This is a genomic window from Actinocrinis puniceicyclus, assembly GCF_018283645.1.
GTDB classification, from domain to species: Bacteria; Actinomycetota; Actinomycetes; order Streptomycetales; family Catenulisporaceae; genus Actinocrinis; species Actinocrinis puniceicyclus.
This window is the reverse complement of sequence record NZ_JAGSXH010000020.1, coordinates 1-57671: the sequence shown is the minus strand read 5'-3', so window position 1 is coordinate 57671 and position 57671 is coordinate 1. Positions and strand designations below refer to the sequence as shown.

Genomic DNA, 57671 nt, shown 5'->3' with positions numbered 1-57671 from the left:
CGCTGCTGTCCGGGTTGCAGAACCTGCCGTCGGTGGCGTGGGTGCCGATCGGCATCATCTGGTTCGGGGTGAGCCCGGCGACGATCTACACGGTGGTGCTGCTCGGCGCGGTGCCGTCGATCGCGGTGGGCCTGATCGACGGACTGGACCGGGTGCCGCCGATCTACCTGCGCGTGGGGCGCAACCTCGGCGCGCGCGGCCTGGACTCGGTGCGCTTCGTGCTGATCCCGGCGGCGCTGCCCGGCTACGTCTCCGGGATGAAGCAGGGCTGGGCCTTCGCCTGGCGCTCGCTGATGGCGGCGGAACTGATCGCCATCTCCCCGCAGCTGGGACCCGGCGTGGGCCAGGTGATGAAGTTCGCGCAGGAGAACCTGGACCTGCCGCTGGCGCTCGGCTCGATCATCATCATCCTGATCATCGGCATCGGCATCAACCAGCTCTTCTTCGCCCCGCTCGAACGCCGTCTGCTGCGTACGAGGGGACTGAGTCGAAGCTGACCACGCACCGATCCCGCCGACCGACCGGACCGAGGCCATGACCGAACCGCCCGCTCTGCTCGCCATCGCCCACGGCTCGCGCGATCCTCGGCATGCCGCGGCGCTGGCCGGGCTGCTCGACGCGGTGCGACGGGGACGGCCCGGCCTGCGCACCGCCCTGGGCTTCCTGGATCTGAGCCGCCCGCGGGTGCCCGACGCGCTCGCCAGCCTGCTCTCAGAGCACGAAGACGCCGGCGGCGTGACGCGGGTCGTGGCGCTGCCGTTGTTCCTCGGCCACGGCTACCACGTCGGGCACGACGTGCCGGCGGTGACCGCGCGGGCCGGCGATGCTCTGCGACGCCCGGTGCGGCTCATCGTCGCGCCGCCGCTCGGGCCGGATCCGCTGCTCGACCGCGCGCTCGCGTACCGGCTGCGCGAGCAGGGGGTGCACGCCGACGACCCGGAACTCGGCCTCGTGGTCGCGAGCGCCACCGCGGCGCCGCGCGCGACCCTCGACGCCATCGCGGCGTTGCGGGCGCGCGGCACCGCCCGGATCGCCGTCGCCTCGCGTTTCCTGGCGCCCGGACTGTTGTACGACCGGGTGCGCGCCGACGTGCTGGCCGCCGCGGTCCCGATCGCCGCGCCGCTGGCTACGCCCGACGACGAGCCGCCGGCCGACCTCGTGCGGTTGCTGTTGGAGCGTTACGCGCAGGCCGTCAGCCGGAAGCCAGCACCCGCTCCCGCTCGACCTCGACGTCGTAGTCACCCGGCGGATACTGCGGGTCGATCCGCTCCAGGGCCTCGATCAGCAGCCGCGTGATCGCGTAGTTGCGGTACCACTTGTGGTCGGCCGGCACGACGTACCAGGGCGCCTCGTCGGTGGAGCACTTCTCCAGCGCCCGACGGTAAGCCTCCTGATACTCGGGCCACAGCGCCCGTTCGTCCACGTCTCCCGGGTTGTACTTCCAACGCTTCGTCGGGTCGTCCAGGCGGGCGAGCAGCCGCCGCATCTGCTCGTCGCGTGAGATGTGCAGGAAGCACTTGACCAGCACCGTGCCTTCCGCCGTCAGCTGCTGTTCGAAGCGGTTGATCAGCTGGTAGCGCCGGCCGACGACCATCGGGGGCACCAGCTTGCGCACCCGCGCGATCAGTACGTCCTCGTAGTGCGAGCGGTCGAAGATGCCGATCTCGCCCGGTTCCGGCAGGGCCCTGCGGATGCGCCACAGGAAGTCGTGCTCGCGCTCCTGTTCGGTGGGCGCCTTGAACGCGGTCAGCCGGATGCCGTTCGGGTTCAGCTGCCCGACGACGTGGCGCACCGTGCCGCCCTTGCCGGAGGTGTCCATGCCCTGCAACACCAGCAGCACCCTGCGTGTGCTGTGCCCGCCCTGCGCGGCGGCGAACAGCCGCCGCTGCAGGTCGTCAAGACGGGCGGCGAGCTTGGGCAGTTCGTCCTCGGTCTGTTCGTGCGAGACCGCGCCGGGCGTCGCGCCCGGATCGATGTCCGCGAGGTCCACAGGTCCGAGGAGAATCCGCAGCTGGTCGCTCAGCGGCGTGTGCACGTCGATGGCTTGCTCCAGCAGTTGCGGTTGCGGTTGCGGTTGCTCAAACGGCTGCTCAAGCGGCTGCGGCTGGTCAAGCGGTTGCGGCTGGTCAAGCGGTTGCGGCTGCGGTTCGGAGTTGACCCGGTCCAGTTCGGCGGTGAGTATCTGCTCTGCGACCTGCTCGACGAGCCGCTGTGTCCGGGCCGCCCCGGCCTTGGCCTTCTTGCCGCCGTCCTTCGCGCCGTCCTTCTTCTTGGCCGCTTCGCTCTTGCCGCCGTCCTTCTTGGCCGTGTCCTTACCCGTGTCCTTACCCGTGCCCTCGGCCCTGGCCTTCTTGGCCGCGTCCTTCTTTTCGGCGTGATCCTTCTTGCCGTCCTTCGCGCCGTCCTTCTTCTTGGCCTTGCCTCCAGACTTCGCCACGCGCCCACTCCTCGATCAGCCGAGCCGTGCGCTCGGTCATTGATGCGATTCTCCCACTTCACCGGTCACCGTTCAGCGGTGCGCGGCGACCAGCGCAGCACCGGCGCCCGCCGGCCGCGCGGCACGAGCGCGGCCGGGCGGCCCGCGGGGACGGCTGCGGCCGCGGGCGCGCTGTGCCACGCTGAGGATGTGCGCCAACTGATTCCGCGACCGAACCGAGACGTCGAACCCGATCTGGCCGTGGTGTACGCCTACCCGGGCCACGCCCGCCGCTGGGTGCGCGCGAACATGGTTTCCTCCGCCGACGGCGCGGCCCAGGCCGAAGGCAAGTCGGCGGGGCTGTCCGGCGAGGCGGACAAGAAGGTCTTCCGGGCGCTGCGAGGGCTGGCCGACGTGATACTCGTCGGCGCGACCACGGTGCGCACCGAGGGATACCGGCAGCCCGCCGTACCCCGGGAGCAATACGCGCGCGCCCGCGCCGCGGCCGGGCAGCCGCCCGCCGCCACGATAGCTGTGGTCAGCGCCAGCCTCGACCTCGACTTCGACGCGCCGCTCTACCGCGAGGCGGTCGTGCCCACCATCACGATCACGGTCGGCGACGCGCCGCCGGACCGCCTGGAGGCGGCGCACGCGGCCGGCGAGGTGCTGATCGCGGGCACCGGTCGCGCGGACCTGGCCTTCGCCATCGACCGGCTCGCCGAGTCCGGCCGCGGACGCATCCTGTGCGAGGGCGGCCCGCACCTGCTCGCCGCGGTCGCACACGCGGGCCGCCTGGACGAACTGTGCCTCGCGTTGTCCCCGCAGTTGATCGGGGGCCACGCGATGCGCGTCATCGACGGGCGGCTGTTCGAACCGCCGCTGCCGCTGGCCCTGCACACGCTGCTGGTCGAGGATGGCTTCCTGTTCACCCGGCATCTCGTGGCGAATCCGCGGGCGGGCCACGCCACCGATTCGTGACGGTCGCGTATTACCGTTCGCTGACCGAACCGTCCGAGCGATGCGACGACGACCGCACGGGCCTTACGCTCGAAACATGACGTACGAGGTGAAGAAGTCCGAAGACGAGTGGCGGGCCGAGCTCTCCCCGCAGGAGTTCCGCGTGCTGCGGCAGGCGGGGACCGAACCGGCGTTCACCGGCGAGTACACGGACACCGAGACGGTCGGCGTGTACAAGTGCCGGGCCTGCGGGAACGAACTGTTCCGCTCCGAGACCAAGTTCCACTCGCACTGCGGCTGGCCGTCCTTCTTCGACCCGGCGGACTCGAAGGCGGTCGAGCTGATCGAGGACCGCGCGTTCGGCATGGTGCGCACCGAGGTGCGCTGCGCCCGCTGCGGCTCGCACCTCGGTCACGTCTTCGAGGGTGAGGGCTACCCGACGCCGACCGACCAGCGCTACTGCATCAACTCGATCAGTCTGACCATGGAGCCCGTCGACGAAGCGCCGGAGTCCTGACCAGCGGGGACACGCGCGCATCGACGGCTGATTTGGTCACGGTGGCCGGGTTGGTCACCGATTGCTCACACCGTTTTCGCGGTACCAGCGCGGAGGTCCACCAGCGCCACGTTGTTGATGCCGAAGGACTCGATTGCTCACACCGTTTTCGCGGTACCAGCGCGGAGGCCTTCTCGGCGGCGCCGCGCGAGACACCCGCCAACAGGTGCTGGTAGAGGTCAGCGGTGATCGTCGTCGAGGAGTGCCCGATCCGCTTGGACACCAGCGCCATGTCGACCCCGGCCGCGAGCGCGCAGCATCTCATGCATACCGCCGAGGCTACCCGCGTACGCCGTGTGCCGGGCAATGCAGCGCGGTTGACGAGTTTTTCGTGAGTAGGCGCCTGCGGCCACACTGGGAGGCTGCGCTGCGCACGCTTGCGCCAATTCAGCGAGCGGTCTGCGCATGCGTGTCCGTCAACCGTATATGGATCAGCGATCGAGCAAGATTATGCGGCCGTGGGCGGCGACATGCCTAATATCGCCAGATAGTCACACGACATCTCTGCCCAAATCTTGCCGAGTGTCATCTGCCGACGCGTCTTGTCTGGGAACTAGCGTCCCGAAGGTCGGAGGGGGGATTAGAGTCGTGAGCATCACGCCCACCAGACCGATCCTCGTCGCCAGTTCGTGCGTGTTCTGCCGCAGGTACGGATACGCGTCCTTGAAAGCGATTCGTGCGACGAAATTGCCGACGACGAGCCCGGTGGGATCCGGCAAGTCAGCGATGGTGTACGCGAGACCGATACCAACCTTGATCTCAGCGACTTCTGGGCCTCCGTCGCCGGTGACGACCTTCGTGGTCAACGTGAAGCGCACGACAAGGCCACCGTCGACCGGGGTGATGCCCGCGTCAAGATTCGAGGTAAAGCCGCTGGCCGCATCGGGCGAGAACCGTATGGCGTGGCATTCGACGACGTCCAGCGCGCCAAGCGGTGCCTTTTGGGCGAGTTCGTCAACGGCCCGCAGAACTTGCTCGTCCGGCTCGCTCACTGCGGTGCCCCTACGACGATCGGCTGAAGTTGCGGGCGGTAGATCGCGCGTTGCGCGGCGGCAGAGGCGGCTGTCGTGGCACCGACCGCGCCGGACCAGGTGCCTCTCTGGTCGGTGTAAAGAGGGATCGTCCCGGCGAGCATCACGGCGGCCAGCACGTTTTCGCGCCCGCCCGGAGCCACGGCAGCGCCGGCAAGATGCTGGCCCATAGGCTCGAGCGAGAGCAGCGTGCGCCGCAGCAGCACGTGCTCACGCGGCTGCCCAGCTGGCACGAGCTCGACGGTCATTTCGAACCCAGTCGCGTGCAAGTACTCTGCGAGGGTGTTGATGCGCAGGTTACCGTCACCGCGTAATACCTGGTTCACCGCAGACTTGCGCACGCCGAGCTTCTTGGCCAGCTGAACCTGGTTGAGCCCGGAGGCACGCTGAGCGCGATGTACGAGCTTGAGTACCTCATGGCGCAGCCGGGCGGCGGCAAGGTGCCGACTGCCATCCTCGGTGCGCGCGAGGCGGTCATATAGACTGGTCACGGCGTTCGTCCACCTCCACGTCCTGCGTTCGTACCCACAGAGCCTTGTCAATCTCCTGGCGAGGCGCCAGCCATGTGCGCTTGAGGAAGCCGTGCGTCAAACGGATCGCGCCGGACCGGGTGCGGGGGACTTCGAAGAACGGCAGACGTACGTCGCCAGGCTTGAGCTCTCGGATCCCGTCGCGCAGATCGTTGAGCTCGCGTGGGACCTCTAGCGTCTCGTTGTCGGCGTACTCCTCAAGCAGGATCGCGATGTCCGCAACTCGTCTGCGGTCCTTGGCGTTTCGGGAGGACTCCAGCTTGCGCAGATAGTCCTCCGCGGGGGATGTCCGCCTCGATCATGTGATGCGTCCCAGTCTCATAGACGATACGCCCGCAATCCGGACAGTTCGGCCGCCTCGGTATAGTCAAAACTGTACCCGATCTCCGTTCAGCGAACCATGTGCCCTGCCTCACGCGGCACTTGTGTCGGCGAAGCGAGTGTAGGACCAACGCAGTATGGGGCGCGGCGGATCTACCGATTCCGGCGTGCTCGGGACAAATGTCATCTTTGAAACCCCACCTCGCCCAGACTCGGAAAGCCCCGGACGGGCCTTTGCTCTCCGTGTCAGCACACCGCGGGTTGCGCGAAGACCATCTCAGATCCCGCGGCCGGTGCCAGCGAATGCGGCGGGGCTTAAGCTGCGGGTTCGCGAACACGCTGAAGCGTCACGGCGCACCGTCCGGCGACACTGGGGTTTGCGGAAACTCGATCAGCCTGGCCCTGGAACCGGCGGACGAGTAGGCGACGACGGCTTTGCAGTTCGCCAGGCGGACCGGAGAAACCGGCACAACCTGGCCCGCGAGATCCTTTGCGCAGGCGCCGGGGATGCGGTTGGCTGGAACGCAGCCGACCGCGCTGTGCGGCAGCCCGGCTGTCGCCGTCGCGCGGTCTTCCACCTTCCACGCCGACTCGTGGTCCACGCGGGAGCCCGGATGCGCCTGACCCCCACCGAACGGGACCGGCTGCTGCTGTACAGCGCGGCGCAGCTGGCCCGGGACCGGCGTGCGCGCGGACTGCTGCTCAACGTCCCGGAGGCGGTCGCGCTGATCGCCGACACGGTGTGCGAAGCGGCGCGGGACGGGCTGCGGCTGTCCGAAGCCATCGAGGCCGGGCGCAGCGTGCTGTCCGCCGCCGAAGTCCTGCCCGGCGTACCGGACATCGTCACCGAGGTCCAGGTCGAGGCGGTCTTCGACGACGGGACGCGGCTGGCCGTGATCAGCGAACCGTTCGCCGGCGCCGGTTCGCTCGGCGGACGCGCGCCGGGAGCGATCCTCCTGCGCGAAGAACGCAACGGCGCAGCGCACGCGGGCGAGCGCGCTTACCGCGACCGCGACGGTCACGCGGACGGCCACGACCACGACCACGATGGTCACGGGGACGGTCACGGTGACGCAGCCGGCACTCACCCCGCGGCGACACTCACCGTCCGCAACACCGGCGACGTGCCGATCTCGGTGACCAGCCACTTCCACTTCTTCGAGGTCAACCGCCGCCTCGCCTTCGACCGCGCCGCCGCGTACGGGCTGCGGCTCGACATCCCGGCCGGCTCCTCCGTCCGCTTCGAACCGGGAACCGAGGTGCGCGTCGCCCTCGTGCCGATCGGCGGGGCGCGCATCGCCATCGGGTTCTCCGGGCTGGTCGACGGACCACTGGACGCCCCGGGCGCGCGCGCGGCGGCCATCGCGCGGGCGGAAGCGGAAGGCTATGCAATGGAACTGCCGGCCGAGGACGGCGCGCGGTGACCGGCCTCGACCCCCGCGACTACGTGTCCGTACACGGCGCCCGCGCCGGCGACAGGATCAGGCTCGGCGACACGAACCTCGTCATCGAGGTCGAACACGACGCGCAGGAACCCGGCGGCGAGTTCCTGGCCGGATTCGGCAAGACCGCCCGCGACGGCCTGCACCTGAAGGCCGCCTCGGTCGCGCAGACCTGCGACCTGGTCATCAGCAACGTCGTCGTCATCGACACCGCGCTGGGCATCCGCAAGGTCTCCATCGGCGTTCGCGCGGGCCGGATCCACGCGATCGGCCGCGCCGGCAACCCGGACACCCTCGGCGGCGTGGACGTCGTCGTCGGCACCGGCACCGCGATCGTCTCCGGCGAGGGCCTGATCGCCACCGCCGGGGCCGTCGACACCCACGTGCACCTGCTCTCGCCACGCATCATGGAGGCCTCGCTCGCCTCCGGGGTGACCACGATCATCGGCCAGGAGTTCGGCCCGGTCTGGGGCGTCGGAGTGAACTCACCGTGGGCGCTGCGGCACGCCTTCAACGCCTTCGACGCCTGGCCGGTGAACATCGGCTTCCTCGCCCGCGGTTCCTCCTCGCACCCGGCACCGCTGATCGAGGCGCTGGCGGAGGGCGGCGCGTCCGGCTTCAAGGTGCACGAGGACATGGGCGCGCACGCCCGCGCGCTCGACACCGCGCTGCGTGTCGCAGAGGACTACGACGTGCAGGTCGCGGTGCACACGGACGGCCTCAACGAGGCGCTGAGCGTCGAGGACACGCTGTCCGTGCTGGACGGGCGCACCATTCACGCGTTCCACATCGAAGGCTGCGGCGGTGGGCACGTGCCCGACGTGCTGCGACTCGCCGGCGAACCGAACGTGATCGGCTCATCGACCAACCCCACCCTGCCGTTCGGGCGCGACGCGCTCGGCGAGCACTTCGGCATGATCGTCTCCGCGCACGGGCTGAAACCCGACCTGCCTGGGGACGCCGCGCTGGCCCGCGACCGGATCCGGGCCGGGACCATGGGCGCGGAAGACGTGCTGCACGACCTGGGCGTCATCGCGATCACCTCTTCCGACGCGCAGGGCATGGGCCGCGCCGGGGAGACGGTGCGCCGGACCTTCGCGGTCGCGGACAAGATGAAGGCGGAGCGCGGCGCGCAGATCGACGGCCTGGCCGCCGAACGCGACTCGGGCGCGGCGCGCGGCGGCGGCGGCGCGACGGTGAACGACAACGACAACGACAACGACAACGACAGGGTGCTGCGTTACATCGCGAAGCTGACGGTGAATCCGGCCATCGCGCACGGTCTGGCTCACGAGATCGGCACGCTGGAGGTCGGCAAGCTCGCCGACATCGTGCTGTGGCATCCCGCTTCCTTCGCCGCCAAACCGAACCTGGTACTCAAGGCCGGCTTCCCGGCCTACGGCGTGGTCGGCGACCCGAACGCATCCACCGACCGCTGCGAGCCGCTGGTCTACGGCCCGCAGTTCGGCGCGCACGGCGCCACCGCCGCCGACCTTTCCGTCGCCTTCGTCGCGCAGGCGGCCGCGCAGCTGTCGGCGGATCGGATGCCGACGCGCCGACGCCGGGTCGCCGTGCGCGGCACCCGCGGCATCGGGCCCGCGGCGATGGTCCGCAACAGCCGCACGGGCGCGGTCCGCGTCGACCCGGCCACCGGGCTGGTCACCCTCGACGGCCGGCCGGTCGAGTCGACACCCGCGCACTGGGTTCCCCTCTCCCGCCTCTACTTCCTCTAGGAGCCGCGCGCCGCCATGTCCACACCAGCAGAGCACGGATACGCCATGCCGGCCGAGTGGCAGCCGCACGAGCGCACCTGGATGGCCTGGCCCACCGAGGGCTACACGCTCGGCGACGAGCCCGACGAGGCGTACCGGGCCTGGTCGCAGGTCGCGAACACGATCTGCCGACACGAGCCGGTCACCATGGTGGTCGACCCCTGCGCGGCGGCCGCCGCCTCGGCCCGGCGCTGGCTCGACCCGGCCGTCACGCTGGTCGAGCGGCCCCTGGACGACGCCTGGATGCGGGACATCGGCCCCACCTTCCTGACCCGCCCGGCCCGCGCCGGCAAACCGGCCGGCCTCGCCGCCGCGGACTGGGTCTTCAACGGCTGGGGCGGGCAGTCCTGGGCGAAGTGGGGCAGGGACGGCGAGATCGGCGAGAGCGTGGCCGAGCTGGCCGGGGCGCACCGCTTCGCCTCGCCGCTGGTCAACGAGGGCGGCGGCATCCACGTGGACGGCGCGGGCACCGTCCTGGTCACCGAGACCGTGCAACTCGACCCCGGCCGCAATCCGGGCTGGACCCGCGAACAGGTCGAGCAGCAGCTGCGCGGATTCCTGGGCGTGCGCAAGGTGCTGTGGCTGCCGCGCGGCCTGACCCGCGACTACGGCGAGTTCGGCACGCGCGGGCACGTCGACGTCGTGGCCGCCTTCGTGAAGCCGGGGGTCGTGGTGGTGCACACGCAGCCGGATCCGGCGCATCCGGATCACGAGGCCTGCAAGGAGAACGCGGCGCTGCTGCGCGCGGCGAGCGACGCGCGGGGCCGCCGCCTGGAAGTGGTCGAACTGCCCGCGCCGACGGTGCTGGAGCAGGACGGCGAGCCGGTCGACTACTCCTACGTCAACCACTACCTGGCCAACGGCCTGACGCTCATGTGCGGGTTCGACGATCCGCGCGACGAGCAGGCCGCCGAGATCTTCGCCCGGCTGCTGCCGGAACGCAAGATCGAGTTCGTCGACGCGCGCCCGATCTTCGCCCGCGGCGGCGGGATCCACTGCATCACGCAGCAGCAACCGCGCAGGTGAGCCGGCTGCGGCGCCGGACCCGTGGCCCGGCTACGGCAGCGCGTCGACGATCTCCTCGACGGCACGGCGGCGGCCGGTGAAGAACGGCACCTCCTCGCGCACGTGGCGCCGGGTCTCCGAGCCGCGCAGGTGCCGCATCAGGTCCACGATCCGGTGCAGTTCGTCCGCTTCGAAGGCGAGGATCCACTCGTAGTCGCCGAGCGCGAACGAGGGCACCGTGTTGGCCCGCACGTCCGGGTACTCGCGGGACATCATGCCGTGCTCGGCCAGCAGCGTGCGGCGCTCCGGGTCGGGCAACAGGTACCACTCGTACGAGCGCACGAACGGATACACCGCGATCCACGCGCGGGGCGCCTCGCCGGCCAGGTAGGCGGGGATGTGGCTCTTGTTGAACTCCGCCGGCCGGTGCACCGCCATGTTCGACCACACCGGCGCGCAGGCGCGCCCGAGCCCGGTCTTGCGGAAGCGGGAGTACGCGTCCTGAAGCGCCTCGGCGCTCTCCGCGTGCCACCAGATCATGAGGTCGGCGTCGGCGCGCAGGCCGGAGACCTCGTAGGTGCCGCGCACGACCACGTCCTTCTCGGCCAGCTCGGCGTAAAGCTCCTCGACCTCCTGCGCGTAGGCGGCGCGTCCCTCCTGCGGCAGCGGTCCGGCAGCCCGGAACACGGACCACGCGGTGTAGCGGATCACCTCGTTCAGCTCGCGGGCCTTGCGGCTGATCGGCGCGGCCTCGGTCATGGCTGCTCGCGTCCTTCCTTTATGGTGTCGAATGCGTTGCGTGCGGAGGCGATGCACGCCGGAATACCCACGCCGTCGTACGCGGCTCCGGCCACCGCGATGCCCGCGGGCAGTGCGGCGCGGATCGCGGCCACGCGGTCGAGATGCCCGACGGCGTACTGCGGCAGAGCGCTCATCCACCGCTGCACGTGCGCGTCGACGGGCGCGGCGGCCATCGTGATCACCTCTCCTAGGTCCGACAGCGCGGCCTTGACCAGGTCCTCGTCGTCGCGGTCGAGGTCCCGCTCCTCGCCGTGCCGGCCGAGCGACGTGCGCAGAATGACCAGGTTCCCCGCCGCGTGCGCCATCCAGGGCCACTTGGCGGTGGAGAAGGTCGCCGCCTTGATCGTGCGGCCGTCCACCGGCGGCACCAGGAAGCCGGAACCGGGCAGGCCCTCGGGCCCGAGCGCGGCCGCCGGGAAGGCGAGGGTGATCACGGCCATCGAGGCGTATTCGATCCCGCCGAGCTGCCGGACGGCGGTCTCGGCGTGTCCGGAGAGCAGCCGCGCGGCCTCCGGCGCGGGAACGGCCAGCAGCACGGCGTGCACGTCGAGCGCGGTGCCGTCGGACAGCTCCAGCCGCCAGCCGCCGGACGTCTTGATCAGCGTCCTGACACCGGTGCCGATGCGCACGTCGGCGCCGTGCCCGCGGGCGTCCTCGGCCACCGCGGACGGCAACCGGCCCACGCCGCCGCGGATGCCCGCGAACACCGGTGTCGCGGTGCCCGCGTCGCTCGCCGAGCGGGTCATGAGCAGGTCGCGCACGCCGTTGGCCAGCGAGGTGCCGGCCGCGGCCAGCGCGGCCAGCTGCGGCACCGTGGCGGCCAGCGAGAGCCGGTCCGCGTGGCCCGCGTAGACGCCGCCCAGCAGCGGCTCGACCACCCGGTCCACCACCTCGCGCCCGAGGCGCTTGGCCACGTACTCGCCCACCGCGACATCGCCCTCGACCGGCGTGCGCGGCAGCAGCCGATCGGCCCGTACCCGCGCCAGCGCGGCGGCGTTCAGCAGCCCGCTGGCGGCCAGCGCGCGCAGGTCTCCGGGTACGCCCATGATCTGTCCGCCGGGCAGCGGATGCAGCTCGCCGCGAGAGTAGATGCCGGCGGCGGTGGTCGCCGGGTGAACCACGTCCTCGCCGAGGCCGACCTCCCGCGCCAGGCCGGTGCCCTCGGGCCGCCGGGCCCGAAGCGATTCGGCGCCCAGATCCACCTGCACGCCCGCGACCGCGCCGAGCGCGAGCTTCCCGCCGGCGCGCGTGTCCGCTTCGAGGAGGGTCACCCGCCAGCCGTCACGGGCGGCGGCCTGGGCCGCGGCCAGGCCGGTGATGCCGCCGCCGACGACGGCCAGCCGGTCGCCTGCGGGCTTGGACGCGGACGCTGACGCGTCGGGGAAAGCGGTCGGGGAGCTCATCGCCGTCATCGGCCTCCGTGCTAGTTCCGGGCGGCGACGCCCTCGGTCGCCTCGTGTACGAGCTCGACGATTCGGGCCAGCACGTCTGGATCGGTCTGCGGCCCGACGCCGTGCCCCAGGTTGAACACGTGTCCTTCCACGCCTTCCGCGTCGCGCAGGACCCGGCGCGTGGCCGCTTCGACGGCTTCCCAGGGCGCGAATACGACGGCGGGGTCCAGGTTGCCCTGCACCGCCCTGCCCGGGCCGATCCGGTGCGCGGCCTCGTTCAGCGGAACCCGCCAGTCCACGCCGACCACGTCCGCGCCGGCCTCGCCCATCAGTGCGAGCAGTTCGCCGGTCCCGACCCCGAAGTGGATGCGCGGCGCGCCGAACCGCGCCACCGCGTCGAGCACCTTCGCCGAAGCGGGCATGACGTGCGCGCGGTAGTCGACCGGGGCCAGGGCGCCGACCCAGGAGTCGAACAGCTGCACCGCGCCGGCGCCCGCGCTCAGCTGCACGCTCAGGAACGCGGCGGTGATGTCGGCGAGCCGGTCCAGCAGCGCGTGGAACAGGTCGGGCGCCCCGTACATCATCGCCTTGGTCTGTTCGTGGCCGCGCGAAGGGCCGCCCTCGATCAGATAGCTGGCCAGGGTGAAGGGAGCGCCGCCGAAGCCGATCAGCGGAGTCGGGCCCAGTTCGGCGGTCAGCATTTGCACGGCTTCGGTGATGAAGGACAGGTCCTCGGGCGTGGGCACCCGCAGCCGGTCCAGGTCGGCCGCGGTCCGGAAGGGCTGCTCGACCACCGGGCCGACCCCCGGCTTGATGTCCAGGCCGAGTCCGATCGCCTTGAGCGGCAGCACGATGTCGCTGAAGAAGATGGCGGCGTCCACGCCGTAGCGGCGCACCGGCTGCATCGTGATCTCGGCGACTATCTCCGGGATCGTGCACGAGGTCAGCATCGGCACGCCCTCGCGCAGCTTGCGGTACTCCGGCAGCGACCGTCCGGCCTGGCGCATGAACCACACCGGGGTGTGCGGAACCGGTCGGCGCCGGCAGGCGAGCAGGAAGGCCGATTCGGTCCGCTGCGGGCTGGAAGCCGGCGGGGTCGGGGTCGCACCGTTCACTCCCCGATCCTCCCACGCCTCGTACCTCCTGCGGCACGGTGGTCGGCACAAGCCGCCGCCACATTGTGTGATGACTTTCACAAGTCACTCCCCCGGCCTCCGCGCGGCGCGGCGCGAACCGATGCGGCGCGGACGTACCCTGCCGGTATGGCCGACGCGCACCGCGGGCACCACGGGTTCCGCACCGCCCAACCGCAATCGGAGGCGGCGCTGCCGCCGCCGCTGCGCGGGGCGATCGCGGGGATCGCCGCGGTACCGCTGCGCCCGCAGTTCGAACTGGAGGCGCTGCCGCCGCCGCGACGGCTGGCCACCTTCAGCCACGCGGTGTCGGTCGCGGTGTGCGATCCGGACGGCGACGAGATCGCGTCCGGCCGCTTCGTCGTGCTCTACGAGCCGCAGGGCCAGGACGAGTGGCGCGGGGTGTTCCGCTGCGTGACGCTCGCGCAGGCCGACCTGGAGGCCGAGATCGCCGAGGATCCGCTGCTGCCGGACGTGGCCTGGTCCTGGCTCACCGAGGCGCTGGACCAGCGCGCGGCCCGGCACGCGGTGCTCGGCGGCACGGTCTCGCGTTCCGCGTCCATGTCGTTCGGCGAGTTGGCCGAGCGCCCGGCGAGCACGTCGGTCGAACTGCGCGCATCCTGGACCCCGGCGGCGCCGTCCGGGACCGGAGCCGGGGATGGTGTCGGCGGTGGCACCGGCGAAGGCGAGTGGACCGAGGCGCAGGCTCAGGCGGCCTTCGAGGCACACTTCCAGGCTTGGCTGGACCTGATCGCCACCGCGGCCGGGCTGCCTCCGCTGGTCGCCGGGGTCACCGTGCTGCCGACCTCGCGCTGATCGTCCCGAGCGCCTACGCGACCGCGCGTCGGGTCCTTATGCACCGACACGGATAACCATCCCTTGACTTTTGGGTGACCTCGCCTGTCAGGACACTTTGGACAACTGAGGTCTATTCGTCCATGCAGGTGAATATCGACACATGATTACCCGGATGCGTGAGCGGGTAGGTCCCGATTCCACCCTTTGTCGAGGCGGTGCGGCGCCTGGCTGACGAGCGGCGATCTGTGCTGGTCAGCGCTCAGACGCGAAGCCGCCGAGGGGAAGGGGACGCCCGGCGGGCGGGCGGCGGCGGATCGCCGCCGCCCCCGTCCGGGTGGAAACAACGAGTGAATCCCGCTGCGACAGCCCTTTTGTTAGGCGGCAGCGGATGGCCGTCACGCTAAAGGTCGCCACCCACATTGCCGATTTCTCACCCGTAGAACCCCATCCGGTCGCGTTCCTCCACTGTCTGCGGCCGTTCCCCCGTCCCTCCCCGGGAGGCCAGGTGTCGGTACTCGTCGATCACACAGCGAGTTTGCTGGCCTATCGGCCGGCCAAACTCACCGCAATGGTCGTTGTTCACGACCTGAGGGTGCGAACCTCAGTCACTCGGCATTTGTGGGCGCTGGGCGTCCGCGACGTCGTAGAGGCATCGAACATCGCGGAAGCCCGCACGCGGATGGCGACGCCACGCGACATCGCCGTCGTAGACGTGCACCTGCCGGACGGCCCCGGCCTCGCCCTGCTCGCGGAGATGCGCAATTCCGGCTGGAGCAGCGCGGTGGCCATCTCCACCGCCGACGACACGAACGCGGTGCGCGCGGCGCTGGCCTCCGGCGTGCGCGGCTACGTCGTCACCGGGGCGCGCGCCCTGCCGCAGGTCCGGCCGGGCTTCGGCAGCGTGTCGGGGCTGCCGCCGCACCTGCGCCAGCAGCGGCTGGCCGCGATGAGCGGGGCCGCCGGAACCGCCGCCGCGCTGGCGGTGGGCGCCGTACCGAACACCATGAACGCCGGGTGCCGGGAGCTGTCCGCCCGCGAGATCGAGGTGCTGCGCCTGGTCGCGGACGGCCGCTCCAACAAGGCGATCGGCCAGACCATGGGGCTGTCCGCGCTGACGGTCAAGAGCCACCTTGCCCGCATCGCCCGCAAGCTCGGCACCGGAGACCGCGCCGGGATGGTGGCCGTCGCCATGCGCGGCGGCATCATCGCCTAGCAAACAGGCCGGCCCAGCCAGCCGAACGAGACTTCACTGAAGGGGGCGTACGAGCCGTTTCCGGGCGTCGCGCGAACGTACGAACGTCCGCGCGACGCCCGGGTTGTCGCCGGCCTCAGCTCAGCGGGCGTCCCGAGTCTCACCGTCCCGAGCTTCCCGAACGGTGTGGGCGGGCGCGAAGCGGCGCGCGCACCACAGCCATAGGCCGGCTGCCAAGGCCAAGAGCGGGGAATCAAGCGTCTAAGCGGGGCGTGCGCGCGTTACGGTAAGGGCGTGACCGTTGACGCCCGCGAGCAGCCGCCGCCGAACCCCGATGCCGTGCCCCTCCTCGCTCCGCGTGACGGCGTACCCGACGTCATCGCCGACGGCGAAGCACTCGCGGCGACGGTCGCGGCGTTCGCGGCGGGCAACGGGCCGGTCGCCGTCGACGCCGAACGGGCGTCGGGCTACCGATACAGCCAGCGCGCGTACCTGGTGCAGTTGCGGCGAGAGGGCGCGGGCACCGCACTGATCGACCCGATCGCCTGTCCCGATCTCTCCACACTCGGCACGGCGCTGGCGCAGACTGAATGGGTCTTACACGCCGCGGCACAGGACTTGGTCTGCCTGCGTGAGGTCGGCCTCGCCCCGTCGCGGATCTTCGACACGGAACTCGGCGGACGACTCGCCGGTTACGCACGCGTCGGTCTCGGCCCGATGGTCGAGGAACTGCTCGGCTACTCGCTGGAGAAGGGGCATTCGGCGGACGACTGGTCCACACGGCCGCTGCCCGAGCCGTGGCTGCGTTACGCCGCCCTGGACGTCGAACTCCTGGTCGATCTGCGCGACGCGGTACACCGCGATCTGCACCAGCAGGGCAAGCTCGCCTGGGCGGAACAGGAGTTCGCGGCGGTTCTGGCCGCGGCTCCGCATCCTCCGCGCGCTGAGCCCTGGCGCCGCACTTCCGGCATCCACAAGGTGCGTAAGGCGCGCAACCTCGCCGTCGTGCGGGCGCTCTGGGAGCACCGGGACATGCTGGCGCGGCGCCGGGACATGACGCCGGGCCGGGTGCTGCCCGACAGCGCGATCATCGAGGCGTCGATCAGCCTGCCAGAGACGGTCCAGCAGTTGCGCGCCGTGCCGGGCTTCTCCGGTCGTACCCGCTCGGTCGACGCGGTGGGTTACCTGGCCGCGCTGCGCAGTGCGCTCCAACTGCCGGACTCCCAGCTGCCTTCCACGCAGCCGGTGCACGACGGCCCGCCGCCCGCGAAGTCCTGGGAGCGCAGCGCACCGGAGGCGGCGGCCCGCCTCGCCGCGGCGCGCCCGGCGGTCGCCGCGATAGCGGACGAGCACCTGATACCGGTCGAGAACCTGCTGTCCCCGGATCTGCTGCGCCGGCTGTGCTGGACACCCCCCGCCGATCTCGACGACGAGGTCATCAGCGAGACGTTGCGTTCCAGCGGCGCCCGCGCCTGGCAGGTCGAACTGACCGCACACGTGATCGGCGCGGCCCTGCGGCGCGAGGCGGGCCGCCCGGCCTCGCTGTAGCCCGCCGCGCCGCGCCGGGGTCGGGACGACGAAAGCGCGGCTCAAGCGGGCCGCGCCGCGCCGCAATCCCCGGGTACCGCTTCTTGTTACTGGCGGGTAGCATGGCCGCAGACCGGCGCTACCGGTCGCAGACCATTCGAAAGCGCAGAATTCCAGGAGAGCCCTGTGCCCCGTACCGCACGCGACGTCGTCTTCGTGGACGGCGTACGCACCCCGTTCGGCAAGGCAGGTCCCAAGGGCATCTATGCCGAGACCCGCGCCGACGACCTGATCATCAAGTGCATCCGGGAGCTGGTGCGGCGCCATCCCGAGCTGCCGCCCGAGCGGATCGGCGAGGTCGCCATCGCCGCGACCACCCAGATCGGCGACCAGGGCCTGACCCTCGGGCGCACCGCCGCGCTGCTGGCCGGGCTGCCCAAGACCACGCCCGGATACTCGATCGACCGGATGTGCGCCGGCGCGATGACCGCGGTGACCACCGTGGCCGGCGCCGTCTCGCTCGGCGCGGTGGACGTGGCGATCGCCGGTGGTGTCGAGCACATGGGCCGGCACCCGATGGGCGAGGGCGTGGACCCGAACCCCCGCTTCGTCTCCGAGCGGCTCGTCGACGATTCCGCGCTCGTCATGGGGCAAACCGCGGAGAACCTGCACGACCGCTTCCCCGGCATCACCCGCGAGCGCGCCGACGCCTACGCGCTGGGCTCACAGCTCAAGGTCGCCAAGGCGTACGCCGACGGAAAGATCCAGCCCGACCTCGTCACGGTGGCCACCCGCAACACGCTGGCGTCGCAGACGCCGACCGGCGCCGGCTGGGGTCTGGCCACCGCGGACGAGCCACCGCGCCCGGACACCACCCTGGAGGGCCTGGCCGGGCTCAAGACCCCGTTCCGGGTGCGCGGACGGGTCACCGCGGGCAACTCCGCGGGCCTGAACGACGGGGCCACCGCCTCGATCATCGCCGCCGAGGACGTGGCCCGCGAGCTGGGCCTGCCGATCAGGATGCGGCTGGTCTCCTTCGCCTTCGCCGGGGTCGAGCCGGAGGTCATGGGCTACGGCCCGGTTCCGGCCACCGAGAAGGCGCTGGCCTCGGCCGGGCTGGGCATCGAGCAGATCGGCCTGTTCGAGATCAACGAGGCGTTCGCGGTGCAGGTGCTGGCCTTCCTGGAGCACTACGGCATCGCCGACGACGACCCGCGGGTCAACCAGTACGGCGGCGCGATCGCGCTCGGCCACCCGCTGGCCTCCTCCGGCGTACGCCTCATGACGCAGCTGGCCCGCCAGTTCGAAGAGCACCCCGAGGTGCGCTACGGCCTGACCACCATGTGCATCGGCATCGGCATGGGCGGATCCGTGATCTGGGAGAACCCGCACTTCGAAGGAGATGCCAAGTGAGCGAGTCGGCACAGCAGGCCGCCGGGGTCTTCCCGGACGAAGTGGTCACCTCGGCCCCCGTCCGCGTGCTCGACCTGCCCAGCGGCGCGGGCAGGTTCGCCCTGATCACCCTGGACAACGGCTTCGACCACACCAAGCCCACCACCTTCGGCCCGCGCGGACTGGTCAACATCGGCGCGGCCCTCGACGAGGTCGCGCGGCTGGCCGACTCCCGCGAGATCGTGGCCGCGGGCGTGACGGGCAAGCCGTTCATCTTCGCTGTCGGCGCCGACCTCAAGGGCATCGAGGTGGTCACCGAGCGGGAACAGGCCTACGCGATCGCCAAGGCCGGCCACGACGTCCTGCGCCGTCTCGGCGAGCTGTCCGTGCCCACGTTCGCGTTCATCAACGGCGCGGCGATGGGCGGCGGCGTGGAGATCGCGCTGCACTGCACTTACCGCACGATCTCGGCCGGAGTTCCGGCGCTCTCGCTGCCCGAGGTCTTCCTCGGCCTGATCCCCGGCTGGGGCGGCACGCAACTGCTGCCGCGGCTGATCGGGCCCGACGCGGCCGTGACCGTCATCATCGAGAACTCGCTCTCGCAGAACCGGCAGCTCAAGGGTCCGCAGGCGTACGAACTCGGCATCGCCGACGCGCTGTTCGAGCCGGCCGACTTCCTGGAGGAGTCGCTGGCCTGGACCGCGAGCGTGCTGCGCGGCGAGCTGGTGATCGAGCGCAGGCACTACTCGCACGAGCAGTGGGACGCGGCGGTGGCCCGCGGCAGGCAGGTCGCGGACGCCAAGGTGCACGGCGCGACCCCGGCGCCGTACCTGGCGCTGGACCTGATCGCCAAGGCGCGCACCGCCTCGCGTGACGAGGGCTTCGCCGCCGAGGACGAGGCGCTGACCGACCGCATCATGAGCGAGGAACTGCGCAGCGGCATCTACGCCTTCAACCTGGTGCAGAAGCGGGCCAAGCGCCCGGCCGGCGCGCCGGACAAGGCGCTGGCCAGAGCGGTGACCAAGGTCGGCATCGTCGGCGCCGGCCTGATGGCCTCCCAGCTGGCGCTGCTGTTCGCGCAGCGCCTCTCCGTGCCGGTGGTGATGACCGACGTCGATCAGGAGCGGGTGGACAAGGGCGTCAGATACGTCCACGAACAGCTGGAACTCCAGGCGCTCAAAGGCCGGCTGAACGCGGACAAGCTCAACCGGCTCAAGGCGCTGGTGTCCGGCTCGCTGACCAAGGAAGTCTTCGCGGACGCCGACTTCGTGATCGAGGCGGTCTTCGAGGAACTCTCGGTCAAGCAGCAGGTCTTCGCGCAGCTCGAAGCGGTCGTGCGGCCGGACTGCGTGCTGGCGACCAACACCTCCTCCCTGTCGGTCACCGAGATGGCGGCCGCGCTGGAACACCCGGAGCGGGTGGTCGGCTTCCACTTCTTCAACCCGGTCGCGGTGCTGCCGCTGCTGGAGATCGTGCGCGCGCAGAAGACCGACGACGCGTCCCTGGCCACCGCCTTCGCCGTGGCCAAGCAGCTGAAGAAGTCCAGCGTCCTGGTCAAGGACGCCCCGGCGTTCGTGGTCAACCGGCTGCTGACCCGATTCCTCGGCGTGGTCAACGAGGTGCTGGACGAGGGCACCCCGGTGCAGGTCGCGGACGGCGCGCTCGAACCGCTCGGCCTGCCGATGTCGCCGCTGGTGCTGATGGAGCTGGTCGGCCCGGCGGTCGCGCTGCACGTCTCGGAGACGCTGCACGCCACCTACCCGGACCGCTTCTCGGTCTCCGAGAACGTGCGGCGCCTGGTCGGCGCGGGCAAGAAGGCGTTCTACCTGCCCGGCACCACCACGCTCGACCCCGAGGTCGAGGCGCTGCTGGAGATCGGCGAGAGGCCCTCGACGGCGCAGGAGGTGCGCGAGCGCGCCCTGTCCGCCATCGCCGAGGAGATCGACCTCATGCTCAAGGACGGCGTCGTGGCTGAGGCGCAGGACATCGACCTGTGCATGATTCTCGGCGCGGGCTGGCCGTTCCACCTCGGCGGCATCACCCCGTACCTGGACCGAACCGGCGTCGCGGAGAAGGTGACGGGCCACCGCTTCCTGCCGGTCGGCTCGGCTTCGCTGCCCGCCTGACGCACGGACGCGTCGGCCCCGGCCGGATCACCCGGCCGGGGCCGACGCGTCTGCGCCACCGCCCTCGCGGTGCGCGGCGCGTCAGAAGTTCGGCGCCTTCGCCTGGATCAGGTCCGCCAGCAGATTGGTCCGGTAGACCATGATGTCCCTGCCCGCGACGCGGTAGACCGCTTCCGGCTGTCCGTATGCGGCCTCGACGTCGGCTTCACGCAGCCCTGGAGTGCCGGGGTTTGCGACGAAGAAGTCGGCGTAGTTGTGCGCGGGGTCGTACCAGGACGTCTTCGTCACCCACGCGTAGACCGCGTACTGGTGTTTCTGCGTCTGGACGACGGCGCGCACCCCTACCGCGTTGCCGGAGTCGACCGTGGTCGACGAGGCGTCCCAGTACCCGGCGATGCCGTACTTGTACCCGTGCGCCTTGAGCCATGCGGCGACCGTCTCCTGCGGCGCGATTCCGGCGGGCCTGAAGTCGGTCGCGAACACCGCCACCGCCACGAGCCCGGACGCGGCGGCGAGCACCGGTAGCCGGCGCGCTGCGGGCAGCGGCAGATTGCGGGCCGCCAGCGCCACGATCATGGGGATCACACCGAGGAACTCGTAAGCACTGCCCGCTCCCGGCAGCACCATCGTCGAGAACGCGAAGGCGGCGAGGTAGGTCGGGACGCCGACGGTGAGCAACTGGTCGGCCGCAGCCGCCCGCGGCCAGCTCAGAAGCGTGCGCACGGCGCCGTAGAGCCCGGCAAGCAGCACGAACGCGCCCAGGACCGCGGCGATCGGCCACAACGGCCGGGTCGGCGTGCTCGTCGGGATGTCGAACAGCGTCAGCAGGCTGATCAGGGTCGAGTGCAGGTGCCCCAGCCACAGGTGGGAGTCGGCCAGCCGCGTCTTGGGCGGCACCATCGAGTACGCGCCCCAGGTGCGCAGGGCGGCGCGCAGGGTCGCCTGGGCCGGCACCGACGCGGCGGCCGCGACGGCCATCCACAGGTCGGGCGTGATCAGTCGGCGCGCGAACAGCGGCCGCGAAGCGCACACGAGCACGACGGGCAGCACGCCGACGTACTTGACCGTGGCGTCGCCCAGTTGCCCGAGCACCAGCAGCGCGAACAGGCACCAGGTGGCCCACCGCCGCCCGGCCGCCCGGTCGCACAGCAGGTAGGCGCCGAGGATGAAGACCGCCGTGCCGATGTGGTCCGGCGCCTCCAGCAGCGTCGGAGCCAGGTCGCCTTCGAACATGGGGAAGGCGAGGAACGCCGCGACCAGGCCGAAGCGGCAGTACGCGCGCGCTCCACGTTCATCGCCCCTGACCAGCCAGGCGGTGACCAGCATCACCAGCGTGTACGTCAGGCCACTGACGACGTGCATGGTCGTCGCGCCGAGCCCCATGATGCGTTCGAGGACGGCGTAGAGCACCGTCTCGAAGGTGTAGAAGTTGGCGTCCCCGGTGATCCAGTGCCGCAGCTTCGGATTGTGGTGCCACAGATCCCAGCCCTGCAGCGCTATGTTCGCGGTGTCCGAGCCGCTGGCCGCGGCGCTGGAGAGAATCCAGCACAGCAGCCAGTAGAGCGACCCGGCGCCGAGAATCACGCCGGCGGCGACCAGCCCGCGCCGCGTCACGAGGGCGGCCAGGCGCCTTCGCACTTCGGCCCCGGCACCCGCTTGCGCGCCCGCCGGCGCCTCGGCGGACGCCCGCGTGAGCTCCTCCGTGTCCGCCGGCATATCAGGGAGCGACCGTCTCGTGCTCGCTGCGCGACCGCGGCATGAGCGGCGCGTCGCGGCCGGTGCCCGTCGGAGTGGAGCGCTTCGAGTCGCTGCCCTCCTCGTGGTACTCCTCCTCGACGTTGACCGTCCACACGTCGTGCGCCGACCCGGTGCGGATGTTCTCAGCCGTCAGCAACGCGGTGAGCATCGAGTGGTCCTGATTGTTGTACCGGTGCATCCCGTTGCGCCCGACCGGGTGCACGTTGGGCACGTTCGCCGCCAGCCACTCGCGGATCACCTCGAGGTTGCGCTGGTAGCGGTCGTCGTAGACCGGGTACGCCTTGGGCATCCGCACCACGAATCCGGCCTCGACCTTGCCCGGCTCGATCAGGCCGAGCTGCTCGAGTTCCGCCGTGCCGAGCTTGACCAACTCCTCGTCCGCGCCGCTCCACACCTCGTCGCCCTCGTTGACGAAGTACTCCAGGCCCAGGCAGGTGCGCCCGTCCTTGACCAGATAGGGCGACCACGAGCCGAAGTTCTGGATCCGGCCGACCTTGACCCCCGGGGTGTGGATGTAGATCCAGTTGTCCGGAAATCCGGCCTCCAGCGGCACGACCAGCGCGATGGTCAGGAAGTCGCGATACCGCAGGTCGTCCGCCGCGGCCCTGACCGCGTCCGGGACGGCCGGGTCCATGCAGCGCACCAGCGCGGAGATCGGGGTGGAGGAGATCACGTGATCGGCCGGGACCTCGCTCGTCGTACCGTCGGGCGAGCTGACGGTGACCGCCACCGCGCCCTTGCCCTGCTCCCAGCGGACCCGGTCGACGCACGTGCGCAGTTGGACCGAACCGCCCTGGGCGCGCACCTTCTCGGTGCACACCTCCCACATCATCCCGGGCCCGTACTTAGGGTACTGAAACTCCTCGATCAGGCTCGTGATTTCCTTCTGGTTGCGCTTGGGCAGCAGCGCGTTCTTGATCGCGCCCATCAGCGACAGGCTCTTGATACGCTGCGCGGCCCAGTCCGCGGGCAGTTCGGAGGTGCTCATGCCCCACACCTTCTCGGTGTAGGTCTTGAAGAAGATCGAGAACAGTCGCTTGCCGAAGCGCGCGGTGACCCAGGCGTCCAGGTGCGACTGGTCCTTCGGCGGCCTGATCCGAGCCCAGACGTACGAGCCGATACACCGCGCCGCCTCGACCAGCCCCAACCCCCTGAGCGCGTTGCCGGCCTTGAGCGGGTAGTCGAACAGCTTCCCGCGATAGTAAATCCTTGACATGCGAGGCCGCAGCAGGAAATCCTCGTCGGGCAGGATCTCGTGCCACAGCGACTCGACGGCGGCCACCTTGGTGAAGAAGCGGTGGCCGCCGATGTCGAAGCGCCAGCCTTCGCGCTCCACGGTTTGCGAGATGCCGCCGACAACGTCTTCGGCCTCATACACCTGTACCGGAAAACCGTGCTTGCTCAAGTCGTACGCGGCGGTCAGGCCGGCCGGTCCGGCGCCGATGACAACGGTCGCCGACCGTACGCGTTCGTTCATTCCGATGGGATCCACGAGACCGATTCTCTCAACAGGCCGGTAACACCACGGAGCCGCCACGTCACAGTGTGTCCCCGTGTTGTAACGAATTCTCGGGCCGTTGAAGAAGTCCGCCTCTACGAAACGCCGTGCACCCCGCCGGCCCGCGGATCAGCTTAGCGCTGCCCGTGAGGCTGCTGCGACACCTTCCGCGGTCAGACCGATACGCTCCAGGATCACGGGGCGTTTGGCGTGGTTGAGGAACTGCTGCGGAATGCCGAGGACCCGCACCGGCAGCGCGAGCCCTGCGTCTTGCAGCGCCTGGGTGACCGCGGCGCCGACCCCGCCGACCCGGCTGTTGTCCTCGACGGTGACCACGGCGCGGTGCCCGCGCGCCAGTTCCACCAGCGCGGGATCGAGCGGCTTGACCCAGCGCGGGTCCACGACGCTCGCCTCGACGCCCTCGGCGGCCAGGATCTCGGCCGCCGCCAGGCCCTGCGCGGCCATCGGCCCGGCGGTGACGATGAGCACGTCGGGGTTTTCCGGCGCACGCAGCAGGTCCATCACGCCGAGCCGGTCCACCGCCTCGATCTCCGGTCCCGCCGCCCCCTTGGAGAAGCGCAGCACCGTCGGCGCGTCGGAAACCTCGACGGCCTCCCGCAACTGGGTGCGGACCTGGCCGGGATCGCGCGGCGCGGCGATCCGCAGGCCGGGCACGACCTGGAGGATCGACATGTCCCACATTCCGTTGTGGCTCGCGCCGTCGTCGCCGGTCACCCCGGCGCGGTCGAGCACGAAGGTCACCCCCGCGCGGTGCAGCGCACAGTCCATCAGCACCTGGTCGAAGGCCCGGTTCAGGAAGGTCGCGTAGACGGCGACGACCGGGTGCAGGCCGCCGAAGGCGAGGCCGGCGGCTGAGGTCACCGCGTGCTGCTCGGCGATGCCGACGTCATAGATGCGGTCCGGATACGCCTTGCCGAACTTGTGCAGGCCGACCGAGTGCAGCATCGCGGCGGTGATGCCGACCACGTCGGGCCGGTCGTTGCCGATCTTCACCATCTCGTCCGCGAAGACGTCGGTCCACGTGGTGCCCTGCGCCTGGTAGGGCAGACCGGTCTCCGGGTTGATCACGCCGACCTGGTGGAACTGGTCCTGGTCGTTCTCCCGGGCCAGCCGGTAGCCCTCGCCCTTGCGGGTGATGCAGTGCACGATGACCGGGCCGCCGAAGCCCTTGGCGCGGCGCAGCGCGGACTCGATCTCGTCCAGGTCGTGCCCGTCGATCGGCCCGATGTACTTCAAGCCCAGGTCCTCGAACATGCCCTGCGGCGCGACGATGTCCTTGATGCCCTTCTTCATCCCGTGCAGGGTCTCGTAGATCGCGCCGCCGAACACCGGCGCCTTGGGCAGGGTGCGCTTGCCCCACGACAGGAACTTCTCATAGCCCTGCGTCATGCGCAGGGTGGCCAGGTGGTCGGCCAGCCCGCCGATGGTCGGCGAGTAGGACCGCTCGTTGTCGTTGACCACGATGACGACCGGCCGGTCCTTCGCGCAGGCGAGGTTGTTGAGCGCCTCCCAGGCCATGCCGCCGGTCAGCGCGCCGTCCCCGATCACGCCCACCACGCGCCGGTCGCTCTGCCCGCGGACCTGGTAAGCCTTGGCGATGCCGTCGGCGTAGGACAGCGCGGTCGAGGCGTGCGAGTTCTCCACCACGTCGTGCTCCGACTCCCTGCGGTTCGGGTAGCCGGACAGCCCGCCCTCCTGGCGCAGCATCGCGAAGTCGTGACGGCCGGTCAGCAGCTTGTGCACGTAGGACTGATGGCCGGTGTCGAACACTATGGTGTCGCGGGGCGAGTCGAAGACCCGGTGCAGCGCGATGGTCAGCTCCACCACGCCGAGGTTGGGGCCCAGGTGCCCGCCGGTGCGGGTGACGTTCTCGATCAGGAACTCGCGGATCTCCCCGGCCAGGCGGTCGAGTTGCGCGCGGTTGAAACGGTCCAGGTCGCGCGGCCCGTGCACGGTGTCCAGCAGGCACTCGCCGGGATCGGGTCCGCCGGCGCCGGGCTGACCGGCGCTGGGCTGACCGGCGCTGGGCTCGGCGCTGGAGAGGGGTTCACCGCTCGACACGGTCTCGGCGCTCGAACTGCCCGGCAGCGACACGAGTTCCTCCTAGGTGGCTCGACGATTCCCCGAGTGGCGAAGCCCGGTGTACATCGTCCCCCTTCGGGTTGCCCCGTGCTCGCACGCCGTTGGAACGAGGGGACGAGTGTCCGAGTCTAGTCGCCGAGCGGTCGCCGGCCCGCGGAGATCATCCGGCCCTCCACACGATCTTCACGCTGCCCGGCCGGTTGCCTGGCCAGTGCGCCGGGTGGATCGCTCAGCAGCGGGCCGAAGGCGCGCTCGGCGGCGCCGACCAGGGTGGAGTCCGGCCCGAGGCCGGGAGAGACCAGGCGCACCTGCTCGCGCGGGGCGACCAGACCCGAGGTTCGCAGCGTGGTGCGTAGCTGCTGTTCGACGGCCGGGAGGATGTCGCGCAGCAGGCCGCCGAAGACGACCACCTCGGGGTTGAAGATGTTCACCAGGTTGCCCACGCCGATGCCGAGCCATTCGCCCACATGCCGGATCGCCGCGGCGGCGCGCGGGTCTCCTCCCGCCGCGGCGGTCACGACCGCGGGCACCGTCGAGCGCGGCCCGTCCGGATGGCCGGCGGCGTCGAGGATGGCCTTCTCGCCGATCTCGGTCTCCCAACAGCCGCGCGCGCCGCAGCGGCAGAGCCGCCCGGCCGGGTTGACCACCATGTGGCCGAGTTCGCCGCCGTAACCGCCGGCGCCGCGCAGCGGCTCGCCACCGACGATGATCCCGGCGCCGACGCCGACCTCGCCGGTGAGATACACCGCGTCGGTCGCACCGGCCGCCGCGCCGCGCACGTGCTCGGCGAGGGCGCCGAGATCGGCGTCGTTGCCGACGGCGACCGGGGCGTGGATGCCGTAGTGCGCGAGCACGGTCTGAAGGGTCTGTCCCAGCGGGGCGTCCACCCAGCCGAGGTTGGGCGCGAAACGCACCAGCCCGTCGGACTCGCGCACCACGCCCGCGATGGCCGCGCCGATGCCGACGCACACCGTGTCGGCGCCGGCGCGGCTGAGCATCTCACCGGTGAACCGGCCCAGATGCGCAACCACGTCGTCGAGGGCGTAGTCACCACGCGGACGGTAGAGCTCGCGCCGGTCGAGGATCGCCCCGCCGAGGCCGACCCGCGCGGCGATCAGGTAGTCGACGCCGATGTCGAAGGCGAGCACGTAAACCCGCTCCGAGCGCGGCACGACGACGAGGGACGGCCGCCCGGCACCGGCGCCGGCCCCGCGCGCGGGAAGTTCCTCGCGCACCAGGCCGGCGCTGGTCAGATCGGCGGTCAGCGCGCCGATCGTGGATCGGTTCAGCTGCATCGCGGCGGTCAGTTCCGCACGCGAGGTGGGGCCGTGCACGTGCACGTACCGCAGCAGGGTGGACACGTTGTGGCGGCGCACCTCGTCCTGGGTGGCTCCCGCGGCTCCCGCCGCCATGGCCGAGTTGCGGCGTTCAGACAAGGCAGTGCCTCTCAGAGCTCTGACCAGTCATCAACGTTCGCCTTCCGTCCGGCGCGTCCAACGCGTACCACCCTGGCTGCGGAGAGCAGGTGCCTAACTCGTCGAGCGGCCCGCGTGACGGGAGAGCGCGTCGACCGCGGCGGCCAGCAGCAGGACGATGCCGGTGATGATGTACTGATAGGCGGAGGCGTTGCCCCCCTTGATCAGGTTGCTCATCCCGTACTGCAGGATCGCCAGCGCCAGTCCGCCGAGCACCGCGTCGACGACCCGGCCGCGACCGCCCATCAGGGAGGTACCGCCGATGACCGCGGCGGCCACGGCGAGCAGCAGCACGTTGCCGCCGCCTTCCTGGGTGTTGACGCCGTTGAGCTCGGAGGCGAGGAAGAGTCCGGAGAAGGCCGCCATGGTCGAGCAGATGACGAAGACCGAGGTGCGGATCAGGCGCACCGGGATACCGGCGCGGCGAGCCGCTTCGTCGTTGCCGCCGACCGCGTAGACGTGCCGGCCGTAGCGGGTCTTGTCCAGGGCGAAACTCAGCACGACCAGCATGGCGGCGATGATCGGGACGACCCACGGGACGCCCCGGATGTGGATGCCCTGCCGCTGCTGCCAGGTCAGCGCCTCGTCCACGTTGCAGAAGTACACGAAGATCGCGCCGCCGACGATCAGCGCGCCGATGCGCAGCACCAGCAGGCTCATCGGCTCGCTGGCCAGGCCCTGCCTGCGGCGGCCGTTGACCTGCATGAGCTTGACGGCCGTGTACGCGACGACGGCGATGACCAGGTAGACCCAGCCGAGCACCGGGGAGAGGCGGCCGTTGTCCAGCTGGAGCAGGATCTTGTCGCCGATCGAGACCTGGCCGGAACTGCTGCCGATCACCAGGATCTGCGCGCCCTGGAAGGAGATGAACGCGGCCAGGGTGACCACGAACGAGGGGATGCCGATGCGGGCGCGCAGCCAGCCGAGCAGGGAGCCGGCGACCGCGCCGAACGCCGCGGCGCCGATGATCGCGAGCGGCCAGGCTATGCCGTGCTTCACCGAGAGGATCGCGCCGAAGGCCGCGGCGGTGGAGCCGACCACGCCGGCCGACAGGTCGATCTCGCCGAGCAGCAGCACGAACACCAGGCCCATCGCCAGGGTGATGGTCGGCGCGGACTCCTGCAGGATCGAGATGAAGCTGGACAGGCTCAGGAAGCCGGTCTGCGCGAACGAGAAGATGATCAGCAGGAGCACGATGCCGATGACAGCGGGCAGCGCGCCGATCTCGCCGGTCCGCACCCGTTGCCGGTAGTTGTAGAAGGACTCGCCGAGGCTGCGCGGCACCGCTGCGGTGACGACGGGCGCCGCACCGGCGCGGCTGTCGGTCATCTCGCTCATAGCGCGGCTCCATTCGAGCTCAGGGTGGTCGACAGCGGCAGGCCCAGGTTGCCCGAGCGGCCGGCCGTGATCAGTTCCACGATCTGGGTGTGGGTCACTTCGGACCGCTTGACCAGCGCGGCCATCTGGCCGAGGTAGAGCGCCGCGATGCGGTCGGAGACCTGCAGGACGTCGTTCATGTTGTGCGAGATGAGGATCACCGCGAGGCCCTGGTCCGCGAGGTTGCGCACCAGGCGCAGCACCTCGGCGGTCTGCGCGACGCCGAGCGCGGCGGTCGGCTCGTCGAGGATGACCACCTTGGAGTTCCACAGCACGGCCTTGGCGATGGCCACGGTCTGCCGCTGACCGCCGGAGAGGCTGGCGACCTTCTGGCGCACGGATGAGACGGTGCGCACCGAGAGCGAGGCCAGCGTCTCGCCGGCGAGGCGCTCCATCGAGGGCTCGTCGAGCGTGCGCACCAGGTTGAGCTGCTCGCGGCCGAGGAACATGTTCTGCACGATGTCCAGGTTGTCGCACAGCGCGAGGTCCTGGTAGACGATCTCGATGCCCAGCGCGGCGGAGTCACGCGGACCGTGGACCTTGACCGGCCTACCCTCGAACAGGTAGTCCCCCGCGTCGATGGAGTATGTGCCACCGATGCACTTGACCAGCGTGGACTTGCCCGCGCCGTTGTCGCCTACCAGCGCCGTCACTTCGCCGAGGTGGGCTTCGAAGTCCACCCCTTTGAGCACGCTGACGGGGCCGAACGACTTGGTGATTCCGCGCATTCGCAGAATCGGCTCGTTCTGGTTCACCTCGACCTCTTCTCCTGGACCCGCCTCGATATGGCGAAACTGTGACAACGCGATACCACCGCGAACGCCTCCAAACAAGCCAAGCCCCCGGCTCCGCGCGACGGCCCAGCGGGAGCCGTCGCGCGAAACCGGGAGGATCAGGGACTTACTGGGCCGTGATGCCGGCCGCGGTGCACTTGGCGACGTAGGCCGCGGTGCAGACGTCCTTGTACGGCGTGTAGTTTTCCTTGATCGGCTGGTCGATGTTGGCCTTGGTGATGGTGATCGGCGTGGCCAGCAGGGACTTGATCGCCTGCTGGTTCGTCGGGTCGGTCACGTTCGCGAAGGTCTCGGTCGGCGTGGTGCCGGCGGCCAGTTCGGCGGCCAGGTCCACGGCCGGGACGGCCTCCTGGGAGGCCGGCTTGTAGATGGTGAAGGACTGGTCGCCGTCGAGGATGTGCTGCAGGCCGCCGGCGGTGGCGTCCTGGCCGGACACGGCCACCTTGCCGTTGATGCCGAGGTTCTTCAGGTCGGCGATGACCGCGTTGGCCATGCCGTCGTTGGCGACCATCACCACGTTGATGTTGTGGTCGGCGTTGTACATCGAGGTGAAGGTGGTGCCGGCCGTGGTGTTGTCCCAGTTGGCGATCGCCTGCTCGGCGGACTTCTTCCAGGTCTTGGCGTCGATCAGCGGCTGGATGACCGACATGTAGCCCTGGTTGAACAGGGTGGCGTTGTTGTCGGTCGGGGCGCCGTCGAGGATCGCCACGTCCGGGCTCTTGATGGCCATCGACTGCACGGCGGCGGCGAGCGCGGTGCCCTGGGCCTTGCCGACCGCGACGTTGTCGAAGGAGATGTAGTAGTCCGGGCTCGAGCCGGTGACCAGGCGGTCGTAGTCGATGACCTTGACGCCGAGCGACTTGGCCTCGGAGGTCACGGCCTGGCCGGTGGTCGGGTCGATGCTGCACAGGATCAGCACCTGCACGTGCTCGGTCTTGAGCATCGTGTCCGCGATCGTCTTCTCCTGCTGGTCGCTGCCCTGGGCGTTCTGGATGTCGCACTCCAGGTTCTTCTTGTCGCACTCGGCCTTGAGGGCCGGGCGGTCCGCGCCCTCCCAGCGGGCGGAGGTGGCGGTCTCCGGCAGGATGATGCCGACCTTCGGCTTGGCACCCGCGTTGTTCGAAGAACCGGAAGACGAAGAGCTGGGCGAGGAGGAGCTGGAACACGCCGCGACGCCGAACGCCAGAGCAGCGGCGCCGACGGTAGCGGTGAGGACGGCCTTACGCATCATCGCGTTTTGGTCCTTTCTCGTGCCGGCTTGTGGCATAAGTGCCCCGCAGCTCGGCGTTCGTGGAATGTTGTGACCGGCAACGTATTCTGTCGCCTCGGACTTGGGAAGAGGTCGGGAGTGCGACTTTGTTGAACGGCGTAACGATTGGGAAACGCGTTCGGTGATGCGAGGTTACACGACGTCGCCGCAATCCGGACATATCGGATGTGGTCTAGACCAACACCCTGATCCATGCGGCGCCATAACACCCGGCGACGTGCTGTTGCGCAACCGCCTCGGCGGTGAGACAACAATTCGAACAACCGTCGAACAGCAGGTTCAACAGGGCACTGCGGCCTCTGCGTACGTTGCCGAATCGAGATTTGGACTTCCGCGCGCCGCGCGGCCGTTACCGCGCCGCAACGCGATCTCCACCGGCTCGGTACCGCCGTGAGCTTGGCAAGGACGGCTTGATAGCCTCCGAGCTTCGAGCGGAAAGCGCCGCGGGGTCACGCCGAGTCAAGCGCCGAGGCTGGATCGGTGCGGCACGACGCGGCGGGAACACGCGCCGAGGCCCGCGGCCGGGATTAGTTGCCGCAGGGGCCTGCCGCTCGCTCGCGGGGGCCGCAGCCGGTGTCCGGCGCGCCGGTTTCCGCGCGATCAGTACCGGATCAGCCCAGGCTGACCACATAGCGCCGGGAAACAACCGAGATTGGTGCAGGAGGCAACAATATCCGGAGAGCCCGGATATCCGCGCCCTTCGCACCGGGCTTCACAGAGGGATTCCCCCGGCGCGGCCGGAGCTTGGCTCCGGGTGGGTGTCCGCGCCGGGGAAGGCAGCGACCGCGATGACGCGGCCGGGGGCGGGATTGTGTCCCGCGCCCCGGCCGGTCTACGCCCTTGCCTGTAGCGGGCGTCGCTTCACACCGCGCCGCCGGCCGACAGCCGTGACGGCGGGTGTACGAATAAGCGTTCTCATAGGAACGGGCTGGGCCGGGAGTGAAATTACCGATAGGTAGCCACCGTGGGATAGCGGGAAAACCCTCGTTGCTGCCCTAGGCGGTGTTCGGGTTCGACCGCGCCACCCGCGAGAGCCCGCGCCCGGACAAACCGGGCGCGGGCTCCTTCGCCCCGCAGTCCTTCGCCCCGCGGTCCTTCGCCGGGATCAGGCCCGCAACAGGTTACGCAGCACGAACTGCATGATGCCGCCGTTGCGGTAGTAGTCGGCCTCCCCGGGGGTGTCGATGCGCACCACCGCGGCGAACTGCTTGGTCTGGCCGTCGGCGCCGGTCGCCGTGACCTTCAGCGTGCGCGGAGTGGTCCCGTCGTCGAGCGCGGTGATGCCGGAGACGGAGTACTCCTCCTGGCCGGTCAGCCCCAGCGACGCGGCGCTCTGGCCCGCCGGGAACTGAAGCGGCAGCACGCCCATGCCGATCAGGTTCGAGCGGTGGATGCGCTCATACGACTCCGCGATGACCGCCCTGACACCCAGCAGCGCGGTGCCCTTCGCGGCCCAGTCCCGGGAGGAACCGGAGCCGTACTCCTTGCCGGCCAGCACCAGCAGCGGCACACCGGCCTCCTGGTAGGCGACCGAGGCGTCGTAGATGGTCGCCTGCTCGCCGGTCAGCAGGTTCCTGGTGTAGCCGCCCTCGACCCCGTCCAGCAGCTGGTTGCGCAGCCGGATGTTGGCGAAGGTGCCGCGGATCATCACCTCGTGGTTGCCGCGCCGCGAGCCGTAGGAGTTGAAGTCGCGCCGCTCGACCCCGTGCTCGGCCAGGTACCGGCCCGCCGGCGAGTCCGCCTTGATCGAGCCGGCCGGCGAGATGTGGTCCGTCGTCACCGAGTCGCCGAGCTTGGCCAGCACCCGCGCGCCGCGAATGTCCTCGACCGGGGCCGGGGCCTCGGGCATGCCCTCGAAGTACGGGGGCCTGCGCACGTAGGTCGAGTCGGCGTCCCACTCGAAGATGTCGCCGGTCGGCGTCGGCAGCGACCGCCAGCGCTCGTCCCCGGCGAAGACGTCGGCGTAGTCGTGCGCGAACATCTCGGCCGAGATCGCCGAGCCGATCACCTCCTGCACCTCGACCGGGGACGGCCAGATGTCCGCGAGGTACACGGGCTTGCCGTCCTGGTCGGCGCCGAGCGCGTCCTGCTCGAAGTCGAAGTCCATGGTCCCGGCGATGGCGTAGGCGATCACCAGCGGCGGCGAGGCCAGGTAGTTCATCTTGACGTCCGGGTTGATGCGCCCCTCGAAGTTGCGGTTGCCGGAGAGCACCGAGACCACCGCCAGGTCCGCCGCGTTCACCGCGGCGGAGACGTGCTCCGGCAGCGGGCCGGAGTTGCCGATGCAGGTGGTGCAGCCGTAACCGACCAGATTGAACCCGAGCTTGTCGAGGTACGGGGTCAGGCCCGCGCGGTCGTAGTAGTCGGTGACGACCTTGGAGCCGGGCGCCAGCGTGGTCTTGACCCACGGCTTGACCCGCAGGCCCTTCTCCACCGCCTTCTTGGCCAGCAGCGCGGCGCCCAGCATGACCGACGGGTTCGAGGTGTTCGTGCAGGAGGTGATCGCGGCGATCACCACCGAGCCGTGGTCGATCTCGAACTCGGGGCCGTCCGCGGGGGTCACCGGGGTCGGCTTCGAGATGCCGTTGCGCACCGCCGGCGCGTCAGAGGCCGGGAAGGACTCGACGCCGGACTCGTCGGCGTCCGTGATGTAGTCGCGCACCGCGGTGCGGAAGCGGGCCTTGGCCTCGGCCAGCACCACGCGGTCCTGCGGGCGCTTCGGCCCGGCGATGGAGGGCACCACGGTCGACAGGTCAAGCTCGACATACTCGGAGTACTTGGCCTCGCGCGACGGATCGTGCCACAGGCCCTGCTCCTTGGCGTACGCCTCGACCAGCGCCAGCTGTTCGGCGCTGCGGCCGGTGAGCCGCAGGTAGTCCACGGTCTCCCGGTCGATCGGGAAGATCGCGCAGGTCGAGCCGAACTCGGGGCTCATGTTGCCGATGGTGGCCCGGTTGGCCAGCGGGACCGCGGTGACGCCCTCGCCGTAGAACTCGACGAACTTGCCGACCACCCCGTGCTTGCGCAGGATCTCGGTGATCGTGAGCACCAGGTCGGTGGCGGTGGCCCCGGCCGGAAGCTGCCCGGTGAGCTTGAAGCCGACCACGCGCGGGATGAGCATCGAGACCGGCTGGCCGAGCAGCGCCGCCTCGGCCTCGATGCCGCCGACGCCCCAGCCGAGCACGCCGAGGCCGTTGACCATGGTGGTGTGCGAGTCCGTGCCGACCACCGTGTCCGGGTAAGCCTGAACCGTGCCCTCGCCGTTGGCGCGGTGCATCACGACGCGGGCCAGGTGCTCGATGTTGACCTGGTGCACGATGCCGGTGCCGGGCGGCACGACCTTGAACTCGTCGAACGCGGTCTGCCCCCAGCGCAGGAAGCGATAGCGCTCGTGGTTGCGCTGGTACTCGATGTCCACGTTGCGGCTGAACGAGTCCGGGGTGCCGAAGACGTCCGCGATGACGGAGTGGTCGATCACCAGCTCGGCCGGTGCCAGCGGGTTCACCTTCGCCGGGTCGCCGCCGAGGGCGACCACGGCCTCGCGCATGGTGGCCAGGTCCACCACGCAGGGCACGCCGGTGAAGTCCTGCATGATCACCCGCGCCGGGGTGAACTGGATCTCGGTGTCCGGTTGGGCCGCCGGATCCCAGGCGGCCAGGGCGCGGACGTGCTCGGCGCTGATGTTCGCCCCGTCCTCGGTGCGCAGCAGGTTCTCCAGCAGCACCTTGAGCGAGTAGGGCAGGTCTTGGGCACCGGGCACCGCGTCGATCCGGTAGATCTCGTACGACGCGTCGCCGACGGTGAGCTGCGCGCGGGCGCCAAAGCTGTTGATCGCGCTGCTTGCTGACATCGCGGGGGCTCCGTTCACTGGCCGCTTATTATCTCGACGTCAAGATACATATCCATCATAGCCACGCCGCTGCGGTCCGGTTCAAGCCGGAGGCGGCAACAGCGGAGTAAACGCCGACTGTGCGAACATCACGTTGTCCAGTGACGCATCGTTCGACCCGAGCCAGTGGAGAGGTACCCGCCCGTGAGCTTCGCCGCGACCTTGGCCCGCGACTTCCCCGCCGCCATCCCGGCCAATCAGTTCGTCAACTCCACCCAGGACAAGCTGCGGGAGCACGGCGTGCACCGCGGCTCGGCGCTGCCGCTCATCGCCACCTGCCGGGACGAGTTGGCCTTCGCGCTGACCGCCGAGTTGCAGCGGGCGTGGGGGCCCGCGTTCAACATGGCGGGCCTGGCCGGACTGCTCACGTTGGGCCGAACAGGTATCGCCGCGGCGCGTGGGCACGCGCCGCTGATGAACGACCGGCGCACGTTCGTGCTGTTCGGCCTCGCGCACGTGGGCGTGGACGACGCGGGCACGATCGGCAACTGCGAGCGGCCGGGCGTACCCGGACCCTCCCGCACCTGCGGCGCACTGATGGCCCTGCACGACGAACTGCGCGGTGGCGACGTCCACACCTCCGACTACCCGTATCTGGACAAGGACGACCCGGAGCAGTCGCGGCTGCGCGAGCGGATCGCGCCGCGCGTCCCGGACGTAGAAGCCGTCGGCCTGCTCGGCATCACCCGGATCGCGCGGGACCTGATCGATGCGGACACCGACGCGGTCATCCAGGTGCTGCGCGACGACCAGGTCCCCGCGCACGTCGCGGTGTTCACCGGAATCCACATCCACGGACCGCGCGGCGCGGAGTACGTGGATGTCGGCCGCAGCTTCCTGGACCGCGGCGACGAGATCCTTGCGCTCTCGTTGTAACGCACGGTAATGCGGGAAGCGGAAGCGCGGAGCGGGCGGCCGAATTCCGCCGTGCCGGCGCGAAATCCCCAGCGCGCCGGTTTGCGCGCACCGTGAATGGCGGCGGCTCACAACGGGCGCGTACCAATTCGCACGCCTGTTCTAAACCGCCGCCGAATCCCGCGATTCCCGTTGTCCCGCACCGGCATCGGAATTATGTCAGTAGTTTGCGTCAGCGCGGCTCCTCGGCGCGTGGCGGTCGCGAAAGACGCGCGTGCCAGCCGCGTCGCGCCGCGACCATACGCAGCGCCGCGGTCAATCCCGCGGCGGCGAAGGCGAGCGGCGTGAGCGCGGTGGTGTAGCGGTCCACCGCGGCGACCAGCACCGAGCCGAGCGCCGCCGGGATCGCGTAGAACTCGCGCCGCAGCACGGTCGGCACCTCGGCGACCAGCATGTCCCTGATCACTCCCCCGCCGACCGCCGTCAGGACCCCCATCAGCGCGGCCGGAACCGGGGCCAGCCCGTACCGCAGGGCCTTGCCGGTGCCGGAAACCGCGAAGAAGCCCAGCGTGAGCGAATCCACGGTCAGATATGCGGTGGAGAGCCGCACGCGCTCGCGCAGCAGGGGACCTACCGCGGCGAGCCGGTATTCGACCACGACCACGCCGAGTGCCGCGAGTGTCGCAGTGGTCAGATAACGCCAGTCCACCAGGAACGCGGGCGGATGCGCACCGATCAGCACGTCGCGCACGGCGCCGCCGCCGAGGCCGGTCGCCGCGCCCAGCACCAGGATCCCGACCAGATCAAGACCTTTGCGGATGCCGGTGAGCGCGCCGGAGGCCGCCGCGCTGAAAACCCCGAGCAGGTCGAACAAGATCGGCAGATGCACCACACTTCGAAGTCTGCCGTGGCGCACCGCGATGAGCCAATACACAGGGCGTTGGGATGCACGTCCACATCTACGCAAGTCGGCACAGCCGTTGACCCGCTGATTCCATGTGTGTTCCGGCACCTGCCTTCGCTACAGTGGATTCGGCGGGCGAATGGCGGGATCCGGCCGGGGGGCCGCGCAGATTGCTTCGTTTGTCGCCGCGTTGGGACTCCGTTCAGGCTGGGCTCGCTGATACGGTGGACCGGACGACGAGTAGCGGAAGAAGACCGGCGCGAAGGGTTTCCGGAACCGCCGAGGGGGATAACGAGGAATGACCGCGCGCATCAGGGTTCGCGAGCGCGATCTCCGCCTTGCCAGGGTCGTAGTCCCCCGAACGGGTAACGCGCGCCGGAGTGTGTTGCGCCGATCGGGCGTGGCATCTTCCCGAACCCGCGTTGCGCGCGCCACACTCGGTACTACGTCCAGCAGCGGCACCACCCAGGAGGTCTCATGACCGAACTGCGCGTGATGGCGGTCTCCGGCGACGGCGATCGCCTGGTGCTGCGTGCCCCCGACGGCCAGGAGTTCTTCCTCGCCATCGACGACCGGCTGCGCGCCGCGGTGCGCGGCGACCGGGCCCGGCTCGGCCAGATCGAGATAGAGCTGGACGCCCAGCTGCGGCCGCGCGACATCCAGGCGCGCATCCGCTCCGGGCAGACCGCGGAGCAGGTGGCCGACCTGGCGGGCATCCCGCTGGAGCGGGTGCGCCGCTTCGAGGGGCCGGTACTGGCCGAGCGGGCGTTCATGGCCGAGCGGGCGCAGAACACCCAGGTGCGCCGGGCCGGCGAGACGCACGGGCCGAAGCTGGGCGACGTGGTGCGCGAGCGGCTGGCGCAGCGCGAGCCGGACCACGACTCGGCGCAGTGGGACTCCTGGCGGCGCGACGACGGCACCTGGACGGTGCGTCTGGCCTTCCGCATCGGCGGCCTGCCCTACGAGGCGAACTGGGCATTCGACCCGCCGCGGCGGCTGGTCACCCCGGCCGACGACGAGGCACGGCTGCTTTCCAGCGACGTGGCTGCGGAGAACGCGTTCCCGTTCGCCGCGCGCCAGACACCGCGGCTGCCCGCCGCGGCGGCCGTCGGCGAGCCCGGCCAGTCCGGGCGCCCGGCCCCGTCGGTGACCCCGCTGCCGACCTGGCAGGGTCGCCCGGTCGCGGCAGCGGGCAGCGGCCCGGCTGCGTCCGCGGCTTCCGGCGACTCGGTGGTCACGCCGCTGCGCCCGGTCGCGGCGGCAAGCGCGCCCACCCCCGGCCCGCCTCCGGCCGCCGAGGAGCCGGCCGCGCGACAGCGGCAAGCGGGCGCTGGCTCGGCCTACTCGGACGCCCTGTTCGGCGCGGTCGGCCCGCACAAGGACCGGCTGCGCGGCTCTACCGACCAGCAGGCGGTCAACGACGGCGTGACTCCGGGCAAGCGGGCGACCGTGCCGTCCTGGGACGAGATCGTGTTCGGCACCCGGCGCCGCAAGGGCGAATAGCGGGCGTGGTGCGGCCCCGTCGCGGCAGAGAGCGACGGGGCCTTCACACGAACAGGCCCGAGGCGTAGTAGTCCCGCGCGTCCCGGACTCCCGGCAGCGCGAAGAAGTAGCCGCCGCCGGTCGGCGAGACATAGTCGACCAGCGGCTCGTCGATCAGCCGGGCCTGCACCGCCTCGAACTGCCGCACCACGTCCTGGTTGTAGGCCGCGAAGATCAGGCCGACGTCCAGGTTGCCGTTCGCGTCGACGCCCCGGTCGTAGTTGTAGCCGCGGCGCAGGATCCGCTGGCCGTCAGTGCGGGCGGTGCGCGGGTTGGCCAGCCGGATGTGCGCGTCCAGCGGGATGATCCCGCCCTGCGGATCGTTCGCGTACTGCGGGACGTCGCTCTCCTTCGAGCCGGAGAGCGGGGCGCCGGTGTCGCGCCGGCGCCCGAACATGTTCTCCTGCTCGGTCAGCGAGACCCGGTCCCAGAACTCGACCAGCATTCTGATGATCCGCACCACCTGGTACGAGCCGCCCTGCACCCAGGCCGGCTCGCCGTTCGCCCCGCCGTGCGTCCAGATCAAGGCGTTGGTCTCAGTGGTCGATGTCACATCCGGATTGGCGATGCCGTCCTTGAAGCCGAGCTGGTTGCGCTGCGCTCCGCTGGGCCGGGACGGGGACTGGAAGCCGTCCGCCTTCCAAAGCGGGGCGAGCCAGGGCCGGGTGTGCTTGGCGATGTCGCGCAGCGCGTGCATCACCGTGTCGCGGTGGTCGGCGCAGATCTGGAGCGAGAGATCGCCGTGCAGCTCGGTCGAGTTCTGCATGTCGTCGTTGGGGAAGACCGGCATCGCGACCAGCTTCGCGGGCTTGAGCGCGGCCAGGCCGTAGCGGGAGTCGAACAGCGAGGCCCCGACCCCCACCGTGATGGTCAGCCCGTCCGCCGGGACCAGCGGCCCGAGGGTCGAGCTGTCCGAGGGCGGGGACGCCACGCCGGCGTCGTCAGGCGCTCCGCCCGCGGTGAGGAAGCGCGCACGCTGGGTCAGGGTCTTGAAAAGCCGCTGAAGTTCGGCCCGGTGCCGCGCGACCACGGTGAAGGACACGAAACTCGCCGCGAGCTGAGGCGGGGTGAGGATGCCCGCCTGGTGCGCGCCGTGGAACGGGATCGTGCGCGCGCTGCCGGCGCCACCGCCGTCCGCGGCGGAGGCGGTGGCCCGCGCGGCGCCCAGGCCGCCCGCGGTGACCGCGGCGGCGCCGACCGCGCCCGCCGCCGCGCCGCGCAGGAACGAGCGGCGGCGCAGCGCCTGGTGCACGTCGGCGCCGTCGATGCCGGCGGCGAAGGGGCAGGACCCCGCGGAGGCGGGCGAGGTGGGGTTCTCTTCGGTCATCAACTCAGGTTTCTGTCTCACGCGAGCCGTTGCACTGGGAGGGGATGTCACTGTTCCGGGTCACGCACTGCTGCGTTCTTCGAGCAGGCCGGGCACGACGGACAACTGCTCGAGCAGCTGGCCCACGTCCGCGTCGAGCCGCTGGCGGCGCGCCGAACCGAGCCGGTTCACCGCGGTCCACGAGCCGTCCGGATCGCGCGCCGCGTTCAGGTCCGCGGCCACCGTCTGGATCCAGGTGTCGATCGACGCCAGCGCCTGCGGGTCGCGGGTGCGCATCAGCCCCGCCAGCGTGCTCAGGACCACCTGCGTGCCGTGCAGGTTGGCGTTCGCGGTGGCCAGCGCGGTGCCGCTGCCGTAGTCGGCGGTCCCGGTCAGCTGGAACTGAAGCGTGTTCTCCAGGATCTCGTGGGCGCGCAGGGCCAGATCGTTCGGATCAGTGCTCTGGCTTGGGAAGGCTTTGATCAGCGCCTGGACGTCGGCGACCAGTCGATCACCGAGCGGGCGCAGCACCGCGGCGGACTGCCCGTGCCAGAGCCCGTACTCGATGCGGTGGAACCCGGTCCACGACGCGTCGTGCGGCCCGCCGCGCAGCCCGGTGGCGCGAGCGTCGATCTTCGCGTCGTATTCTCCGAAGGTGCCGTACGCGGCGCCCAGACCCTCGTAGTCCAGGTGCGCGGTGAGCCAGTCGGGCTTGGCCGCGGCCGGATCGCCGGCGGCGAGGTCCGCGTCGAGCCTGCGGCTGTCGGCCAGCAGCACCGGCAAGGTCTGCTGCACGTAGTCGCGGTAGTCCGCGACGGGCTGTTGCAGGTCCTGATCCGTCACCGGGGCGAACCCTGAACTCGCCCGGGCGGTTCGGCCACCGCCAAGGGTGTAAGTCTTCGAGGACAGCGCGGTGCCGTCGGCGAACGCGCAGCGGAAGGCGTACGAGCCGCCGGACAGCGTGGCGGCCAGCGGGCGCGTGGTGCCCGGGGCGAGGTTCTCGATCTCGGCGAACACCGCGTTGCTGCCCGGGTCGATCAGGAAGACCTCAGCCGTGCTGTGACCGTTGTTCGTCAGCTCGAAGCTCTGCGCCCCCGCCCGCGGGTCGCTCCATCCGGTCCCGCAGCCGGACTCGCTCAGCGCGACGGCGTTGGCTGCCGTGCCGCTCTTCGCGGGACCGAGCACGGCGATCGCGGTCACGGCGGCTACCGCCGGCACGGCGAAGATCGAGGTCCCCACGGCCCAGCGCGGCACTCTCCGGGCGGCGCTGCGCTCCTGCTCCTTCGCTCGCTTGGCCGCGATGCGTGCGGCGAGCGCCTGTTCGTCCGCGGCGCGTGCGGCCGCGCGCCGCCGCGCTCTGGTGGCCGGGGCCGGGCGCTCGGCCGCGGCGGCGCCGGCGGCCGTGCTCGTGGCTGTGCTCGTGGCTGTGCTCGTGGCTGTGCTCGTGGCCCGGATGCCCCGTACGAACAGGAACATCACCGGCGGCAGGTACAGCAGGTAACCGGTCACCTGCAGCCAGGACATCGCGGGGGTGATGTTGAAGGTGCCGGCGACGAGCGTGGCGTACCAGGACCCTGAGTCGATGGAGGCGAGGTTGAAGGCGAGAGCGGTGCGCCCGGGGATCAGACCGCCCTCCTGCAGGTCGCCGAGTCCGTAGGCCAGCACGCCCGCGGCGATGACGATCAGGACGACTCCGGTGGCCGAGAAGAACCGGGTCAGGTTGATCCGCAACACCCTGCGGTACAGGCCCCAGCAGGCGGCGACGGCCAGAGCGACGCCGAGCGACGCGCCGATGACCGGGCCCTGCGACTCCCCCGCCGACTCGGCCGTGGTCCACAGGAACAGGGCGGTCTCCAGGCCCTCGCGCGCCACCGCGACGAAGGAGGTGATCGCGAGCACCGCCGCGCCCCGCCCCAGCGCCTCGGTGACTCGGGCCTTCAGGTCCCCGGACAGGCCGCGTGCCGAGCGGCGCATCCAGAACACCATGGCGGTGACGAAACCCACCGCCACGAGCGAGAGCACGCCTGCGAATGCGTCCTGGCCGCCCGTCGGCAGGTCGGCCGCGGTGAACGTCAGCACCGCGGCGAAGGACAGGCTCAGCGCGGCCGCCGCGCCGACCCCGGCCCAGAGCGCGCCGAGCCGGGAGCGCTGCCCGGCCCGCGCCAGCGTGGCCACCAGGATCGAGACGATCAAGCCGGCTTCCAGTCCTTCGCGCAGACCGATCAGGAAGCTGGGGAACGCGTCATTCCACATGGCGGGCTGATCCTCGGGTTCGCTCTCGGACGGAAGGCTTAGGTTAGGCAAGCCTAACCATACCTACGCCTGATTCCGGCGACGCAAGGCCCTGCAGGTGAACGCTGGATGTGATTACGGTCGCAGCCCGGCCGTACGGCGCAGGTGGGGCCCCGTCCCGGGCACCGCCTGAAGCGGCCGAAGGCCGATCCGAAAAAACTTTGAGCCGGGTGTATCAGGAGGCGCCGCGCCGCTCTCTTGTTATTGACCGTTCCGGGAAGGGGAGAGCCCGGCGAAGGTCAGTGTGGGGTGGATGCTGGGGGACCGTCCCGATGCCCGCGGGGGGATGTAACGGCGGGCATCGGGACGGCTGTGCGGGGCGCGCCCTTCTTGTCAGGACGTCACGGGGGTACGGCCTGGCCGTCCGGCGCGTCCCGCTCGGCCGCAAGGCGGCGACGAGATCTGAACGGCGCCGCACAACGGGGCAGACGTGCTAAGCCTCGGCCTAGCGGAGACTGCCTACTGGAGGGAAACGCCATGAGTCTCGATCATCAAGCCCGCCTGGAGCGCCTGCTCGCCCGTCACCGCGACGCCGTACTGAGCCAGGGACCCCACGGGACGACAGCGCTGCATCGCCGCGACCAGATCCTCGTCGCGGCCCGCCACGCCGACCGCGCCCACGAGACCGTACGCAACTGGACGGAGCGACGCGACGACCTCGTCGAGGTCGGCATCAGCCGGCTGCACCTTCGCCCGGACGCCGGAGTGGACCTGCACGAGTTGGTCGGCGACCTGCGCACACACACGGACGGGCCGATGTCCGTGTCGCTCAACCATCTCGTGCGCGGCGAACCCGACTACAACGGCGGCCCCTTCGACCTGCCCAAGCCCTGCGCTCCGATGCCGAAGCCGGTCCCGGTGGACCCCTCGGCGCGCCGCGTCTTCGCCGCGGTGATCGATACGGGCATCATCAGCCACCCGTGGTTCGCCGACAGCGACTGGTTCGCCCAGGTGAGCCCGGACCAGTTCGACCCGATTCCGGCCGAGGTCGACTACGCCCTGGAGACGCAGACCGGGCACGGCACCTTCGTCGCGGGAATCCTGCTGCGTCAGGCGCCGACGGCGTTCCTGATGATCGAGCGCGCGCTCGGCGACGACGGAGTCGGCGACGAGGTCGAGTTGCTGCGGGCGCTGGCCCGCCTGCGCGCCCGGCTGTCCGCCGCCGGCGAGGTCCTCGACGTGCTGAACCTCTCGCTCGGCGGCTACACCTTCGACGACGAGCCGTCCCCGCTGCTGGCCGAGGCGCTCTCGCATTTCGGCAGGCAGACCGTGATCGTGGTGGCCGCGGGCAACAGCGGGTCCAACCGGCAGTTCTGGCCCGCGGCGCTCAAGAGCTGCGTCGCGGTCAGCGCGCTGGAACCGGACGGCGTGCGCCGCGCGGAGTTCTCCAACCACGGCTGGTGGGTGGACGCCTGCGCTGTCGGCGCCAAGGTGTGCGCGCCGTTCCTGAACGACGGCCGCGAGTTCTTCGGCTTCGCCGAGTGGTCGGGTACCTCCTTCGCCGCGCCGCGAGTGGCCGGGGCGATCGCCGGGTTCGCCGCGTCCAAGCACCTCAGCGCGATCGAGGCGGCCGACACGCTGCTGGACTCGTCGAGCCGGCCATGCCATCCCGACTTCGGCGTGGTGGTCGAGTGACCACTCGGATCGATACCCTTTCCCGCGCTTCCGGTCAGGTGGGCGCGGGAAAGGGTGGAACGGTGGACGAGGACAGCGGCACACAGGAACTGCTCGCGGCGGCGTCCCGCGGCGACCAGAAGGCGTGGGACCTGCTGGTGAACAGGTTCACCCGGCTGGTGTGGTCGGTCGCGCGCAGTTTCCGCCTCTCCGACGCCGACGCCGCGGACGTGTGCCAGACCACCTGGCTGCGGTTGGTCGAGCACCTCGACGCCATCAACGATCCCGACCGGCTGGCCGGCTGGCTGGCCACCACCGCGCGGCGCGAGTCCATCGGCGTGCTGCGCCGGCGGGATCGCGAAGTGCCGATCTTCGAAGCCCCCGACGACGAGGACGAGGACGACGATCAGGACCCTGAGCGGCGCACCATCGAGCAGGACGAGCACCGCGAGTTGTGGGACGCGTTCGCGGCGCTTTCGGAGCGTTGCCGCAGCCTTTTGCGGGTACTGGCGGTTTCTCCGCTGGAGAGCTACGCGCAGGTGGCCGCGGCGCTGAGGATCCCGGTCGGATCGATCGGGCCGACGCGGGCACGCTGTTTGGAACGGCTGCGCGCGCGGCTGGCGACCTGAGCCGGGCGCGCAGGACAGGACCGCACGATCGCCCACACACAGATGTCCACCGCATCGGGGGGAAGTAGGGGATATGGATAGCCACCGGTCAATTGGGGAAAACGTCGAGGACGCGAAGCTGCTCAGACGCATCGGGGCGATGTTCGACCACATCGACCCGGTGCCGGACGCGGTCATGCACGCGGCGCGTTCCGCTTTCGCCTGGCGCGACATCGACTCGCAGCTGGCGCAGCTCATCGACGAGGAAGAGCTGGTCGGCTCCGCGACCCGCGCGCACGGCGAACACCGGCTGCTGACCTTCGAGGCGCCCGGGATGACGGTCGCGATCGAGGCCACCGAGGTGGGTGGCGCCCGCAGGCTGATCGGGCAGCTGGTGCCCTCCGGCCCGAACCACGTGGCGCTGGAGTCGGCGGCGCAGGCCGGCCAGTCGCTGACCGCGCCCGTGGACCACCTCGGCCGGTTCGCCCTCAGCGCCGTTCCGGCCGGCCTGGTCAGGCTGCGTTGCACGATGCCGGACGGCACCCAGGTAGTGACCGAATGGGTAGACGCCTGAGAAGCTGGGTCGGTGAGCACAGCTGCCGATATTCCGCGCGATGACGAGCGTCGGCTCACCCGGGCTCTGGCCCTGGTCGAGGAGTCGCAGCGAGATCCCAGGGCGGCCTGCGAACAGGCGGCCGCGCTGCTCGCGCAGAACCGCTCGGACGAGGCGGCCTGCGCCGTCTTCAGGGCGCTCGGCCTGGCCAGGAAGCAGCTGGGGGACCTCCCGGCGGCCAGGGCGGCGCTGCGCACAGCGGTCAGGATCGGCGAACGCGGCGGCTTCGCGTTGCGCGCTGCCCAGGCGCGCACATCCCTTGTCGTCATTCTCGCCGACTGCGGCAACACGCAGGCCGCGCTGGCTGAGGCGGCACTTGCCGAGGCCGCGCTCTCAGGTCTTCCCGGCTGCGCCCTAGACCTGGCGAGGTTGCGCGTCAACCTCGGTCTGGTGCTGCAACGCACCGGACGCACCGCCGACGCGCTCGCCAGTTACAGCGCGGCGCAGCCGACGCTGCGGGACCACCGCGACGCGCGCTGGGAGTGCCTGCTGCTCAACAACCGTGGCACGCTGTTGGCCTACCGCGGTGATCACTCCGCGGCGCAGCGGGACCTCAACCGCGCGGCCGCGCTCAGCCGCGAGCACGGCTATGAGGTGCTGCATCAGGGCACGCGGCACAACCTCGGCTTTGCCGCCCTACGCGCCGGCGACCTGCCCGAAGCGCTGCGGCAACTCGACCGCGCGAGGGAGCTGGCCCAGCAACTCGGCAGGCGGACCGAGTCGGTTCTCACCGACCGCGCGGACGCGCTGCTGGAGGCCGGCCTGGCCGAGGAGGCGCGCGAGTGCGCCGAGCAAGCGGCCGAGGGCCACGATCAGTCGGGATTCGCCTTCAACGCTGCCGAGGCCCGGCTGTCCGCCGCGAACGCGGCACTGGCCGCAGGAGACGCCGCGACCGCTATCCGGTACGCGCGCGGCGCGCGCGTCGCCTTCACCCGGCAGCGGCGCCCGAACTGGGCGACGTGGGCTTCGCACGTGGAGCTCGCCGCGAGGTTCGCGGCGGGCGAGCGCACCGTCCGGATCCTGCGCGACCTGGTGCGCAACTCGCAGCAGCTTGAGCAGGCCGCCTGGTTGATCACCGCGCAGGAGAGCAAGCTGCTGGCGGCGCGCACCGCGTTGGCGCTCGGTCGGCGGGACGAGGCGGCGCAGCTGTTCGGCCTGGTGGCCGAGGCGCGGCGCAGCGGGCCCGCGCGGCTGCGGGTCGTCGGCTGGGAGGCGCAGGCGGCGCTGTGCGAGCTGCTCGGCGATGCGAGAGGTGCGGGCCGGGCGGTGGACCACGGCCTGCGGGTCGCCGCCGGTTACGCGGGCACACTCGGCGCGACCGACCTGCGCGCGGGGGCGGCGATGATGGGCGCGGACCTGGCCGCGACCGGTCTGCGGCTGGCCCTGAACGGCGGTTCGGCCCGGCAGATGCTGCTGCGCGCGGAGCAGTGGCGGGCCGCCGCGTTGCGCCGCCGGCCGGTTCGTCCGCCGGACGACGCCGCCTTCGCGGAACGGCTCGCCCGGCTGCGCGCGGTGGTCGCGCGGATCTCCACCGAGGCTCTGGCCGGCCAGAACGTGCGCGGCCTGCAAGCCGAGCGCACGCGGCTTGAGCAGGACGTCAAGGAACTCGCCCGGCACGCGCCCGGCGGAGAGTACGCCCCGGAGCCCCGCCTCGACCTCAACGCGCTCAACGCCCGGCTGGGCGAGCGAGCGCTGGTGGAGTATGTGCGAGTCGACGACGCGCTGCACGCCGTCAGCCTGGTGGACGGCTCCGCTTGGCATCACGCGCTCGGCTCGTACAAGGCGGTGCTCTCCGAGTTCGACTCGTTGCGCTTCTCACTCGTCCGTATGGCGCGCCGCCACGGCCCACCGGCGCTGCAACACGCCGCGTTGCGGGCGTACGACTACGCCCGCGAGGAGCTGAACACCGCGTTGCTCGGGCCGCTGGCCAAACGGATCGGGGACCGGCCGCTGGTGCTGGTGCCCACCGGGTCGCTTCACGCGCTGGCTTGGCCGGTGCTGCCCTCGCTCACGGATCGGCAGGTCACGGTCTCGCCCTCGGCCCGTTCCTGGCTCACCGCGATGAACGGGCAGACGCCGAACGACGCGCGGCCGGGCGGCGAAGCGCTGCCTGACCCGTTCGGCGGCCAAGCGGTGCTCGCATACGGTCCCGGCCTGCCGCACGCCGAGGCCGAGATCGCCGAGCTGGCCCGGTGCTACCCGCTGGCCAAGCCGCTCGGGGGTTCGGACGCGACGGCTCAGGCGGTCGCCGAGGCCCTGGACGGCGCGCAGCTGGCACACATCGCCGCGCACGGCCGGTTCCGCTCGGACAACCCGCTGTTCTCCAGCCTGGAGCTCGCCGACGGCCCGCTGACCGTCTACGACCTGGAGGGCATCGGCCAGGCTCCGGCCACGCTCGTCCTTTCGGCCTGTGACACGGCGCTGTCCGGCATACGGCCCGGCGACGAGCTGATGGGCGTGGCCAGCGCGGTCTTCGCGCTGGGCACCAGCACGCTCATCGCCTCGGTGGCGCCCGTCGGCGACGAGGAGACACGCCGGCTGATGAACGTCTTCCACACGGAGCTGACCGGGGGCTTGTCGCCGGCGCTCGCGCTGATCAAGGCGCAGCACGCGGTGCCCGAGGCGCGCGGCTTCGTGTGCTTCGGCGCGGGCTGACCCGTCCGTCCTGTTTTCCGGCGGCGAACCGGGGCACGCGCAGTGCTCCGAAGCAACCGAACAGAAGGGACGGCACATGACAGCCGAAGACGCGGCGAACAAGGCCGGACACGAGGCGCAGAAGCTCAAGGGCAAAGCCAAGGAGAAGGTCGGCTCGGCCACCGGTGACCGCCGCACGCAGGCCGAGGGCAAGGCCGACAAGACCGCGGGCTCGCTCAAGCGCGCCGGTGACGAGGTCAAGGACGCCGCGAAGCGCTCGTGACGGATAACGCGTGACAGTTGCGCGTGACTCGGGATCGGGGGCGCGTCCGGATGGGACGCGCCCCCCGTCGTGCCCGTTCGTCGTGCCCCCGTTCGTCGTGCCCGTTCTCGGCGCGGCGTTCGGTCAGCGTTCGCTCAGCTCGGGCTCAATCCTCGTAGTCGGCGGTTTCGTCCGACCGGGCGTAGCCCTCCAGGAACCCTCGGGCGCGTTCAGTGCGCGGGTAGGCGTCGAGCAGGGCCCAGAACTTGGGGCCGTGGTTGGGCACGAGCAGGTGCGCCAACTCATGCAGCAGCACGTAGTCCAGCACGTACTCGGGTAGTCCGCGGACCCGATCGGAGATGCGGATGGTGCCGTCGACCGGGGTGCAGGATCCCCAGCGCGCGGCCTGGTTGCCGACCCAACGCACCGAGACCGGGCGGGCACGTCCGCCGAGGTACTGAGCGGACAGCGCGAGAGCGCGCCTGGCCAGTTCGGGCTCTTCGATGACGCTGCGCCGTTCCCGCCGGTCCAGCCGTTCCAACATCGCGCGCACCCAGCGCTCCTCCTCGCCCGCGGACATCTGCGCGGGGATGAGCACGACCGTTCGGTCACCTTGCCGGTACGCGGAGACGGTCCGGCGCCGGCGCGGCGAACGGCGCACCTCGACGGCCGGGTCGACGGCGCTCGGCCCGGCGGCCGGCCGTTCGCTGCGGTCCGCTGCCATGTCAACCAAATTAGCGGCAGAACGCCCCTCTCGGCCCGTCCCGGGGGCCTGCAAGGGCCGAAAACTTGTCCACAGCGCGTCAGATCCGGGGTTTTCGGCTGATTTCCAAGATTCTTTGTCGCCGCTGGTCAGTCGGCGTCACGGGCGGCGACCCACAGGTTTGTCCACAGGGCAGGCGGCGTTGTCCACAAGGGCGCGCCGAGCTGTCCCCAGGTTATCCCCAGGCTTGTCCACAGCCGTCCGTGCGATCCGATTGACGGTCGGGCCCGCCAGACCGTAGCGTCCCTCCCTGAATGCGGGGCTCTCGGAAAACAGCTCGCACCCCGGCGACTTCGCGCGCCGCGCGGTGGAGTGTGCGCCTGGGGGCCCCGCGGCGCATTTCCGGGGATCAGACGCCCGTTCGCGGGCCGGCTGCCCAGTGCGCGTCAACCTTGCTTCCTCCGGTGTGATTATTCACTCCTGAGTGGGTACCGTCCGGGGCTATGGCCCTCGGCTCGGGCCACGGATGCATGCGCGGTGCGCACTCTCGCGTAGGGTGGCCTATCGCCCGACCGCCGAGCCGAGCGGCCGGAGCGCACGATCGCGTTCAGCGCGAAGAGCCAGGAACAACAGGAGGGCCGAACATGGCCGAGACGTACACGGGCGAGGCGTACTGCGTGAAGTGCAAGGAGAAGCGGCACTTCACCGGCGAGGTCAAGATCAGCGACTCGGGTCGCAGAATGGCGCAAGGCACCTGCCCCGCCTGCGGCACCAAGGTGAACCGGATTCTCGGCAAGGCGTGACCCCACGGCTGCCGACGCAGGGGCGCCGGGCGCTCCGGCGTCCGGCGTCCTCGTACGCGATTCCCAGGCGTCGGCCGCGGCCGACGCCACCTGACACCGAAGGGCCGCCGGCACGATGCGACCGGTGCTCAAGCCGGCGCTGAGCCGCATCTGGCACGACGAGCGCACTCTCCAACTCGGCCGCGGACCGGGCACCAGCCACCGCTACCGGATGACCGCCGCCGTGCGAGCCGTCGTCAACGCGCTCGACGGCACCCGCGACACCGAGGCCCTGCTCGGCTACGCCGAACGCATCGGCGTGGCCCGCGGCGACACCCTGGAACTACTCGACCGGCTGGCCGCGGACGGCTGCCTCGACGACGCCGCGCTCGACACCTCGGCGCTGACCGCGCTCAGCCCGGGCGAACGCTCCAGACTGGACCCCGATCTCAGCGGCCTGGGTCTGCGGCACCGACTGCCCGGCGGCGCCGTGCGCGCGCTGGAGCGCAGGCGCAGCGTGTCCGTGGCGGTGCACGGGCTCGGCCGGGTCGGCGCGCAGACCGCGCTGCGGCTGGCCGCGGCGGGTGTCGGCACGATCGTGCCGCTGGACGGCGCGACGGTCCGGCACGAGGAAACGGCGCCGGGCGGCCTACGGGAACAGGACGTGGGCATGCGGCGGCAGGACGCCCTCGTGCGCTCGATCCGCTCGCTCGCGCCGTCCACGAGCACGGCGCTCGCGCCGCGCCGGACGGATCCGGATCTCGTCATCGTCGCGCCCGGCGAGCGCCCGCCGATCGAACTGCTGGTCGAACTGTTCCGGCGCTGCGTACCGCACATGCTGGTCGAGGTGTGTGAGGACCGGGCGGTGCTCGGCCCTCTCGTCGTGCCGCGACGCGCCGCGTGCTCGCGCTGCCGCGATCTGGCGCTGACCGAGCGCGACCCGCTGTGGCCGCGCACTCAGGCGGCGCTGACCTCGGACGGTGCCACCGCCCGGCCTGCCTGCGACACGACGCTGGCCGCGCTCGCCGCCACCCACGCGGTGCTGCACGCGTTGGCGTTCCTTGACGGGCAGACGCCGCCCAGTGTCGGGGCCGTGTGGTCCTTCGCCCTGCCCTACGGGCTGCCGGAGCGGTTTCCGGTGCCCGTCCATCCGGCCTGTGCCTGCGCGACCGAGGGCACCGGCCACGGCGCGGACAATCCTCCCGCCACCGTCCCGCCTTTGCCGCAGCGAAGGCTGGCAGAATGGACCATGTGAGTGACCTGCCGCGCAATGCCGTAGCCCGAACCGCCAAACTGGCGACACTGCCGCTCGGCCTGGCCGGGCGGGCCACGCTGGGCCTGGGCAAGCGGCTGGGCGGCGCGCCCGCCGCGGCCGTGCTCACCGAGGTTCAGCAGCGCACCGCCGAACAACTCTTCCGCGTGCTCGGTGAGCTCAAGGGCGGGGCGATGAAGTTCGGGCAGGCGCTGTCGGTCTTCGAGGCCGCGCTTCCGGACGAGTTGGCCCGCCCCTACCGCGCCGCGCTGACCGGGCTGCAGGAGAACGCCCCGGCCCTGCCCGCGGCCTCGGTACACAAGTCCCTCGCGGCGGCGTTCGGTCCGCAGTGGCGCACCAAGTTCACCTTCTTCGACGACGGTCCGGCCGCGGCCGCGTCGATCGGGCAGGTGCACCGCGCGGTGTGGCATGACGGGCGCGAAGTGGCCGTCAAGATCCAGTATCCGGGAGCGGGCAAGGCACTGCTCGGCGACCTGAACCAGTTGGCCCGCGCCGCCCGGCTCTTCAGCCTCCTGGTGCCGGGCATCGAGGTGAAGCCGCTGCTCGCGGAGTTGCGCGAGCGCATCGCGGAGGAGTTGGACTACGCGGCCGAGGCGGCGGCGCAGTCGAACTACGCGAAGGGATACGCCGACGACCCGGACATAACCGTGCCGAACGTGGTCGAGCAGGCGGGCACGGTGCTGGTGACCGAGTGGTTGCCGGGCGTTCCGCTGGCCACCGTCATCTCCTCGGGTACTCAGGCACAGCGCGACCGCGCGGGCACGCTGTTGGTGCGCTTCCTTTACTCCGGGCCGCACCGGGTCGGCCTGTTGCACGCGGACCCCCACCCCGGCAACTTCCGCCTGCTGCCGACCGAGCCCGGCGCTTCGATCGAGGAGACCGACCCCGACGACCCGCAGCAGTGGCGGCTCGGGGTGCTGGACTTCGGCGCGGTCAACCGGCTGCCCAACGGCATGCCCGAGGCCATAGGCGCGGCGCTGCGCGGCGCGTTGGCGGGGGACGCCGAGGAGGTGGCCGAGACGCTACGGGCGGAGGGCTTTCTCAAGCCCGGGACGCAACTCGACCCGCAGGCCGTGCTCGACTATCTCGCGCCGCTGATCGACCCGCTGCGCGGCCCGCAGTTCACCTTCGACCGGGAGTGGCTGCGCGGACAGGCCGCGCACCTGGCCAACGGCAAGAACCCGGCGGCCTCGCTCGGCCGCAGGCTGAACCTGCCGCCGGCGTATCTGCTCATCCACCGGGTCACCATGGGCGGTCTGGGCATCCTGTGCCAGCTCGGCGCGACAGTGCCGGTGCGCGGCGAAATGGGCGCCTGGCTGCCCGGCTTCGCCGCCGACGACGACGAAGCAGCGGATTGACCGTAGCGACGCGCACTGCGAGAAAGGGCTGACCGGCCGTCAGTACGGGCGTCGAGCTACGGCTTGAAGACCTGTTCTAGAAACTGCTCCAGGTTGGCCATCGTCCGGGCCAGCTGTTCCTCCAGCGTCATCGACTCCTCGAAGCGGGCGCCGAGAGCGGAGAACTTCTTGCCGCGCACGTAGAGCGGACAGGCCAGATCAGCGCATATATACGTGCCGACCGTGTTGCCCTGGCGGCCCGACGCGCCGGCCTTCGGGGCTGCGAAAAGCGACACCCCGGTGCCGGGATGCGCGGTGAGGCAGATCGAGCAGACCGTCGTCTTCACCAGGCTGCGCCGCACGCCGGTGGGCACGCGCATGGACACGCCCACGAGCCGGTCGCGGTGCTCGACGACCAGGTAGCCGCGGTCCGGGGCCTTCGGGTCACGCCAGCCGAGGAAGTCCAGGTCCTGCCAGGGCAGCCGATCCAGGCCGCCGGGCGGGTTGATCCGGGTCGCCTCGCCCTTCGAACAGTTGACGAAGGACTCGCGCAGTTCCTTCTCACTGACGGGGATCATGAGACCGAAGCTAGCACCCCGCCACGGCTTCGTCTCCGATATTTCCGCCGCGCACGGCGCCGCGCTTCCCGCAGGCTTATACGATAAGCGCCCCATCCGATCAGCAGACCGTCTCAGAGCCTTGTCGCCGTAAGTTCACCTCCAATTGAGGGATTTCACCGATGACATCGCGGCCGCGGTGTGCTGAGGTCGTATCTGGCCGCGCTGCGGCCAGCTCCACATCAGGATGCTGAAATATCGGACCTTGGGAGAGGAATCGGATGGGAAGCACGGGAAGGCGGGGCCGCGTGCGCGGCCTCGTGCCGCTCGTCGCCGTCGCACTGGTCGCCGGCACCTCCGCCGCGGCGGCGCAGGCCGCGGGCGCCGCGCCGGGAGTCAGGCCGGCCGCCGGCGCCGATCCGGGCTGTCTGCTCAGCCGCCCGGACAACGCGGTCAAACACGTCATCTATCTCCAGTTCGACAACGTGCACCTCACCCGCGACAACCCGAACGTGCCCAGCGACCTGGAGCAGATGCCGAATCTGCTGAACTTCCTGACCGCCAACGGCACGATGGACGCGAACCACCACACGCCGCTGATCGCGCACACGGGCAACGACATCCTCACCTCGATCACCGGCCTGTACGGCTCGAACCACGGCCAGCCGATCTCCAACTCGTTCCGCTACTACACCCCGAGCGGGACGACCAACGCGGCCGCGTCCTTCGCCTACTGGACCGACGGGGTCGCCGACTCCTCCACCCCGACGCCGACCGACCCGGCGTACGAGATGGTCACCCAGAGCGGGAAGAACACCCCGGCGCCCTGGGTGGCCTACACCCGGGCCGGCTGCGACTTCGGCGCGGTGTCCACGGCGAACACCATCCTGGAGAACACCAGGATCGACATCCCGAAGGTGTTCGGCGCGAACTCCGCGGAGGCGGCCGAACTGGCGGCGAACCCGAGCCTGGCGTTCACGGACTTCGTCGGCATCGGCGTGCACTGCGCCAAGGATTCGACCCTGTGCGCCGGCTCGCCGAACGCGAAGCCCGACGTGCTGCCCGACGAGCCCGGCGGCTACTCCGGCTACCAGGGCCTGTTCGGCGCCAAGTACACCAACCCGGCGATCTCGCCGAACGGCCCGGTCACCCAGGTGGACGGCACCACCCCGATCATCGACCCGACGACCGGCGCCAACGGCTTCCCCGGCTTCGACGGCATGACCGCGGCCAACAGCCTCGGCTACGTCGCGCAGATGCAGGAAGCGGGCGTCCCGGTCACGTACGGGTACATCTCCGACGCGCACGACAACCACTCGACCGGTTCCGCGTACGGGCCGGGCGAAGCCGGATACGTCGCGGCGCTCAAGTCGTACGACACCGCGTTCGGCCAGTTCTTCACGCGCCTGGCCAAGGACGGGATCAACAAGTCCAACACCCTGTTCGTGGTCACCTCGGACGAGAACGACCACTTCGTCGGCAGCAAGCCGACCCCGGCGAACTGCGACGGCGTGACGGTTCCGTGCGCGTACTCGCAGATCGGCGAGGTAAACGCAAACATCAAGGGCCTGCTCGCGACGCAGCAGAACACCACGACGCCGTTCGGCGTGCACGCGGACTCGGCGCCGAACTACTACGTCAACGGCAACCCGGCCCCGGACGACCCGACCACCCGTTCTTTCGAGAGGTCCGTGGCCGCGGTCACCGCGACCAACCCGTACACCGGTAAGACCGGCCCGATCGCCAACTATCTGGCCGACCGCACCGAGATGAACCTGCTGCACATGGTCACCGGTGACCCGCTGCGCACGCCGACGGTCACCGAGTTCGCCGACCCGGACTACTACCTCTACGGCGGTGCGGCCAACTGCAATTCGCCGTGCGTGCAGGCGGAGGCGGCGTACGCGTGGAACCACGGCGACTTCTCCCCCGACATCAACACCACCTGGCTCGGCCTGGTCGGCCCCGGCGTCAAGCACCTTGGCGTCACCGACGCGGTCTGGTCGGACCACACCGACATCCGGCCGACCATGATGGCGCTGCTCGGGCTGCACGACGATTACACATACGACGGCGTTCCGCTGATCGGCTTCCTCAAGTCTCAGGCGCTGCCGCACGAGGTCCGGCGCGATCCGGGCGCCTATGAGGCACTGGCCGCGGCGTACAAGCAACTGGACGCCTCGGTGGGCGCGTTCGCCGCGGCGACGCTGAAGACCGCCACCACGGCGATCGAGTCGAATTCACCCGGGGACGCGACGTACCTGCAGACCGACGCGGCGCTCGCGGCGCTCGGTCAGCAGCGCGACGCGCTCGCGGCCGAGTTGAACCAGCTGATCAACGGCCCGTTCTTCGGGGGCGCGGACTCCGGCTACCTGCACGCTGAACTCGCGCCGCACGGCATCCAGGGCACCGGCCACAACAGCGTCACGGCGCTGACCTCCGCAGCCGAGGCGCTGATCAACAAGGCGTAATCCGCCGCACGAAGCAGGACTTGCCCGCCTCGGGATTCGTCCCGAGGCGGGCAGAGTCATATCAGAGGGCAGATGCCGTCTCGCCGCTCGACGGCCTGCTGGGCGGGTTACCGCATGAGTTGCTGCACGAGCGCGCGTCGCGCGCGCAGCGCGACGCGGCGGACGCGATGCTCCTCTGCTTGTCGTAACCGTTCACGATGCAGTTCTTGAGCGAGCTGCAAGTGGGGCTGGTACATGGCGTTGCTCCTGACGCGCGCGTCGGACGGGTTGTTGTGGCCGGATACCGGAAGACCGAACAAATCAGTGGTGGACATCGGATAGATCGCTTTCGCTCGTTGAGGTGTGCTCTTGTGCTCGGCGCTCGACGCGCCCGGTGACCTAAGCCGCCGCGGCGACGACGTCGGTCTTGCGCGGGCGACCCCGTGGCCGCTTGCGGGCCACGATCACGCCCTGGACGAACAGCTCGCCGCCCCAGACGCCCCAGGGCTCCCTGCGCTCAAGGGCTCCGGAGAGGCACGCCTCCCGGATCTCGCAGGCGGTGCAGATGCTCTTCGCGAGCTCGACGTCGGCCGGCGACTCCGCGAAGAACAGCTCCGGGTCGGTGGAGCGGCACGGCAGGTCGTCGGCCAGAGCGACCGGCTCGAACACGGTCAACTGCATCGTTGATTCCTTCCTCTCGGTCTCGGCGCCGCCGGCTGCGGGGCCCGGATTCGCTGCGGTGGTGCTCGGGTACTGGCTGCGGGTCTCGACCTTCTGCGTCTCGGTCAACTCGCCGTCTTCCTCGGTCGTGATCTGAATGCGGTTCAGGTCCCGCCGCTCCCTCGCACCACCGGTCTGTGCCGGAGGAACAAGAAGGCCGCGGATCCCGGTATCTCGGGTTCCGCGGCCTGGAGGTCGCTCGTCTGACTGGTTGTCAGACCGGTGGTCTCCAGGTTCGTGGGTCCCGACGGGACATCAGGTGAAGCTGGTCCTGCTGCTTGCTCGTCGTGCGGTAGCCGCCGATCACGCGCTCGGCTCCGGCCGTCGCGCCCGGCACGTCACGATCGACTCCGCGTCGCTTGGCGATACCGTCCGGCTTGGCGACGGCCCACAGCGGGGCCGGGGCGGCGGCGAGCGGGAGGGCGGCGGGAGCGACCGTAGCGGCCACGACCGACAGCGACGGGCAGGCAGGCAGGAGCACGGCCGACGGGACAACCGTCACCGGGGTTTCGTTGGAATTCCGCACCGCTCTCGCCTCCTGCCTATGCTCGGCCGTCACCGGGGGCGAGCCGGTGTCGGCGGGAACCACTGTCGATGTGGTCGTGCCGGGTGGGAACGGTCGCGCGCGACCATTACCGCGTGTTGGAGAGGCTAGGGTAGCTACCCGGGCCATGCAAACCATTTTTGGCCTGCGCTTTTACAACGATGCGCGGCGAAGGATGCTGTGGGCTGATGATGCCCTGGCGTCGGCGTCCCCCGCTCTCGCCCCACTATCCTGTCATGGTTGATCGGCGGTGTCACCCCTTGCGACGCAAGTTCTCGTGCAATCGCAGGGACGACACACCAAGGCACGACTCGATAAAGACGGGAACGCCGATGCCCCGCCTGGCGTCATCTAGGACTGTGTCAACCAGCACCGATTCCCCCCCGTCCGCTGCGCCGGCGCCAACGCGCCGGCGGCCCGCGGCCAAGCCGATCGCCGTCTGCCGCGCGGCGGGCGAGGCGGTCGCGGGGCGGGCGAAGCGTTTCCTCTCGTCTTCGGCATGGCGGCGGGCGAAGCGGATCGCCGACGTCGCGCTGGCGATAGTCGTGTTCGGCGCGCTCGGGTGGACCGCGTGCAACGCGGTGTTCCTGGGCACCCGCGCCGTGGCGAACAGGGGGGTCGCGGTCGTGCACCTCGGCGGTCAACCGGAAATCCAGATCAGCTGGATCGGCGGCGGCGAGCCGCGGTACGCGGTGCTGCCCAGCGAGGTGTTGACGGGCAGCCAGAAGGCAAGAGTCTCGATCTCCGTCGCGAACGACAGTCCGGACGGCGTCGTGGTGAAGCCCGCCACGCTTACCGGTCCGTATCTGGCCGGCCCGGCCCGGCTCCTGCCCGACGACGGGACCGGCTACATCCTGGGCAACGGGACGATCCACTACGTCGGCGTGGTGACCGTGAACTGCGACGCGGCGGTCAAGGTCGCGCGCACGCTCGTGTACGGCGGCCAAACCTCGCGAATGCAACCCACGGCGATCTCGTTCTCCCTGCGGGACACGAACAAGGTCATGCACACGGCGTACCTTGTCATCGACACCACGGCATCCGCGGTCCAGGGAAGGGTGTGCACCCGGTGAGCGACGAGGCGGAGCACAACGCCGATACCTCCGGCCGAATGCGCGTGGCGCGCAGACGCCGGACCGGCGCGAGCCTGCTCGTGGCCGTCGCGACGATCTCGGGGGCGGTCGGCAGCTGGGTCTACAACCACGGATACAAGGTCCGGGCGGCGAACAACTCGGCGGTCATCCGCTCCGGGGCCGATCTATCGACTTACCTCACCGCGGGCGACTACACCGCCGTGACGGTGCCCATCCGCAACGACAGTCCGTACGAGGTCACCGTGATCGGCCTGACCGTGCCCAACGCTCCGCGGCTCGAGTGGGACAGCGTCCACACGGTGATCGCGCCCAACTCCACCGCGGATCTGCGTGTCTACACGCGCGGCGCGTGCGAAGCCGCGCCGCACACGTTGAAGAGCCACAAGCCGGTCACGGTCGTGGTGCGGGTGCTGACCATCAACGGCAAAATGCACGGCTCTCTGCAGGAGCTGGTCAAAGGCGCGATCCAGTACGCCGACGACCGCTGTGCGATCCCCTCGGCCAGCGAGTCGAACTTCGCCTGAGCGCCGGGTGGCGGCCACCCGGAACCGGGCGGGGACCTCCTCGGACGACCTCTCAGAACAGCTCGATCTCCGCGCTCTCGGCCGTCCCTTCAGCCGCACCGTCGGCCGCTTCTTCTGAGGTGTCTTCTGGCGTGCCGTCCGCGCCACCACCGTCTGCCGCACCGAGCAAGGCGAGCACATCGTCCGCGTAACGTTCCAGCTTGGTGGAGCCGACGCCCGGGATGCCGGCCAGCGCCGCGCGGTCGGCCGGGCGGGATTCGGCGATGGCCGTGAGCGTCGCGTCGGTGAAAACGCAGTAGGCCGGCAGCGACTGCTCCTTCGCGCGCGCAGAGCGCCACTCGCGAAGCCGCTCGAACAGCGCCTCGTCCAGATCCGACGGGCAGTCCGCGCAGCGGCCCAGCTTGCGTTCCACCGGCTCGATCAGCGAGCGGCCGCACACCCGGCAGCGCACCGGCCCGGCGCGTCGCGAGCGCCGGTTCTCCTCGCCCTCCCCGCGGCCACCC

At 70.7% G+C, this 57671-nt stretch carries 49 protein-coding genes (1 of these 49 running past the window's edge); 25 read left to right on the top strand and 24 right to left on the bottom strand.

Going from position 1 to position 57671, the window contains the following annotated elements:
- Positions 1–497 carry the 3' portion of an ABC transporter permease gene (locus KGA66_RS08595; RefSeq protein ID WP_312886821.1) on the top strand. It extends 421 nt beyond the left edge of the window, so only the last 497 of its 918 coding nucleotides appear in the window; its start codon lies beyond the left edge, outside the window; the stop codon is at positions 495–497.
- Between the two features lie 37 nt (positions 498–534).
- A complete protein-coding gene (locus KGA66_RS08590) occupies positions 535–1296 on the top strand; it encodes a sirohydrochlorin chelatase (RefSeq protein WP_211466458.1) in 762 nt (253 codons plus the stop codon).
- Here KGA66_RS08590 and KGA66_RS08585 read toward each other — a convergent pair.
- Complete coding sequence (locus KGA66_RS08585; RefSeq protein ID WP_312886820.1) at positions 1193–2437, bottom strand: polyphosphate kinase 2 family protein; 1245 nt, start codon at positions 2435–2437, stop codon at positions 1193–1195. The two genes, KGA66_RS08590 and KGA66_RS08585, sit on opposite strands and share 104 nt — an antisense overlap.
- Positions 2438–2626: 189 nt before the next feature.
- Between KGA66_RS08585 and KGA66_RS08580 the strand changes: the two genes are divergently transcribed.
- Both KGA66_RS08580 and msrB read left to right on the top strand, forming a co-directional pair.
- Positions 2627–3394 (top strand): pyrimidine reductase family protein, encoded by a 768-nt coding sequence (locus KGA66_RS08580; protein WP_211466493.1) that lies wholly within the window; start codon positions 2627–2629, stop codon positions 3392–3394.
- 76 nt (positions 3395–3470) lie between these two features.
- Positions 3471–3890: a peptide-methionine (R)-S-oxide reductase MsrB gene (gene msrB / locus KGA66_RS08575; RefSeq protein WP_211466456.1), complete on the top strand. Its 420-nt coding sequence runs from the start codon at positions 3471–3473 to the stop codon at positions 3888–3890.
- A 530-nt stretch (positions 3891–4420) separates the two neighbouring features.
- On the opposite strand, the gene KGA66_RS08570 is transcribed toward msrB, so the two are convergent.
- From KGA66_RS08570 to KGA66_RS08560, 3 genes are all read right to left on the bottom strand, one after another.
- On the bottom strand, positions 4421–4921 hold the full coding sequence (locus KGA66_RS08570; RefSeq protein WP_211466454.1) for a hypothetical protein: 501 nt from the start codon (positions 4919–4921) through the stop codon (positions 4421–4423).
- A complete protein-coding gene (locus KGA66_RS08565; RefSeq protein WP_211466452.1) occupies positions 4918–5451 on the bottom strand; it encodes a helix-turn-helix domain-containing protein in 534 nt (177 codons plus the stop codon). Before KGA66_RS08565 ends, KGA66_RS08570 begins: the two co-directional genes overlap by 4 nt.
- Positions 5452–6158: 707 nt before the next feature.
- A complete protein-coding gene (locus KGA66_RS08560) occupies positions 6159–6413 on the bottom strand; it encodes a hypothetical protein (RefSeq protein WP_211466450.1) in 255 nt (84 codons plus the stop codon).
- A 12-nt stretch (positions 6414–6425) separates the two neighbouring features.
- On the opposite strand from KGA66_RS08560, the gene ureA reads away from it, so the two are divergent.
- From ureA to KGA66_RS08545, 3 genes are read left to right on the top strand one after another with little or no spacing between them, the layout of a single operon-like run.
- Positions 6426–7235, top strand: a complete 810-nt coding sequence (gene ureA / locus KGA66_RS08555; RefSeq protein WP_211466448.1) for an urease subunit gamma — start codon at positions 6426–6428, stop codon at positions 7233–7235.
- Positions 7232–8986: an urease subunit alpha gene (locus tag KGA66_RS08550; RefSeq protein ID WP_211466446.1), complete on the top strand. Its 1755-nt coding sequence runs from the start codon at positions 7232–7234 to the stop codon at positions 8984–8986. The genes ureA and KGA66_RS08550 overlap by 4 nt, the downstream gene beginning before the upstream one ends.
- A gap of 15 nt (positions 8987–9001) precedes the next feature.
- Positions 9002–10051 carry an agmatine deiminase family protein gene (locus KGA66_RS08545; RefSeq protein WP_211466444.1) on the top strand — a complete coding sequence of 350 codons (1050 nt, stop codon included), beginning with the start codon at positions 9002–9004 and terminating at the stop codon, positions 10049–10051.
- Positions 10052–10081: 30 nt separating this feature from the next.
- On the opposite strand, the gene hemQ is transcribed toward KGA66_RS08545, so the two are convergent.
- From hemQ to hemE, 3 genes are read right to left on the bottom strand one after another with little or no spacing between them, the layout of a single operon-like run.
- Positions 10082–10789 (bottom strand): hydrogen peroxide-dependent heme synthase, encoded by a 708-nt coding sequence (gene hemQ, locus KGA66_RS08540; protein WP_211466442.1) that lies wholly within the window; start codon positions 10787–10789, stop codon positions 10082–10084.
- A complete protein-coding gene (hemG, locus tag KGA66_RS08535) occupies positions 10786–12234 on the bottom strand; it encodes a protoporphyrinogen oxidase (RefSeq protein ID WP_211466440.1) in 1449 nt (482 codons plus the stop codon). Before hemG ends, hemQ begins: the two co-directional genes overlap by 4 nt.
- A gap of 20 nt (positions 12235–12254) precedes the next feature.
- Entirely contained in the window at positions 12255–13337 is a 1083-nt protein-coding gene (gene hemE / locus KGA66_RS08530) for a uroporphyrinogen decarboxylase (protein ID WP_312886818.1), read from the bottom strand.
- 147 nt (positions 13338–13484) lie between these two features.
- On the opposite strand from hemE, the gene KGA66_RS08525 reads away from it, so the two are divergent.
- From KGA66_RS08525 to KGA66_RS08505, 5 genes are all read left to right on the top strand, one after another.
- Entirely contained in the window at positions 13485–14171 is a 687-nt protein-coding gene (locus KGA66_RS08525) for a DUF3000 domain-containing protein (RefSeq protein ID WP_211466436.1), read from the top strand.
- A 487-nt stretch (positions 14172–14658) separates the two neighbouring features.
- The gene (locus tag KGA66_RS08520) at positions 14659–15366 is read left to right on the top strand and encodes a response regulator transcription factor (RefSeq protein WP_211466434.1); all 708 of its coding nucleotides are present in this window, start codon (positions 14659–14661) and stop codon (positions 15364–15366) included.
- Positions 15367–15639: 273 nt separating this feature from the next.
- On the top strand, positions 15640–16893 hold the full coding sequence (locus KGA66_RS31495; RefSeq protein ID WP_211466432.1) for an HRDC domain-containing protein: 1254 nt from the start codon (positions 15640–15642) through the stop codon (positions 16891–16893).
- Positions 16894–17058: 165 nt separating this feature from the next.
- Positions 17059–18285 carry a thiolase family protein gene (locus KGA66_RS08510; RefSeq protein ID WP_211466430.1) on the top strand — a complete coding sequence of 409 codons (1227 nt, stop codon included), beginning with the start codon at positions 17059–17061 and terminating at the stop codon, positions 18283–18285.
- The gene (locus KGA66_RS08505; RefSeq protein ID WP_211466428.1) at positions 18282–20390 is read left to right on the top strand and encodes a 3-hydroxyacyl-CoA dehydrogenase NAD-binding domain-containing protein; all 2109 of its coding nucleotides are present in this window, start codon (positions 18282–18284) and stop codon (positions 20388–20390) included. Before KGA66_RS08510 ends, KGA66_RS08505 begins: the two co-directional genes overlap by 4 nt.
- Positions 20391–20471: 81 nt before the next feature.
- Here KGA66_RS08505 and KGA66_RS08500 read toward each other — a convergent pair whose 3' ends face one another.
- The 8 genes from KGA66_RS08500 to acnA all read right to left on the bottom strand — a co-directional run bounded on the left by KGA66_RS08500 (position 20472) and on the right by acnA (position 34515).
- On the bottom strand, positions 20472–22106 hold the full coding sequence (locus tag KGA66_RS08500) for a hypothetical protein (protein ID WP_211466426.1): 1635 nt from the start codon (positions 22104–22106) through the stop codon (positions 20472–20474).
- Between the two features lies 1 nt (position 22107).
- On the bottom strand, positions 22108–23625 hold the full coding sequence (locus KGA66_RS08495; protein ID WP_211466491.1) for an NAD(P)/FAD-dependent oxidoreductase: 1518 nt from the start codon (positions 23623–23625) through the stop codon (positions 22108–22110).
- Positions 23626–23775: 150 nt separating this feature from the next.
- Positions 23776–25632 carry a 1-deoxy-D-xylulose-5-phosphate synthase gene (gene dxs, locus KGA66_RS08490; protein WP_211466489.1) on the bottom strand — a complete coding sequence of 619 codons (1857 nt, stop codon included), beginning with the start codon at positions 25630–25632 and terminating at the stop codon, positions 23776–23778.
- Between the two features lie 245 nt (positions 25633–25877).
- Positions 25878–27185 carry an ROK family protein gene (locus tag KGA66_RS08485; protein ID WP_246507230.1) on the bottom strand — a complete coding sequence of 436 codons (1308 nt, stop codon included), beginning with the start codon at positions 27183–27185 and terminating at the stop codon, positions 25878–25880.
- Between the two features lie 93 nt (positions 27186–27278).
- Positions 27279–28562, bottom strand: coding sequence for a sugar ABC transporter permease (locus tag KGA66_RS08480; protein WP_211466424.1), 1284 nt, complete (start codon positions 28560–28562; stop codon positions 27279–27281).
- On the bottom strand, positions 28559–29329 hold the full coding sequence (locus KGA66_RS08475) for an ATP-binding cassette domain-containing protein (RefSeq protein WP_211466485.1): 771 nt from the start codon (positions 29327–29329) through the stop codon (positions 28559–28561). Before KGA66_RS08475 ends, KGA66_RS08480 begins: the two co-directional genes overlap by 4 nt.
- Positions 29330–29501: 172 nt before the next feature.
- Positions 29502–30626, bottom strand: coding sequence for a sugar ABC transporter substrate-binding protein (locus KGA66_RS08470; protein ID WP_246507229.1), 1125 nt, complete (start codon positions 30624–30626; stop codon positions 29502–29504).
- 1144 nt (positions 30627–31770) lie between these two features.
- On the bottom strand, positions 31771–34515 hold the full coding sequence (gene acnA, locus KGA66_RS08465) for an aconitate hydratase AcnA (RefSeq protein WP_211466422.1): 2745 nt from the start codon (positions 34513–34515) through the stop codon (positions 31771–31773).
- A gap of 183 nt (positions 34516–34698) precedes the next feature.
- Here acnA and KGA66_RS08460 point away from each other — a divergent pair, with 183 nt between their 5' ends.
- The gene (locus tag KGA66_RS08460) at positions 34699–35430 is read left to right on the top strand and encodes an LCIB family protein (RefSeq protein WP_211466420.1); all 732 of its coding nucleotides are present in this window, start codon (positions 34699–34701) and stop codon (positions 35428–35430) included.
- A 211-nt stretch (positions 35431–35641) separates the two neighbouring features.
- On the opposite strand, the gene KGA66_RS08455 is transcribed toward KGA66_RS08460, so the two are convergent.
- Positions 35642–36298 (bottom strand): trimeric intracellular cation channel family protein, encoded by a 657-nt coding sequence (locus KGA66_RS08455; protein WP_211466418.1) that lies wholly within the window; start codon positions 36296–36298, stop codon positions 35642–35644.
- 492 nt (positions 36299–36790) lie between these two features.
- Between KGA66_RS08455 and sepH the strand changes: the two genes are divergently transcribed.
- Positions 36791–37816: a septation protein SepH gene (sepH, locus tag KGA66_RS08450; protein WP_211466416.1), complete on the top strand. Its 1026-nt coding sequence runs from the start codon at positions 36791–36793 to the stop codon at positions 37814–37816.
- 43 nt (positions 37817–37859) lie between these two features.
- Here sepH and efeB read toward each other — a convergent pair whose 3' ends face one another.
- Together efeB and efeU are read right to left on the bottom strand one after the other, a co-directional pair.
- Complete coding sequence (gene efeB / locus KGA66_RS08445) at positions 37860–39182, bottom strand: iron uptake transporter deferrochelatase/peroxidase subunit (RefSeq protein ID WP_211466414.1); 1323 nt, start codon at positions 39180–39182, stop codon at positions 37860–37862.
- 60 nt (positions 39183–39242) lie between these two features.
- Positions 39243–41414, bottom strand: coding sequence for an iron uptake transporter permease EfeU (gene efeU / locus KGA66_RS08440; RefSeq protein WP_211466412.1), 2172 nt, complete (start codon positions 41412–41414; stop codon positions 39243–39245).
- A 516-nt stretch (positions 41415–41930) separates the two neighbouring features.
- On the opposite strand from efeU, the gene KGA66_RS08435 reads away from it, so the two are divergent.
- The 5 genes from KGA66_RS08435 (at position 41931) to KGA66_RS08415 (ending at position 47205) form a co-directional block, all read left to right on the top strand.
- A complete protein-coding gene (locus KGA66_RS08435; protein WP_211466410.1) occupies positions 41931–43088 on the top strand; it encodes a S8 family peptidase in 1158 nt (385 codons plus the stop codon).
- Positions 43089–43150: 62 nt separating this feature from the next.
- A complete protein-coding gene (locus KGA66_RS08430; protein ID WP_312886814.1) occupies positions 43151–43696 on the top strand; it encodes an RNA polymerase sigma factor in 546 nt (181 codons plus the stop codon).
- Between the two features lie 73 nt (positions 43697–43769).
- On the top strand, positions 43770–44249 hold the full coding sequence (locus KGA66_RS08425) for a hypothetical protein (protein ID WP_211466406.1): 480 nt from the start codon (positions 43770–43772) through the stop codon (positions 44247–44249).
- Between the two features lie 12 nt (positions 44250–44261).
- The gene (locus KGA66_RS31490) at positions 44262–46943 is read left to right on the top strand and encodes a CHAT domain-containing protein (RefSeq protein WP_211466404.1); all 2682 of its coding nucleotides are present in this window, start codon (positions 44262–44264) and stop codon (positions 46941–46943) included.
- A gap of 76 nt (positions 46944–47019) precedes the next feature.
- Positions 47020–47205, top strand: a complete 186-nt coding sequence (locus KGA66_RS08415; protein ID WP_211466402.1) for a CsbD family protein — start codon at positions 47020–47022, stop codon at positions 47203–47205.
- Positions 47206–47350: 145 nt separating this feature from the next.
- Here KGA66_RS08415 and KGA66_RS08410 read toward each other — a convergent pair whose 3' ends face one another.
- Positions 47351–47908, bottom strand: coding sequence for a M48 metallopeptidase family protein (locus tag KGA66_RS08410; protein ID WP_211466400.1), 558 nt, complete (start codon positions 47906–47908; stop codon positions 47351–47353).
- Positions 47909–48531: 623 nt separating this feature from the next.
- Between KGA66_RS08410 and KGA66_RS08405 the strand changes: the two genes are divergently transcribed.
- From KGA66_RS08405 to KGA66_RS08395, 3 genes are all read left to right on the top strand, one after another.
- On the top strand, positions 48532–48690 hold the full coding sequence (locus KGA66_RS08405) for a DUF5679 domain-containing protein (protein ID WP_211466398.1): 159 nt from the start codon (positions 48532–48534) through the stop codon (positions 48688–48690).
- 124 nt (positions 48691–48814) lie between these two features.
- On the top strand, positions 48815–49924 hold the full coding sequence (locus tag KGA66_RS08400) for a ThiF family adenylyltransferase (RefSeq protein WP_211466396.1): 1110 nt from the start codon (positions 48815–48817) through the stop codon (positions 49922–49924).
- Positions 49921–51300 carry an ABC1 kinase family protein gene (locus tag KGA66_RS08395; protein ID WP_369015836.1) on the top strand — a complete coding sequence of 460 codons (1380 nt, stop codon included), beginning with the start codon at positions 49921–49923 and terminating at the stop codon, positions 51298–51300. The genes KGA66_RS08400 and KGA66_RS08395 overlap by 4 nt, the downstream gene beginning before the upstream one ends.
- A gap of 56 nt (positions 51301–51356) precedes the next feature.
- Here the strand turns inward: KGA66_RS08395 and KGA66_RS08390 are convergent, their stop codons facing one another.
- Positions 51357–51857 (bottom strand): FBP domain-containing protein, encoded by a 501-nt coding sequence (locus KGA66_RS08390; RefSeq protein WP_211466392.1) that lies wholly within the window; start codon positions 51855–51857, stop codon positions 51357–51359.
- 287 nt (positions 51858–52144) lie between these two features.
- Here KGA66_RS08390 and KGA66_RS08385 point away from each other — a divergent pair, with 287 nt between their 5' ends.
- Complete coding sequence (locus KGA66_RS08385) at positions 52145–54307, top strand: alkaline phosphatase family protein (RefSeq protein ID WP_211466390.1); 2163 nt, start codon at positions 52145–52147, stop codon at positions 54305–54307.
- 107 nt (positions 54308–54414) lie between these two features.
- Here KGA66_RS08385 and KGA66_RS08380 read toward each other — a convergent pair whose 3' ends face one another.
- From KGA66_RS08380 to KGA66_RS08370, 3 genes are all read right to left on the bottom strand, one after another.
- Positions 54415–54621, bottom strand: coding sequence for a hypothetical protein (locus KGA66_RS08380; RefSeq protein WP_211466388.1), 207 nt, complete (start codon positions 54619–54621; stop codon positions 54415–54417).
- A 64-nt stretch (positions 54622–54685) separates the two neighbouring features.
- Entirely contained in the window at positions 54686–55075 is a 390-nt protein-coding gene (locus KGA66_RS08375) for a WhiB family transcriptional regulator (RefSeq protein ID WP_281416488.1), read from the bottom strand.
- A 145-nt stretch (positions 55076–55220) separates the two neighbouring features.
- Positions 55221–55532 (bottom strand): hypothetical protein, encoded by a 312-nt coding sequence (locus tag KGA66_RS08370; protein WP_211466386.1) that lies wholly within the window; start codon positions 55530–55532, stop codon positions 55221–55223.
- Between the two features lie 377 nt (positions 55533–55909).
- Between KGA66_RS08370 and KGA66_RS08365 the strand changes: the two genes are divergently transcribed.
- Together KGA66_RS08365 and KGA66_RS08360 are read left to right on the top strand one after the other, a co-directional pair.
- Complete coding sequence (locus tag KGA66_RS08365; protein WP_211466384.1) at positions 55910–56623, top strand: hypothetical protein; 714 nt, start codon at positions 55910–55912, stop codon at positions 56621–56623.
- Positions 56620–57168 carry a hypothetical protein gene (locus tag KGA66_RS08360; protein WP_211466382.1) on the top strand — a complete coding sequence of 183 codons (549 nt, stop codon included), beginning with the start codon at positions 56620–56622 and terminating at the stop codon, positions 57166–57168. The genes KGA66_RS08365 and KGA66_RS08360 overlap by 4 nt, the downstream gene beginning before the upstream one ends.
- Before the next feature lie 52 nt (positions 57169–57220).
- Here the strand turns inward: KGA66_RS08360 and KGA66_RS08355 are convergent.
- The coding region (locus KGA66_RS08355; RefSeq protein ID WP_211466380.1) for an HRDC domain-containing protein at positions 57221–57671 on the bottom strand (451 nt) is incomplete at its 5' end.

Bases quoted from the DNA above. Each gene is read 5' to 3' on its own strand.
- KGA66_RS08495 (WP_211466491.1), bottom strand. From the start codon at position 23,625: ATGAACGAACGCGTACGGTCGGCGACCGTTGTCATCGGCGCCGGACCG.
- KGA66_RS08525 (WP_211466436.1), top strand. From the start codon at position 13,485: ATGGCCGACGCGCACCGCGGGCACCACGGGTTCCGCACCGCCCAACCG.
- KGA66_RS08405 (WP_211466398.1), top strand. From the start codon at position 48,532: ATGGCCGAGACGTACACGGGCGAGGCGTACTGCGTGAAGTGCAAGGAG.
- KGA66_RS08380 (WP_211466388.1), bottom strand. From the start codon at position 54,621: ATGTCCACCACTGATTTGTTCGGTCTTCCGGTATCCGGCCACAACAAC.
- KGA66_RS08500 (WP_211466426.1), bottom strand. From the start codon at position 22,106: ATGCCGGCGGACACGGAGGAGCTCACGCGGGCGTCCGCCGAGGCGCCG.
- KGA66_RS08480 (WP_211466424.1), bottom strand. From the start codon at position 28,562: ATGAGCGAGATGACCGACAGCCGCGCCGGTGCGGCGCCCGTCGTCACC.
- hemQ (WP_211466442.1), bottom strand. From the start codon at position 10,789: ATGACCGAGGCCGCGCCGATCAGCCGCAAGGCCCGCGAGCTGAACGAG.
- KGA66_RS08475 (WP_211466485.1), bottom strand. From the start codon at position 29,329: ATGCGCGGAATCACCAAGTCGTTCGGCCCCGTCAGCGTGCTCAAAGGG.
- ureA (WP_211466448.1), top strand. From the start codon at position 6,426: ATGCGCCTGACCCCCACCGAACGGGACCGGCTGCTGCTGTACAGCGCG.
- KGA66_RS08470 (WP_246507229.1), bottom strand. From the start codon at position 30,626: ATGATGCGTAAGGCCGTCCTCACCGCTACCGTCGGCGCCGCTGCTCTG.
- KGA66_RS08410 (WP_211466400.1), bottom strand. From the start codon at position 47,908: ATGGCAGCGGACCGCAGCGAACGGCCGGCCGCCGGGCCGAGCGCCGTC.
- KGA66_RS08545 (WP_211466444.1), top strand. From the start codon at position 9,002: ATGTCCACACCAGCAGAGCACGGATACGCCATGCCGGCCGAGTGGCAG.
- KGA66_RS08390 (WP_211466392.1), bottom strand. From the start codon at position 51,857: ATGATCCCCGTCAGTGAGAAGGAACTGCGCGAGTCCTTCGTCAACTGT.
- sepH (WP_211466416.1), top strand. From the start codon at position 36,791: ATGACCGAACTGCGCGTGATGGCGGTCTCCGGCGACGGCGATCGCCTG.
- acnA (WP_211466422.1), bottom strand. From the start codon at position 34,515: ATGTCAGCAAGCAGCGCGATCAACAGCTTTGGCGCCCGCGCGCAGCTC.
- msrB (WP_211466456.1), top strand. From the start codon at position 3,471: ATGACGTACGAGGTGAAGAAGTCCGAAGACGAGTGGCGGGCCGAGCTC.
- KGA66_RS08435 (WP_211466410.1), top strand. From the start codon at position 41,931: ATGAGTCTCGATCATCAAGCCCGCCTGGAGCGCCTGCTCGCCCGTCAC.
- efeU (WP_211466412.1), bottom strand. From the start codon at position 41,414: ATGTGGAATGACGCGTTCCCCAGCTTCCTGATCGGTCTGCGCGAAGGA.
- KGA66_RS08415 (WP_211466402.1), top strand. From the start codon at position 47,020: ATGACAGCCGAAGACGCGGCGAACAAGGCCGGACACGAGGCGCAGAAG.
- KGA66_RS08590 (WP_211466458.1), top strand. From the start codon at position 535: ATGACCGAACCGCCCGCTCTGCTCGCCATCGCCCACGGCTCGCGCGAT.
- efeB (WP_211466414.1), bottom strand. From the start codon at position 39,182: ATGACCGAAGAGAACCCCACCTCGCCCGCCTCCGCGGGGTCCTGCCCC.
- KGA66_RS08425 (WP_211466406.1), top strand. From the start codon at position 43,770: ATGGATAGCCACCGGTCAATTGGGGAAAACGTCGAGGACGCGAAGCTG.
- hemG (WP_211466440.1), bottom strand. From the start codon at position 12,234: ATGAGCTCCCCGACCGCTTTCCCCGACGCGTCAGCGTCCGCGTCCAAG.